This window comes from Bradyrhizobium sp. Leaf396 (assembly GCF_001424605.1).
GTDB classification, from domain to species: Bacteria; Pseudomonadota; Alphaproteobacteria; order Rhizobiales; family Xanthobacteraceae; genus Bradyrhizobium; species Bradyrhizobium japonicum_C.
Genome location: NZ_LMQJ01000009.1, coordinates 109704 through 164446, shown reverse-complemented (window position 1 = coordinate 164446; position 54743 = coordinate 109704). Strand labels below are relative to the sequence as shown.

Below are 54743 nucleotides of genomic sequence, written 5' to 3'. Positions count from 1 at the left end.
TTGATCCCGATCCTCGCCGGCTATGTATCCCATGAAAATGGCCACCCCGTTCCCGAGGCGGCCATCCTAGCCGATTTGCCCGGCTTTCCACACAGCCTGGCCTGGACGGGGTTTTTTCATGTGCCCTCCGTCTCAGGCATTTTTCCCGAGAAGGAGATGGAACATGACCGGTCTTGAAGATCATTTGCACGGGCTTTGGCTGCCGCTGGTGACGCCGTTTCAGGGCGGCGCGCTCGACGAAAGATCGCTGCGGCGGCTGACGCGGCACTACAGCGCGCAGGCGGTCGACGGCTTCATCCTCGGCGCGACCTCCGGCGAGGGCATGACACTTCGCGAGGCCGAGTTCGAACGTCTAGTCGCCACCGTGCGCGAGGAGATGGCGGCAAGCGGCCGCACCTTGCCGGTCTGCCTCGGGCTGTCGGGGGCGGATACTTCGCGGCTGAAAGAGCGCCTCGACGAGACCGCGGACTGGCCGATCGACGGCTACCTGATCGCAAGCCCCTATTATGTGCGGCCGTCGCAGCGCGGGCTGCTTGCGCATTTCGAGGCGCTCGCCGATCACGCCGCCTGGCCGATCGCGCTCTACAACATCCCATATCGCTGCGCGGTCAGCATCACCAACCAGACGCTGCTGCGGCTGGCCGAGCACAGGAACATCGTCGGGCTGAAGGATTGCGGCGCGAGCCGCGAGCAATCGATCGCGCTTCTGCGCGACCGGCCGAAGGATTTCCGCGTCCTCACCGGCGAGGACGCGAATTATTTCGAGGCGCTCTGTGACGGCGCCGACGGCGGCATCGTGCTCTCGGCGCATGTCGAGACCGCGACGTTCGCGTCCATCGATGCCGAGCTGAAGCGCGGCGACCATGACGCCGCGCAGGCGCGCTGGCAGGAGGTCGCCGAGCTGACGCGGCTGTTGTTCGCCGAGCCGAGCCCTGCCCCGGCAAAGTACTGGCTGTGGCGATGCGGCCTGATCGACAGCCCCGAAGTGCGCCTGCCGATGGTGGAGGTGAGCAGCGAGCTCGCGGCGTCGATCGACCGCGAGATCGAGCGGCGGACGAAGGTCGCGGCGTAAAGCGGTTGTCTCACGCCGCTCGCATGTCATTCCGGGGCGCGACGAAGCCGCGAGCCCGGAATGACGGTGGGGAGAGACGGCGCAGCGTGCCGCGTGGTTAACCGCACCCCAACGGCGTCCGCGTCCACCGCATGGCGCATCCACGTCTCGTTTACGTGATCGCCCCTATCGTTTTGAAGAGAGCCTTCCAAAGGGGGAATGACCATGAGGCATCGCATCCAGCCTACGGCTGCGCGGCAATTCGCGCCGGCCGATCTCCTGCAGGGAATTCTGGTGGTGTCGTCGTTCGGGTTCTGGGCGGTGATGCTCGGCCTGATCCCGGTGCTGCTGTTTCGAGTCTGGCAAGTCGGCTGAAGCCCGCCGGAATAGTTAACCCGTGGTAGCGGCTGTCTCCAAATGCGCTGCGATCGGCGATCCGGAATTTTAAAACATCGAGGCTAACACGGACGTCCATAAGCGAAGAAATCGCGGAGGCGTTTGTGAATAGTCAGAATGAAATGGCGTCGCATTACGACGCCGGACAGCAGGGCTTCACCACCGAGGACATTCTCTGGGCCACCGGCATCTGGTCGGTGATCCTCACGTTGTCGCCGGTCATCGTGTTCTACATGCTGATGGTGGCGTAGCGCCATCAAATCCCCAGCGATGCGCTGGCGCCTGCGCGCCGTCCCGGCGATGACGTGTCAGCAGAAACGCAAAACGCGCGGCTCGTCCGCGCGTTTCTCGTCCGGGGAAATGAACAATGAAACTTAAGCAGCCTGCTTGTGCATTGCGCCGGAAGCCGACGCCGTGCCGCGAATAGCCTTCACCGAACGCTCGATCGCCGCCCACAGCCTTGCAATCTCCTGGGCCGCACGGCTCTCGGCCTGATACTCGCGCGCGCCTTCGCCGTGGCTCAGCGCCATCAGCAGGTCGGAACGATTGGTGATCTGGCCGCCCCACACCGGCGCACGGAATTTCGCCAGCGCCTCGCGGGCGATGGTGACGATCGGGCTTTCGGCGTCGTCACGCTTGGCCGGAGCTCCGTTGAGCACGACCGCGTAGGGTTTGCGCGCGGCGCGGCACATCTGGATGGTTTCCTGCACCGCGTTGACGTCGAACACGCCGGGACGCGCCGGAATGATCACCATCGTGGCATTGCGGATCGCGTCGTCGACGACGGCCGACAGGTTCGGCGGCGTGTCGATCAACACCCATTCGAAACCGTCGCGCTTGGCAGCGGAGACGATGCCGCTGACGGAGTTCACGGCAGCCTTGATCGGCGGCTCGTTGGTGCCACGCAGCTTGTGCCACAGCGTGAGCGAGCCCTGCGGATCGGCATCCACGAGCATGACCTGCTTGCTTGCCTTGATCTGCGCGGCAAGATGTGCAGCCAGGGTACTCTTGCCCGAGCCGCCCTTACGCGATGCAAAAACAATAACGTTCATACCTTCGGCCTCCAGATTGACCCCAGGCCGCGAAAATGAATCAGCGCGCTGATTCGTGAAAGATAAATTTATCGCGAGCTGCGCTCAGGCCATGAAATAACAATGCGCACTGGCTTTTGAGTCACACTAACCAGTGTGACGTCACACACGAACGGCAACGAAGCGCTTCACGCGCAAGCAATCGTGCGTTTTTTGAGCAGAGACGGGCCAAGTCGGAGCGCAACCTAACCGCGCAAACCTGCGGGCGACTCTTTTCCGTCAGGCGCGCGCCCGTAATTGCCGCAGGTCTGCGCGCCGTTGCGAGAACAAACAGAGTCCGGAAGCTGTCGCGGAGCTTATGCAGCTCCCCACGCGGGGGCGAACACATGCACGCTGCGGCAGCTGGGCGCACGCCACGTCTTCGAGCCGGCGCTTGCGCGCCTCCTTGCCTCGCGCTCAGCCCTGGCTGGCTTTCTTCTTCGGCGCCGGCTTGGCGCTCTTCTTCGCGGCCTTGGGCGCGATCTGGGTCGGCTTGCCGGCGCGGAGCTGGCGCGGCTCGGGGCCCGGGCGGAAGAACACCCGGCATTGCGGCGACAGCTGCGCCTTCTTCTTGATCATGCAGGCGGTGATGGCATCGACGTTCGGAATGAACTCGTTGCACAGCCGCATCGCATCCGGCGTGCAGGCCTGCTGCTCCTCCTGGGTGTAGGCGAAGCCGGCGCGCGGCAGGGCCAGGACGGCCAGGGCAAGCGAGAAGCTTGCGACGGCCAAGGAGGTCTTGAAGCGAAACGCCGGCATTGATTCCCCCACATGTCGAACAGGCGGGAATAGTGGGTGAACGACGGTTCGTTGGCAACCGAGGGGGCATGCGAAAGGTCGGAGCTGTGCGGTCTCGGCAACAGGGGCGGTGGACTGGCGTTCAGGGTTCCTGGCCCCTCCCGCACAGAATGCGAAAACAACCCCATGCACAGTAGCCAAATGGCTGCAAACGCTCGCCCTCCCCATTCTTAGGATTTTTCGAAGCCGAATTTGACTTGTCGGGCAAAACAGGGGCATGATGGCACCATCAAAAATCGCGTGGGTGGTCGGCTCGTTCTCCTGCGCTGGGTCAAAAGCTGAGCGGGCATGGAGGCGATCGCATGGATGGGAATGAGGCGGAGCTGCCGCTCGCGGGCGTGACGGTGGTGTCGCTGGAGCAGGCGATCGCGGCGCCGCTGGCCAGCCGGCACCTGGCGGATTGGGGCGCGCGGGTGATCAAGATCGAGCGGCCCGGCAGCGGCGACTTCTGCCGCGACTACGATCACGTGATGAACGGCATGTCGAGCCAGTTCGTCTGGACCAACCGCTCCAAGGAAAGCCTCGCCATCGACATCAAGAGCCCCGAGGGGCGCAAGGTCCTCGACGCCCTGCTGCCGCGGGCCGACGTGTTCATCCAGAACCTTGCGCCGGGAGCGGCGGAGCGGCTCGGCCTCGATGCGGCATCGCTGCTGCGCAGGCATCCGCGCCTGATCGCCTGCGACGTCTCGGGCTATGGCACCGGCGGTCCCTACAGCGACAAGAAGGCCTATGACCTGCTGGTGCAGTGCGAGGCCGGCGTGCTCGCCATCAACGGCACCGAGGCGGAGCCTGCGAAGGTCGGGCTCTCCGTGGTCGACATCGCCACCGGCATGTACATCCTCAACGGCGTGCTGATGGCGCTCTTCCGCCGCGAGCGCACCGGCAAGGGCACCGCCTTCCAGGCCTCGCTGTTCGATTCCATCACGGACTGGATGAGCTATCCCGCGTTCTACACCGAGAGCACCGGCCGGCCGCTGCCGCGCACCGGGGCGAAGCATGCGACGATCGCGCCCTACGGCCCGTTCCGCGTCGGCGACGGCAACACCATCTTCTTCGGCATCCAGAACGACCGGGAATGGCGCTCGTTGTGCCGCATCGTGCTTGGCGATGCCGCACTTGCCGACGACCCGCGCTTCCGCATCAATCCGCTGCGCATGCAGAACCGCGACGAATTGCAGGCGCATATCGAGCAGCGCTTCGCGTCGATGACGAGCGAAGAGGTGCTGCGGCTGCTGGACGAAGCCGCGATCGCGAATGCGCATCTCAACTCGGTCGAGGCCTTCCTGAAGCACGAGCAGTTGCACGCGCGCGGGCGCGTGAGAAGCGTCGGCTCTCCCAACGGCCCCCTGATGAGCTTCCTGCCCGCGCTCACCCTTCCCGGCGTGACGCCGCGGATGGACCCGGTGCCCGATGTCGGCGAGCACAACGCGGCCATCCTCGCTGAACTCGGCCTGGCCAGGGAGACGTGACGGTGGCTGTGCTGCGGCCGAGCCGGGCCTATCTGGCTGTTCCCGCCCATCGCGCCCGCCTCGTCGCCAAGGCGGCGGCGTCAAGCGCGGATGCGGTGTTCATGGATCTCGAGGATGCCGTGCCGCCCGCCGAGAAGGGCGCTGCGCTTGCGGAAGCCGCCGGCGCGCTGTCCTCGCTCGACTGGGGCAGCAAGCACGTTACGGTCAGGCTCAACGTGGTCGACAGCCCGTTCATCGCAAACGAGATCCGCGCGCTGGCGGCGCTGCCGCGGCTGGATGCGGTGATCGTGCCGAAGGCGGAGCGCGCCGGCGACATCGCCGCCATCGCCGGCCAGTTGCGCGCGGCGGCGCCGGATCGCGCCGAACCCGTCGCGCTGGAATTGCTGATCGAGACCGCGCTCGGCCTCGTCAATGTCGACGCGCTCGCCGCCGCGCACTCGAGCGTGGCGTCACTGCATCTCGGCGTCGGCGACTTCGCGGCCTCGCTCGGCGCCCGCACCTCCGACGTCGGCATCTCGCCGGACGGCTATCGCCACGTCGGGTCGGCGCAAAGCGGCTACGCCTCCGCGCCGCTCGACCTGTTCGCCTATCCCATGATGCGCCTCTTGGTGGCCGCGCGCGCCTTCGGCCTGCGCGCCATCGACGGCCCCTGCGGCGCGTTCCGCGATACCAGGCTGACCGAGGCCAGCGCGCAGAAGGCCGCTGCGATGGGCTTCGACGGCAAGCAGGTGATCCACCCCGACCAGATCGCGCCGACGCTGCGCGCGTTCACGCCGTCGGCCGAGGAGCTGGCCCAGGCGCGGCGGGTGGTCGAGGCGATGGAGAGCGCGGAGGCGAACGGCCAGGGCGCGGTGACGCTCGACGGCAAGATGATCGACTATGCCAATGTGCGGATGGCGCGACGGATCATCGCGCTGGGGTCTTGAGCGCGCATGGCCACCTTGCTGATCGTCGCGCCGGTGTTCGCGCTGATCGCGGCCGGCTATGCCTCGGTGCTGTTTCGCTTCGTCTCGGAGAGCGCGCACAAGGGCATCAGCGAATTCGCCTTCAGCATCGCGATCCCTGCGCTTCTGTTCCGCACCATCGTCGTCTCGGAATTCCCCGATGTCAGTCCTTACCGGATGTGGGGCGCCTATTACGGCGCGCTCGCCATCACCTGGATCGCGGCGATGGCGGTCTCGGCGCTGCTGCGCCGCCAGCGCGGCGGCAGCGAGGACGGCGTCGTGTGCGCGATCGGCTCGGTCTACGGCAACATCGTGATGCTCGGCATTCCGCTCGTGCTCTCCGCGCTCGGCAACGAGGCGGCGGGCCCGATGGCGCTGATCCTGTCGGTGAACACGCCGCTGCTCTGGCTGTGCGGCACGCTGCAGATGGAGTTCGTCAGCCGCAGGCAGGCGGGCTCGCCGCTCGCGATCGTCTGGCCCGTGATCGCAGACCTCGCGCGCAACCCCTTGATGCTGGCGATCGGCTTCGGCGTGATCTGGCGCTTCACCGGCCTCGGCCTCACCCCGGTCGTCGACCGCACCATCGAGCTGCTGGCGCAGGCGGGCGCGCCGACGGCGCTGATCGCGCTCGGCATCAACCTGTTCCGCTTCGAGGTGAAGGGCGAGAAGCCGAGCATTCTGGTGATGTGCGCGCTGAAGCTGGCGGCCATGCCGGTGGCGGCGTTCGTGCTGGCCAGACTGCTCGACCTGCCGCCGATCGCCGCCGGCGTCATCGTGCTGTTCGCGGCGATGCCGACCGGCGCGAATGCGTACATTTTTGCCGTGCAGTATCAGCGGCTGGTAAATCCGGTGTCGGGCGCGGTGGCGCTCGGGACGCTGCTGGCGGCGGTGACATTGCCGGTGGTGGTGTGGGTGGTGACGGGGGTGAGGTAGGGGGCGTGCCGATTGCCGACACCGCTATGCGACAGCCTGGCCCGCGCGCCAGGCCATCTCCCAGAAGTCTGCCTCGAGACGGGTGGCTTCCTTGAAGATCGCAATCAGCTCGGCCTCGCGGGCCGGCGTGGCGTAGAGATCGGCGAGATGCTCCATATGCGCCCGCGCCCTGGCAGCGACCTCCTGGTACGGCGCGCCGGCATATTCGGCGATCCAGACGCGATAGCCGTTGCTCAGCGCGTCGGCAGCGGGGTGCGAGGCGAGCCGCGTCGCGATCTCCGCGTACCCGATCACGCAAGGCGCAAGCGCGACCTTGAGCGCCAGCAGATCGCCGCGCATTCCCGCATCCAGCACGTAGCGCGTATAGGCCAGCATCTCGGCCGCCGGAGGGGCCTGTTCAAGGTCGCTCGGGGACAGGCCCCATTCGGCACAGAGCTTCACATGCAGGTTCATCTCGACATCAAGGATGGCCGAGAGGCCGCTAGCTGCTTCACGCATGTCGGCAAGCCTGGGGGACTTGTAGACCGCGAGCGCGTAGGCGCGAGCAAACTCGATGAGGAACAGATAGTCCTGAACGAGGTAGTGACGAAACGCAGCTTCCGGGAGCGAGCCGTCCGCCAATCCATTCGTGAAGGGATGCTCAGTGTAGGCCCGCCACTCAGCGGACGCGGCTGTCTTGAGACGCTCGAAAAAACCCACGATCTCTTCCGCCTGCTTGCTTGTCCATCAAACGTCATTGGCTCGCTACCGATAGCGCATTGCGAACGGAGGAGCTACGGTGGCGGCGGACAAAGCCGGCTTTGAGCAACGTTGCGGATAGGCCCCGCTTCGAGCCGCACCGATCGCTGGGCATCAACCTGCCCCGCTTCGCGGCGAAGTGCGAGCTGAGCATCTTGGCGATGTGCGCGCTGAAGCTGCCGGAGGTGCGGGTCGGGTTCGAGTTCGCAAGACTGCTCGACCTGCCGCCTATCGGTGTGTCAGGCGCGTGGTGCTGCAACACTGGCGGCGGTGACGTTGCCCGTGGTGGTGTGGGTGGTGACGCGGTGCGGCGTCGAAGGCTTAGGCGGCGACGCCTCACGGCCTCGCCGCGCCCAATCAGCAATCAGCGCAGACCCAGGAACGAGAGCACCGCGGCGATCACGACGACAAGCCCGATGATATAGATAATACCGTTCACAGTTCAGCTCCCTCAGCGTTGTCAGTCCTGCCTCAGCTAGAAACACCTGGGATCATGAAAAGGTTCGCGGTGCGTCCCGCCGTTTTCTTCCAGAACCGGGGAACGAAAACGAACGATCCCGCTTCGGGGCGCCGGCGCCACTCGATCATTTTGCCTTTGCACGCAAAGGTGGTTAGACTGGCCGGATACGTGTTGCAGGGAGGGTAACATGGGACAGCGCGAAGACATGCTCGCAGTGATCAGGGCTCGCAGCCTTTCATCCCGAGGGCTTGTTCACCTTGATGGGCCACAAGAATGCACTCGAACTGACAGGTAGCATGCAGGGGCACCCAACCCTGCGCGGGGTTTTCAATCAGTTGATTGAGGACTTCGGCTTTGAAGGTCGCGAAACGGACCAGTTCGAGAAACAGTACTACGACCTTTTGATAGCTCCACAATTCGCAGCCATAAAGGAGAATGAAACAGTTGACGATGCGGTCGCGCGCACGGTCGCGGAGATCGATCGAGCGTTCGTTCACATCGAAGCCCAATGCGAACGTAGACAACATGAGTCGTTGTCAAAACTGAAGAGTGCGTTTCTAGACTATTTATGGGCGCGATGCGACTTCCAAGCGAGCGTATTCATAGTCCAAAAGGCGGACTGGGCCCGAGCGCTCTTCTTAGATTTAGCCCCTGAGTATAGATGGGTCCTTGCTGATCTCGCGCTGAAGCAACGATTTATGCTCGCCAAGTACCCGATCGATGAGCAAGAAGCAGACCTGCTGGATCCTCTTGAAACCGAGACTACAAATTCGAGATGATGGCTCTCAGCGTGATTGAGCCTCGCAACTCATCTGGGCAATATCCCATCGAATACTGGAAATCGCTGGTACAGTTGGGTGGGCTCGAACCACCGACCTCCTGTTCCACAGACACATGCTTGGGACTTTTGACCGCAACCGCGATGCGTCACCAAGCCCAGCAAAAATTGAAATTCTACATTGATATCAAGTTGTTGATTCCTCTATAGTGCATCTCGATGCATCAACATGCATCGCCACCAATCAAAATATTGGTGGGGCTCAGAGTGGGGCTCAGAAGGGGGACCAATGAAAAAGCCGCTGTCCGCGAAGGCAATCACCAATGCCGAACCCAAGGCGACGCGCTACGCTCTGCCGGACGTGGGGCATCCCGGGCTGCGGGTTCTGATTCAGCCTTCGGGCGCGAAGTCGTTCGTCTACCGTTTCAAGCGCGACAACGGGCAAGACGTGACCCTTACGCTAGGCCCGGCGGCAGGGCCCGGCGCGCTTACGCTTGTGCAGGCCCGTGAGGCGGCCGGTGATGCACGCCGGCAGCGTGCGCTTGGCTCGGACCCAGCCGATCAGAAGCGCGCTATGCGCAAGGCGGAAGCTGCACGGATCGCGGCTGAGGAGAAGGAAGCCCGGCGCAAGGATGACATCGTGGAGCGCGTCCTGGACCGCTACTACCGGGACAAGGTCAACGCGATGAAGTCCGCCAAGGAACTCAAACGGCTTCTGAGTAAGGAATTGACCCCATGGGCGAAGCGCAGAGTCGATGACATCGCACGCGCTGACGCCATCAAATTAATCGACGCAATCAAGGACAGCGGCAGGCCCGTGCTGGCGAATCGGACGCGCGCCGCCGCCCGGACGTTCTTCGGATGGTGTATAGATAAGGCCCTGATCGAGGACAATCCATTCGAGCGTACGAAGCCTGTGGTGGTTGAAGAGGCGCGGGAGCGCGCCCTCTCAAACGCCGATCTGCGCGCACTGTCTCTCGCGCTCGACCGAATGGACTGGACATGGCGAGCGTTCTATCGGCTCTTGGTCCTGACGGGACAGCGCCGGGATGAGGTTGCGGACATGGCTTGGGCAGAGCTCAAGGACCTAGACGGACCCTCCCCGCTTTGGGTGCTGCCCGCCCGGCGGACGAAGAATGGTCGGGAACATGTTATTCCGCTTTCGCCAGCCGTCGTTGAGATTCTGCGCGCCATTCCAAAGGTTCAGGTCAAGGCAATGGTCAATGGTGCCGAACGATGGGAGGACTCCCCGCTTGTTCTGACCACGACCGGAACAACACCGATCTCAGGATTTTCCAAAGCCAAGGTGCATCTGGACAAAGCCATGATGGAAGTCGCACGGGAGGAAGCGGAGAAGCGTGGCGGCGATCCTGTCATGATTGAGCCGTGGCGGATTCACGACCTGAGGAGAACGATGGTGTCAGGTATGGCGGCCCTCGGCGTTGGTGTGGCTGTCGTCGAAAAAGTAGTGAACCACGTATCGGGAACATTCGGCGGCATCGTCGGCGTTTACCAGCGCCATGATTATCTTGCCGAGAAACGCCACGCCCTCAACCTGTGGGCCGATCACGTCGCGAGCTTGATCGTTGAACGACCATCCAATGTCGTTTCGATCAAGGCCGGAGCGTAACCGGTGGCACCGCTTCCCTCCCCTCAAGAGCTTGAATTGACCGAACTCGCCGGCGTCTTCCATGCGACGCACAACCCCGCAGCCGCGTGGCTCGCGTTTTATCTGGCAAAGAAGCACAATCTGCCCGTGCCTGAGATCGTGGCAAATGAGATCGAGCGCTTTGCCGCAGAAGTATCAAAACCGCTGGTCGCGGCTTGGAACGGTGATGGTCGGGCAAGGATCACCACCAAGGACATCACCACGGCATGGGGTTGCGGGCGGGGCACCAAGCTTGCGCAGGCCTTGCGGCTGAGTCGTCGCGCCGCATCTATCGTCGGCGAGTATTGGGAGAAGATAACGAGCGGAGTCAGGCCCACCGACGCACTCTCGGCACTCATGGATGACCACAACCTAAGTGACAAGGCCGTCGAGGAACTCCTTACGGCGGCGCGAAAGAAGCGCGACATGGATACTCCGACGTTTTGACGGATCATCCGTCGCTAATCCGGCTTTAAAACGTCTGGTGAAATCGACGTTTTGAATAGGTGGAAGCGACATCAGCCGTCGCGCTACCTCTTGGCGCATCAACACGCACCAAGAGGAAGTAACAGTGACTAAGAGACTTATTAAGACCGCACCGCTGCTGGAAAAGCTCGGTGGTATCTCGCGCTCGACGCTTGATCGCACGATCAACGCCCCCGACCAGAATTTTCCCAAGCCGATCTATATGGGCCGCACCCGGTTTTTCGACGTTGACGCCATTGACGCTTGGCTGGCGACTCGGTCGAATAAGCACCCTGACAAGCGCGCGGCGTGACCATGTTGGATGACAACTACCCTAGAATCGGCTCGGCCGCATACCTTCGCCTGCTCGCAGACTGTCTTGACGGCCAAGAGGAAGTGATTCTCGGGCCGACCGACCATGAGTTTTGCGCGCTGGGCTTACGGGCTCTCGCCGACCTGATCGAAACGAACTTGGCCTAACCCCCGGCGCGCCAGGGCGCACCAACTCCCGACAATTCACGCCTTCCGACGCGCGGCATCGGCCGTGCGATCGGGGGCTTTTGCCCTCGCGCAAGAGGAATTTCAGTAAGGGAGATCGAACCGACCCCACGGCAAGTGACAACGTCTGCCAAACTCCGACCACCCGAAACAATCCGAGGCCAGTCATGACCAGTGAAGACTTTCTTTTTACTGAGGCTGAGTTCGCCGACTTCGTCGGCAAATCAGTGTCGTGGGCGCGACTTCTGCGACGCCAGCAGCGCGCGCCCGGCCACATCAAGGTGGGCCGAACGCCGATGTACCCCCGCGAGGCCATCGCAGAATGGATGCATGCCAATACCGTCAGGTCGGGTGGAAAGCCCTCCGCATAACCAAACAACGAAAAAGGCCGCACCGCGCCAACGGTGGACCTTTTAAGAACGGAGACATTAAGATGAAGCCCGACCAAGATACTGCCGCGCGCAGCGCTGCGCAAGAAGAACTGATTGATCTAGCGCTTGTTACGGCGCGCCGTTTCACGCCGTCACCTACCAGTGACTGCTTTCGATTTCTTGGGACCGATGGCGTGGTCATCGAGCTATGGCGTGAGGAAGTTCTCGATATTGGCGACCATCTCGGACTGAATGAGTGCACGCCCATCTTTGATGGCTTTAAGAGGGTTTATCACTGGGCGCGCGAGCACTGGCCCGACACCTGGGTAGATGGCAACCCGGTTTGGGCGGCGTCAAATGCGTAGCTCTCCCTTTGCGCAGACCGCTCCGTCCCTCATGAAGCTCGGCTATTCGCCTTTGCCGATCTTGCCGCCTGATGCCCCAAAAGCCGGTGCGGGCAAGGCCCCTGCTCTGTCTGGATGGCAGAAATACTGCAACGAAGCGCCGAGCTCCTTTTTTATCGCCGGGCATTCTCGCGCCCCGGCGGTGGGCGTCGGCGTCGCCACCGGATTTGGCGGCTTAGTTGCTGTCGATATCGACGGCTACGACTCGATCATTGGTCCGATTCTGTCGACGCTGCCGCCTGCCATCGTCGTCAAGATCGGTCGGCGAGGCCTCACGTCGTTTTATCGTTCGATCGTACCGATGAAGTCTCGCTCCTACAATGATGCCAGCGGAATCCGCCTGCTCGATTTCCTGAGTAGTGGACGTCAAACTGTGATTCCTCCTTCGATTCATCCGGACACGGGTCGTTCCTATTACTGGTGGTCGGACGCGACGTTAGAGGACACCGCGCTTGAAGCGCTTCCCGTGCTCACTCATGAGCACCGCGCCGCGATGGAAGACGTCCTTCGCTCATTCGGCTGGACCGTTCTGGAACGCCGCAAGTCATGCGGCGGGGCAGTCGAGCAGTCCGTTGCATCTCCCGGCGACTCTGATGCGGCGTCCCTCTTCCGCGCGGTGAATGAAGCTGCGATGGCGAACCTTGGCGCCTGGGTGCCGCATCTCGGGTTACAGCGCTGCTATCCGGCCGGTGGTGGTTTCAAGGCCGTCGCCGAGTGGCGGCCGTCCGGCACTGGTCGGGCGCTTCATTTGCGCAAGCCGAACCTGTCGTTCAAATCGGGCGGTATCGTAGACTTTGGCGATGGCTCTAAGGGCTACACCCCGATTGATGTTGTCATGGAAGCGCGCCTCGTGACCAACGCCGAAGCTCTGGTTTGGCTCGCTCCGCTTGTCGACGTGCCGCTTGAAAATCCCGAAGAAGCTGCGCTCGCGGACCGCATCATCGCCGCAGCTGCGAAGAAGAAGGAATTTATGTGATGGCAACCACGGCACCCAGTTCGAGCCTGGTCGCTCATGATAATGACAACTCCCTTCGCAGTTCTCGTGGCCCGACTGCGGCGGCGCAAGAACCGCCCGGTATCAAGGCTACGCCGTTTGTTTGGCGCGACCCCAAGACCATGCCGAGGCGCCAATTTCTGTATGGCCACCATCTGATCCGCAAGTTCGGCTCGGCGACCTTCGCGGGGGGAGGCATCGGAAAATCATTTCTGAAGATCACGGAGGCAGTGGCAATGGCTACTGGCCGAGCTCTGCTCGGCGTCAGGCCGAATGAGCGGTGTCGCGTTTGGTATTGGAATGGCGAAGATCCGCTTGAAGAAATCAATCGCCGCATTGCAGCTGTTTGCCTCTACTACAACATCAGAGCGGAAGAACTGGAGGGGTGGCTGTTTGTTGACAGTGGCCGTGATCAAGAAATCATCATTGCCAGCCAGACCTCAACAGAAGGTACTAAAATCGCGGCTCCCGTGGTCAGGTCGCTGATCGATACCATCCACTACAATAAAATTGATGTGCTGATGGTCGACCCCTTCATTTCGTGTCACCGCGTTACCGAGAACGACAACGGCGCCATTGACATGGTGGCGAAGAAGTGGACCGCCATCGCGGACGAGACCAACGCAGCGATTGAGCTTGTCCATCACGTCAGAAAGACCGGTGGGGCTGAGGCGACGGTTGAAGATGGGCGAGGCGCTGTCGCCCTGTTAGGGGCGGTTCGATCCGCCCAAGTGCTCAACAAGATGACGGCAGAGGAAGGCAACAGGGCTGGTGTTGAAAATCCCCGGCAATACTTCAGCGTTGAGACTGGCAAGCTGAACCTGTCCCCGCCCCCGGATGGCAAAGACTGGTTTCACATCACGCCAGTGCATCTCGGAAACGGCGATGGCGACCTCGACCCCGGTGATAGTGTCGGTGTGGTCGTCAGTTGGAAATGGCCGAACCCGTTGGACGGCGTGACCGGGGCGGATTTTGACGCCGCAGCCGCTGCCATTCGCGCAGGGAATTGGCGCCACGATGGCCAAGCGAAAGAATGGGTCGGCATCCCGATCGCCAGGGCTATGAAGCTCGATATCAGCCGCAAGGCAGACAAGGCCAAGGTTAATGGGCTGGTGAAGCTCTGGATTGGAGCTGGCGCTTTGGAGGTCTACGAGGAGTTGGACGAAAAACGTATGAAGAGAAAGTTTGTGCGGGTGGCAGACGCAACCTGATTTTGCCCCACCTTACTTCTCCATTATGTTTTTGCCTCGCCACACCCCACACCCCTTAAGGGGTGGTGGTGTGGCAGGCGAAAAGCCAAACCTGCCAAACCGTCGCCGAACATAAGGTGTGGTGGGTGTGGCAAATGTAGCCGAGCGACGAGAACGCTTGCCCCGATTGTGGGTATTCCGGTCTACTCTGCGGCCGCGACGAAGATTGCGCCTGTGCTGTTCCCCTTCAGCGGCAAGTTGCAGGCGCGCTCCTGTTCGAGAGGGCATTTCGCTAACGGGGTGCATGGGAACGTGACCCCAGCCGCGCAAAACAACCGGAACAGGCATGCAAATCGCACGCCCACCAGCATGGCGTTCGCTTGCTCAGATCATATTAGCCGAGCAAGGAAGAGGCAGCGAAACGTTCCGGGGCGGTTAGCTGCGCGCTCTATGGCACGCCGATGCGCGTGCAGGGAAGGACCCCAGCCTCTCTTAGACACTAAACCTCTGCGGGAGCCCTTGAATAAAGCTCGCCGTTGCCGTTCACTTCAGCCGGAGCAACGATTCGGCACATGATCACGCTTTTTATAGATACCAACGTCCTGCTTTCATTTTATCACCTGACGAGCGAGGACATCGAGGAGCTGAAGAAGCTCGTCGCACTCGTTAAAAACAAAGAGATCGATCTCATTGTTCCGAAGCAAGTGGAGGACGAGTTTTGGCGGAATCGCGGTGGCAAAATCTCCGATGCCATGAAGAAGCTGAGGGAAGCAAGATTTAACGCGTCGTTCCCGGCTTTCTCAAAGGACTACGATGAATACAATGAACTTCGCGCGTTGCTGAAGAAGGCCGACAAGCTGCATGCTGAGCTCGTCAGCAAGATCATGGCTGATGCGAAAGATACTTCTCTTAAGGCGGATGAGATCGTCACTGGGCTATTCAAGACGGCGAACAAGCCGAGGTTCGATAACGATGACTATTTGAACGCGATGAGGCGCGTGCGGCTGGGCAATCCACCCGGAAAGAACGAGAGCCTTGGGGACGCTGTGAATTGGGAAACCTTGTTGGCTACAGTAGATAAGGGGAACGCTCTCTACTTTGTGTCAGAGGATAAAGATTATCGATCTCAGTTATCCGAAGGCGTTTTCAATGAGTTCCTTCGGGACGAATGGGAAAGTCGGAAGAAGTCGTCTCTGATCTACTATTCGAAGATCTCTGACTTCTTCAAAGACTGCTTCCCCGACATTAAGATCGCGAGTCAGGTTGAAGCAGATCTCGCCATTAACAGTCTGAGTAATAGCGGCAGTTTCGCGTCAACGCACGTGCATATCGGGAAGCTCGATACATTCGATCAATTCACAATTGCTCAGGTCGAGCGGCTCATTAAAATTCCGGGGCAGAACAATCAAGTCGGTTGGATCATCGACGATACGGACGTTCATAGGTTTTATGCGAAGCTGTTGGACAAATACGGTGGAGGCCTAAAGGACGACGATCACGATCTCCTCGAAGAACTTGTCGAGAAAGGCAAACCAGAGCCGGATGAAGACGATCCGCTTTCTTAGTACCCCCGACCGGATCGAGCACCAACGGGTAAATGATCCGACTAGCGAGAACTCGACGATGCTGAAGGCGAGATTATCTGACGGGATGCATCCGAGCGACGGCACTGTTGAAGTTCGTGAGCCTATGGGCAACAAATGTGCCTTAAGCTGAAGGTCGAACCCTGCTCCTTCGCTAAGACCGTAGCTGGATAGGATTCGCAAATGACTGGTGACCTTCCGAAAACTGACCAAGTTTCACAAGAAGAAAGAGACCGGGCCGAGGAGTATCGTCGAGAGCGGCAAAAGAGAGAGGCGATCAAAGCTGGCGTAGATGCCATCGACCCGTCAAAACATATCGAGTGGCTTCTCAACAATGAAGAACTAATGGTTCGGGCGGCCATTGCTGGCGGCGCTACTACTGACGAACTGCCCGATTTCATTCGAGAATACAGAGAAAGCCTCAATGATGTGTCGCTAGGATCGGAGTACGATGATCCTCATGCACTGCACATCATGAACCGCGTGATCAAAGAAATCGAATCTATCTGCACCAAATTCCGAATCCCCCTAAGGAATGGGGTGGTGTTTGGCGTCACTCCAGGATTTGGGCTAGTTGCCAACCAGTCGCCTGTAATGACAACCGACGCGAGCATGATCGGCCTATCTCTGCCCTTCTTCAATTTCTGCAATGCAGTGGCAAAGGCGACGGCCAAGAGTTTGGTCTATTCAAAGCACGGTAACAACTGGATTGTAGACAATCGTCCGTCGTCCATCCAAGCTAAGCTTCAGGCAGAGCCAGACATACTACGACTGTGGATCGAGCTTTTGGAAGTGTTTGGGGCATCCAGGCATCCGCCTGATCTGAGTACACCAACTTTCACGCCTATCGAAGGAACCATTAGAACGCAGCTTTTGCGAAGCATAGAGCTATTTTCAATAGCACACGAGTACGGTCATCATGTCCTAAAGCATGGGGTCGTGGAATCGACAAACGAGAGTGAAGATAAGTTCGGTCAGGAACATGACGCAGACGTGTTTGGGCAAACGATCTCGATGCTCGCTTCGATGAGCGACGCGGCCGGCAATATCTATGCGGAAGCCGGAGTCGGCGCCGTGCTGATATTGGGTACGCTTGATCTAGTTCGACGCGCTGAGGCGTTGTTGGCGACGGGCAGCGACGTTCCGGAACCACGGAAAAGCCATCCGCCTTTCTTGGATCGCATTAGGTTTATCGCACCTTTGGACAAGATTGCACCCGAGAACAGGCGGACGGAGCTGGTTGATAGGCGCCGAAGCTTCTGTGAGATCATGGAGGTGATTTGGTCCGAGGTGCGTCCTCATTTGCTAGCGCAGCATGTTGCAGGTGTGCGGCCTACCGACCGTCGATCAGACCAAGGCGGTTGGTTACCGCTGGCGTGACTGGCTTGATATGCTTGATATGGGATTGGTCTCTTTCTCCGCGCCGATCTGAGCGAGCATTCTCTCTGGAACTACGCTTCACAACAACACCGCGAGTAGCAATTCAGGATGGCAGTCATCGCTCATCTTCATACTTGAGAACCCGGAACTATCTACTTGCGCCGATGTCATCGTGGAGTCCTGCGTTACAACCTCACTCACAGAAGCCAGGTTAGCAGGCCTGATGGTAGGGCAAACCGGGCGGCCGCGCTTTGCGTTACCGGCAGCAATCTTCCCAGCACTGAGCTAAAGACGGTCTTCAGATCGCGCTCGAAGGACTAAAAAAGTGCCCATGCCAAACTGACGACGACCTCAGGCTGAGCCGACTACCAGTTTTCACCAGCGCAGCATAGCACCGCGACTGCTATCTATCGTCTCAAGCAGTATGATCGATGGCCGGCAGTTGATGACAAGAGAACATTGGACCGCGCAAGCTTTCGACTAGTCGTTTGGGTCCTCCCGGAAGGGCCCCCATTATGTGGGTGACGTGCAACCGCCCGACTAGGCTAGCTATAAAATTTCAAAAGTGACTTTCTGTTCTCGAATGCGCGTCTGCCTCCAAACCAAGGCCGTTCGCAGCGGCTACTGGATTGGGCTGTAGCGGAATAGCTCATTGTCCGACGGTGAAGGCAGTTCAATCGCCTTCAGGATGACCCGATGCCCACTACCACCCCGCTGTATCCGCCCGATTTCCGCGCTGCGCCCGTTGCGCGCTTGAACCGAATGCGTCGCAAGAATCCGCGCACGGTCACGATGCCCGACAGGGTGGGTCCGCATGTGAAGCTCGTCTTCGCCGAAATGGCGCGGCAAAAGCTGCGTTACCTTGACGTGGCCGAACGTTCCGGCGTGCAGCATGCCACGCTGAAAGCGTGGAGAAAGAAGAATCGGCCGGGCTTGGAGTCGGTTGAGGCTGTGTTAGCGACTCTCGGGTACGGCCTTGTCCCCGTTCCCACGCTTGAAGTACTGCCCCATCCCGAACTCGCGGGTGAACTCACTGCGCTCGCCCTCAAGATGCGAATGAGCATTCCCCAAACTTTTAGCGCGCTGATCGATATTGGAGTCGAACAAAAGCTTCTCCGCATGCGAGCGGAAAAGCGCGCGGCCGTGCTGGCCGAGCACGATGCTCGCCTTACTCGCATCCCCGCCAACGACAATGTGAAGCAGTCGCTCGGCAGTGAAGCTTCGGCGACTTAAGGGGCGACCAAACTAGCCTCGCCCCCGGTTTCGATCTTTCTCATACTTGGTCCGTTAGTTGATGCTCCTCCACACCAACTAATGGGTGAAACCGAGGCCGGTGCGTTTGATAGTCAGATGCGCCGGCCACCTCCAAATGGGACATCATGTCTAAAGTGTATCTCTCGCGCACCCAGGCCGCAAAGCGGGTCGGCCGTTGCGCGAAGACCCTCCGCAACCTCGCCAAGCGTGGCGATGGCCCCCCGTTTCTGTTGATCGGCGACCGGCCTGCTTATCCGGCCGAACAGCTTCAAACCTGGATTGCAGCCGGCGGAGATGCCCAATGAGCCGCGCCAAGCTTCTCGCCGACCTCAATGCGGCGTCCGCAGATTACGCAACGGCTCAGCGGCAGCTTGCGGCGGAGCGTTTCAACGTCCGGCACGGAATCGCGCACAATCTGATGTTCGCCGAGAGCCGCGAGCATGTCGCCTATCACCGCTGGCTCGGCGCTCATGAAGCATTCGCTGCCAGTGCACCGAAGTCCGCTCTGAAGCCTGCCCCGAAAGCATCGACCGTAGCACCGCGAGACCCCGGCGCGGAAGCCGTCGCGGACTATTGGCGGCGTTGATTTAACCCCTTGAGCCCAAGCACTATGAGCATTCTGAAGTCCCTCTTCGGCAAGAAGCCGATTACTTCCACCAATATCGCTGCCGAAATCGAGAAGGCGCGCGCCGAGCATGACGCTGCTCTTACCAAGCGCGGCGCAGCACTGGCCGGTCTCGGCTTGATGGATGATGCTGCCCATCAGAAGGCCGAAGCAGAATATGAACTTCACCGGCGCGCTGCCGATCGCGCCGCCGCGCGCCTCGACGATCTTGAAAAGGCGCACGCCGAAGCGCTCGCGGCCGAAGCCGAGGCAGAACGTATTGCTAGCGAACATCGTTTGCGCGACCGTGTGGAGGCCGCGCGCCATGCCGTGGAAGTCGAGGCTGCCGAGTTGCTTCGGGCCTATGACGATCATGCCGCCGTGATCGGCAACATCCTCTCGCGGTTGGAAGCAATTCATGACGAAACGAGCGCGGTCAATGAAATTGTCCGCCGCCGGCCGGATATCGACGGCGTCGTCGGCGTGGATGCCGTGCACCGCAAGCACCCGGACCGCCAAGCGAGTGTGCGGCGCGAGAAGCGCCTGTGTTGGGTCGCTCACGACGGCCATGTCACCGAAGCGCAGAAGGATGCCGATGGCGGATTTATTCGGCCCCCGCGCACTTTCGATCGAGCGCTTGGCTATCATCCCGAACCTAAGCTGGAAGAACGAGAAATCGTGGTTGAGCGCACCAAATTCCGCCCTGGCCGCTACGAAAACCCGCTTTCTGCGATCCACCTCCCGGCCGGATTCGCTAACGGTCACCAGCACTGGCCGCGAAAGTAAGTAACGCGTAATGTGGGAAGTTGGCTTGCGCATAGCCAATCATCATCAAGAACGAATCTCTTCACCCCCTGTCGACGATTCGTTCAACGCCTTCGACGATAATTTTCGCCTGGGCTCGTGTCACCGGCCTGCCTCCGTGCACAGCATCATTGCGAATCCTGTTCCATTCCAAAATTGTCTCCGGATCATCAATGAGTTGCCGTTCGCGCGCATAATCGAGAAGTTGGCGCATCGACATAGGCCGACGCACTCGATCGCGTGGAGGAATTTCTAGCCGCTGCCGCAACGTGATCTCCAAAAGTGCCATTGCCGAAATCACGGCGGCGCGGAACTCATTGGCTAAGAATAAGCGTTGCGGCTCTCGCCGTTGCGCTAAGCCCAGGCTTTACCCAGCCGCGATTAAGCGCTTGCCGATTTCTTCAACGAAATCGGTATCATCGTAGATCGCGCTCAATCGATTGATCCACACGAAGGGCCAGGGCGTCGGCAGTTGGGACAAATCGCTTACTACGATGATCACGTCGAACAGTAGCCGCTCGGACTCCCGCCTCAAACGCGAGAGCGCGAGCCCCAGCTCGATCTGAGTCGCGGTCGACGTTGCATCAACAACCACTACAGCGGATCGGTCGATTAGAGTATCGATCTTGGCGCTTACGCTCTCAGCTAGATCAACTACGTCCGCAGCGGTTACCGGAACAAAGCCTGCTTCTTCCGCTAACGGGAAAATGTGTTCCCGATAAAATGGCAACACGTCCAGCGGCGTCGCAAACAAGCAAAGCCGCGTCATGGCACTCCGTGGCAGCAACAGCTGCTCAAGCGGTTTTTCTTCAGTGGGCTTCAACGTAGGTCCGGCATGTTCACGACGGTATTCGCGCAATTCCGCGAACGTTTCGGCGAGAACAGTACCGTAGCTATTGCGTGTACCCGGCAGATTGACGACCTTTACGCCTCGACGCTCGTAACGCGCGATATCACCCGGCTTGGCACCGACCAAAATCGCATATGCCGTGCGCCTGGATTTGCCGAGCCGAGTCGTCACAACCTGCCAGATTTGGCGGAAATCGGGGTCGTCTAAGCTGTAGCCGATAAGGACCGCCGTTTTGGTTATCAGCAAATTCGCAAGGAACGTTGCCATTAAGGGATAGTCAGTCAGGAAAGCGTCGTAGTCGGCCTCGGTGACAACAAGCCGTTTAGGATGACGTGTGTCCCCATGCAGCTTAAGCAGCAGTGTCCCCGAGGTGCCGACGTTGATGGACAGTTGATCTTCGTCGACTACGGGATGAACTGTTCGCTTATCCTGACGCTCAATATCGTAGGCCTTCTCCAGTAGAAAATCGAAATTTGTTGTACAGACGACGTCAAACGGAAGAGTACAAAACTCCCGATGGGCTGGACCTGGCCGAGCTGCGTCGAGATGCAGAAATTCGACTAGCCGTTCAACAAGCCGTGCGCGATCGTATTCATGCTCATAAGCCGAGATGCCGTCCAAGACGCTGTTCGGAGAATAATCCCGAAGCTCGTCGGCAAATAGTTTGCCAAGCTCGGACCAAAGCGGCATCTTCGCCGATGGAGGCAAGATTGCGTTCAGTGACATACCGGCACCGATGATCGGTAACCAGCGGCCTCTGACGAAATCCTCCAAAATGGGCTTAGGAAAATGCTGAAGATACTTTTTTGTCACGGTATGCTCTGGCGCGCGCCCTTATGCGACCGCGATGGAAGCAGCCAATGGCAGCGCCAAAGCAGTCTTCGCTTGTAGGCCCTTCTGACTAGATACATAAGTCCAAATCGCCGCATCAAAATGTCGCCGAGAAACACCAATGAGGTCTGCTGCATAGGAAACGACGAGCTTCAGAAAATCGTAGTCTTCCGACTTCACGCCGGCATCGTTAGCAAACGCTCTGATATGCCGATCGACTGCGATAAAATCCAACCCTACCAAGCTGCAGAGATAGTCCGCAGTCTTCGGACCCACCCCGTGAATCGCAAGTAGCTTACCCCGGCATGGTGGATGTTGTAACCATCGTCGCAGCTGATGAAAATCATTGACGCCTTCGCTGCGCAGCAATTCCCCCAAGCAAACAAAGCGCGACACCTTGGTGGGGTGCTGCCAACGCAGGAACTCGGCAGCCCCAATGGAGCTAATCACATTGAACATACCGGACAAAGTCGAAGCCTCGGGAAACTCCTGGACGATCCTATCGATCCGTACCTTCACGACGGTTCTGTAGTTGAGACCCGCTTGAAGAGCCGCGTCCGCCAGGACGGCGCCAACATGGTGCAGAGGCTTGCGACATGACGGGTTACGCCCGATCACGCCCTTCTCTTGGGCTAGTTGCGCGACGAGACGCGCGGAACTCAGCGCACTGAGAACTTCGCGTTCAGGTTTGGGAGCAGTCATGTGTATAGAGACTCAATTGCCGTGAGTCGCTCAACGCAGTTGGGACATGCCCCGCAAGGGGTGTCACTGAAGAGCTGACATGAATATGTTCTGCCGATAGGGACTTTCAATTCGCTTGCAAGCCTGACGACGTCGGCCTTGCTCCAATCTCGAAACGGCAACTCGAATCTGATGGGTCCAAGATTACGGGAAAGCGAGTCTAAACCGTTAAGAAAAGTAGCGGAACAATCCAATTCTTTGGCGTGATTGCTGTTGATAAAGCCCGAATAGACGGTGTCGAGGCCGCGCGTTTGAGCGATGCAGGCGCCTATAGAGAAGAACAGCAGGGTTCGATAAGGGATATAGAGCTCATCGTCCTCGACGTGCTCCGACCATAGGTCCGGCTCAGCGATCAATCTGGACGTTGAGTCCTGGTAGATGCTTGAGATGTCGATTCGCTTGACGGGCGATGCAAGGTCCGTGGCCGGCAGTACTTCTTGCACCGTCTCCCATTCTTTCTCGACGCAGTGTTGCCCGTAGTCGAGGAACACCGGTTGAAACGAGATTCGCTTCTCAACCAACCAATAGCCGACCGTCGTGGAATCAAGCCCACCGGAACACAAAAGCAATGCGCTCATCAAGCCTCACCTCTTCTTTGGCTGAGCAGTTGAAACACTGCGTTGAGACAGGCATCGAGGTCGGACGAATAGAATGAAGAGCCTGCGATCACCATCGTATTGTTGTTTTTTCTGCTTGGGTCATATGTCACGACAGGAATGCCCGCCTCAATAGCGAGTCCGATTTCAACAAGGGTACCGGGGTCGCGTTCAGTTGGCACAGCAAACACAAGTGCGCACTTCTTAAGAAGCTCGCAATCCTTCTCATAAATGGCCCGCAAAGTAGCGGCGTTTGAGTTTGGCGGAAGCTCACCATTCTCTACAACGGGTCGCCGAGGCGAGAAGTTGTGGTACGCTAGCGCTTTTAGAGCCTTATCGATAGCCGCACGATCGGCGTTCGCAAAGTCGGGCGCAGCAAAATAGATCTGCGCTTGCGGTCGCATGTTCCACGGAAGAAATGTGCCTCCAAGTGACGTCATCTCCTGTAATGAGAGACGTTGATCGCGTTCGACGTACTTTTTGAAAATGTCGGGATAGGTGGTTTGAGAATAGGCGGCAGCAGCGTAGGTTGCCCGCCAGCCAGCAGTTGCTGCACCGCTTGGCAACGCAGTTAAGAATACGGCTGCGAAGACATCTCCGACCCCCACCGAGTTAATTGTTGTTCCAAGTTGTGCAGGAAGCGTCTCGATGGATTGGGAGGCCTTCGAGTTATCCAGCAATTCGCTGCCACCTCGATTTTGCTTGAGTATTACGTATCTCGGCTTACATCCCGCAAAAGCCGTAGCAATGCCAGTCACGGTTTGGTCTTTGATCTTGGCAAACAGCGGCGACGAGGTTGAAAGGAGGATAGTCTCAATTGGCCTGCCGATTCCGGCGAGTGCCATCGGCGTCTCAACGTTATAAGCGATATCGATGTGTAAGCGAGCAGTAGCTGGTAACATCGCGCACACATCTGACAAGCAGAATGTGCCCGGAAATATCAGCACCTCTTCCGCCTGCTCGAACTTCTGCGAGACGTCGATAAGCTGGACAGCCTTTTCGTCCCGTAGCGGCGTATCGTAGCCCTGGTCGGCGACCTCGATTGCGTCGAAAATCAATGTGACGTTGGGAGCTCCCGTTACTATGCCCAGGATTATTAGCTCGACACATCCGAGCGTCGCGAAGTAATCGCGAACCAAGCCTTCCAAATAGCTCGGCGAGACAATGGCGGCGCGGAAAGGTTGTCCTAAGGCCCAAAAACCGCGAGCTGCATGGGCAACGCCGCCAAGGCGCAATTTGTTCTCCGATCCGGGCGGGGTGATCGTGAAGTCAACGAAGACTTCGCCGATAAGCAAAGGTACTTTCGCACTCATGGGTGCGAGGAAGGCGCAAAGTCGGCCAATACTTTGGCGACGGCACCCGATGCATTAGAGGACGTGATCGTACCGGTATATGTCCAGCCATCCTTTAGACAACCGGCTAGATAATTAAGGGTTGTTGGCAGATTGCCGACCGTTACACCCGCGTCGGTTTCCGCAACGACCCGCTTCTTCAGAGCTATTCGCAGTTGTTGGCCGGGTGCGGGCACTGCGCCAGTTGTTTTGTGGAAATCGCAGTGTTCAATATCCTCCAGGGACACTGCGAAGGCTTGGGCACATCGGTCTGATCCACCGCCGCTGCCGCTACCGCCACCTGTCGATTCGACCGAACCTTTGCCTGATGAACCGGGATAGTCACTAATCCGGCCAGAGCCGCTGCTGCCCATGCGTATCCCCCAGAAAAGCGTCGATAGCAGCGCAACTTATGGTAGGAGTCAATATGGCAAGCAAGTAAGAAACGAGCGGTTGCTTGACAGGGCCTTCGAAGATTCGCCTATCCTTCGATCCAGACGCTTGCCGCGCTGCAACAGTTCATTGTTCGGCGAGACAGCATTTGCCCGGGACCTTGGCTCCGTACATTGAGGCTTGCCTAAGTATTAGAAAACATTGCTATCTCCCAATCTTTCTCTGTGTAAATACACCGCTGTGATCATCGACTCTCCGCCCGACTTTTCAAGCGGCCAACGAGCTTACGGCGGCGCGCCGGGAGTTTCCGATCATCCTGGGGGCCGCCAGACTATGACGAACGAAGCCGACACTTGCCGAAAATTCGTCGTCCCCAAACTTCAGTCCGCCGGCTGGGACGACGAGCCGCACTCTATCGCCGAGCAGCGCACCATCACGGATGGTCGTGTAATTCCGGTGGGAAGGGGCTTTGTCCGCAAGCCGCCCAAACGGGTGGACTATCTGCTGCGCTACGCGCGGGATTTTCCGCTTGCCGTGGTCGAGGCCAAGGCCAGCTACAAATCCGCAACCGACGCCGTGCAGCAGGCACGGAGCTACGCGGAGATTCTCGGCCTCAAGTATGCCTACGCCACCAATGGCACCGAGATAATCGAGATCGATTATTTCCAGGGGACAGAAACGCTCGTTGCTGACTTCCCCTCGCCTGGAGACCTCTGGCGGCGCTATCAGTTGGGCAGCGGGATCAATACGCCCGAGCGCGTCGATCATCTGATCGCCCCTTACAACACAGTCGGCGGCAAACCGCCCCGATACTACCAGCAGATCGCCATCAACCGGGCGATCGAGTCCATCCTTGCTGGAAAGCAACGCTTGCTTCTCACAATGGCGACTGGGACGGGCAAGACCATCGTCGCTTTCCAGATTTGCTGGAAGCTCTGGTCAAGCCGCTGGAATAGTACCGGGGAGCATCGCAAGCCGCGCATCCTGTTCCTCGCGGATCGCAACATCCTCATTGACGACCCGAAGGACAAGACCTTCACCCCCTTCGGGGACGCGCGCCACAAGATCGAATCCGGCGAGATCGTCAAAAGCCGGGAAATGTATTTCGCTATCTATCAGGCGCTGGCGGAGGACGAACGTCGCGCAGGACTCTTCCGGAATTATCCGCCAGATTTCTTCGACCTCATCATCGTCGATGAATGTCATCGGGGTAGCGCACGGGACGATAGCTCGTGGCGCGCCATCCTTGAGCACTTCAAGCCCGCCTACCAGCTTGGCATGACGGCGACGCCGCTGCGTGAGGACAATCGCGACACCTACCTCTACTTCGGCAACCCGATTTACGAGTACAGCCTGCGCCAGGGCATCGACGATGGCTTCCTCGCGCCCTACCGAGTGCATCGCGTCATCACTCAATGGGACGCGGCTGGATGGCGACCGAGTAAGGACGAGGTTGATCGCTTTGGCCGCGCGATTCCCGATGATGAATACCAGACCAAGGACTTCGAGCGGACCATCGCCTTGCGCGCCCGCACGCAGGCTATCGCCCATCACTTGACCGATTTTCTCAAAAAGACCGACCGCTTTGCTAAGACCATCGTGTTCTGCGTCGATCAAGAGCACGCCTCGGAAATGCGGCAGGCTCTGGTCAACCTCAATGCCGACCTTGTGGCGCAGTATCCCGATTATGTGGCGCGCGTCACCGCCGACGAGGGTGCAATCGGACGCGGCCACCTATCGAAATTCCAAGACCTCGAAACCAAGACACCGACTATACTCACGTCGTCGCAGTTGCTGACGACCGGCGTTGATGCGCCAACGTGCAAGAATGTCGTTCTGGCTCGTGTTGTCGGATCGATGAGCGAATTTAAGCAGATCATCGGACGCGGGACACGCCTGCGTGATGATTACGGTAAGCTCTGGTTCAACATCCTCGACTACACTGGTTCCGCGACCCGCATGTTCGCAGATCCGGACTTCGACGGCGATCCGGCCCGGATCACGGAAGAAGAAGTAAACGACGCGGGAGAAATCACCTCGACGACGGAGACGCTCCCCGAAGGGCAGGAACCGGAGCCTGCCACGCCGGAGGAAGGCGACACCGGCGTGATCGAACCGCCGACCGGCGAGCCGCGGAAGTTTTACTTCGACGGAGGCCAGGTCGAAGTCGTGGCCCATTTGGTACACGAGCTTGATCCGAACGGCAGGCAGCTTCGCGTCGTCAAATACACTGACTATGCTGCCGAAAGCGTTCGTTCGCTTGCGCCAACTTCCGCCGAGCTTCGCAAGCGTTGGGCGGACGCTGACCAGCGCGGCGAGATCATCACCGCGCTGGGCGAGCGCGGCATTGACTTTGACGTGCTGGCCGAAGAGACAGGCCAAACCGACGCCGACCCCTTCGACCTGCTTTGCTATCTCGCTTTCAATGCGCCTCTTCGTACCCGGCGTGAGCGGGCGCAGCGCCTCAAGGCCGAGCGCAAGGACTACTTCGAGAAGTTCTCTCCTGAAGCGCGTCAGGTATTGGACGAGCTTCTGGAAAAATATGCGGAACACGGCGACGCACAGTTTGTCCTGCCGGACGTGCTCAAGGTTCCACCGATCTCAACCCACGGCCAACCTGCCGAAATCATCAAGCTGTTCGGCGGCCCCGATGAGCTTCGCCGGGCCGTAAACGACTTGCAAGGATTGCTCTATGGCTCGAACTAAGAAGAAGAACGGCGCGGACGCCGCACCGATGACAACTTCCCAGATGCTCGGGAGCCTTCTGAAGTCCGCGCGCGATATCATGCGCAAAGACAAGGGGCTGAACGGCGATCTCGACCGTCTGCCGCTGCTGACATGGATCATGTTCCTCAAATTCCTCGACGACCTTGAGCAGCAGCGCGAGGAGGAAAGCGCGTTATCCGGCAAGAAGTTCAAGGCGGCCATTGAAGCCCCGTATCGCTGGCGCGATTGGGCTGCCGATCCGCAGGGCATCACGGGCGATGAACTGCTTTCCTTCATCAATTCCGACGAAGCCGTGCGCGCCGACGGCCAGAAAGGCCCCGGGCTGTTCGCTTACTTGCGGGCGCTTTCCAGTTCCAACGGCGACAACCGCCGTGACGTGATCGCCACTGTGTTCAAGGGCGTCGATAACCGCATGAAGAGCGGCTATCTGCTGCGCGACGTCATCAACAAGGTTGGCGGGATCCACTTCACATCATCGGACGAGCTTCACACCCTCGGCGCGCTTTACGAATCCATGCTCCGCGAAATGCGCGACGCGGCGGGTGATTCCGGCGAGTTCTACACGCCGCGCTCCGTCGTGCGCTTCATGGTGGAAGTCATCGATCCGCGCCTTGGTGAGACCGTCCTTGACCCGGCCAGCGGCACGGGCGGATTTCTGGTGGAAGCGTACAATTACCTTGAGAAACAGGTGAAGACCGTCGCCGACCGCAAGCGTCTGCAAACCGACACCATCATCGGCTGCGAACCCAAGTCCCTGCCCTATTTGCTGTGCCAAATGAACCTGCTCCTGCACGGACTGGATGCGCCGCAGATCGATCCCGGCAATGCCCTGCGCTTTAAGCTCTCCGAAATTGGCGAGAAGGAACGCGTCGATGTGATCGTCACCAACCCGCCGTTCGGCGGGGAGGAGGAAAAAGGCATTCAAGGCAACTTCCCCGAAGATCGTCAGACGGCGGAAACCGCGCTGCTGTTCCTTCAGCTCATCATGCGCAAGCTGAAACGCCAGCCGTCTTCTGTCGGTCGCCCCGCACGCGCTGCCGTCGTCGTGCCCAATGGCACGCTGTTCGGCGACGGTGTTTGTGCCCGCATCAAAGAAGAACTCCTCAAGGAGTTCAATCTTCATACCATCGTGCGGCTGCCCAATGGCGTGTTCGCGCCCTACACTGGCATCCCCACCAATATCCTGTTCTTCGACCGCTCCGGCCCCACGGATGAGGTCTGGTATTACGAGCAGCCCCTGCCTAACGGCCGCAAGAATTACACCAAGACTCAGCCCATGCAGTTCGACGAGTTCAAGGCCTGCACGACGTGGTGGACGAAGCGCGAGGACAACGACCAGGCGTGGAAAGTGCAGGTCAAGGAATTGCTGGATGCGGGCTGCAACCTCGACCGAAAGAACCCGCGCGCCAAAGTGGATTTTGAGCACCTGCCACCGGAGCAACTTGCCGACGACATTCTCAGGAAGGAGCTGCGGATTGCCGAACTGATGCGAGAAATCAAAGCCGCTCTAGGTGCAAGCGCATGAATCTAAGCTGGCAATCCGTACCGCTAAAGCAGGCGCTGAAAAGAGTCGCGCGTTTCGAATCTCGCGAAGACATAAACGAATATGTATTTGCGGGCACATATAGTTTTGGTCGCGGCGTATTCGTGAGCGAAAGAAAGTTGGGCGCCACGTTTAAGCTTCCCAAAGTCCAACGCTTGCGAGCAGGAGATTTTGTCTACTGCAAAATAATGGCCTGGGAAGGCGCTTTTGGAATAGTACCGCCGGAAGCTGACGACTGCGTGATGTCGAACGCTTTCGTTGCTTACGAGGCGGACTCATCGGTTGTTGACCCGAAATTTCTCGATTGGTACTTCCGAGCGCCATCAAACTGGCAACGGATTGGACGGCAAAGCACTGGCACGAATGTCCGACGACAAAGTCTGCATCCTGAGCAATTTGAAGCATCAGAGATACCCCTCCCGCCGCTCGGCGAGCAACGCCGCATCGTCGCACGCATCGAGAAGTTGGCGGCGCGAGTGCAGGAGGCACAACAAGCAAGGTTACGTGCAGTTAACGAGTTATCGGCTCTCCACACGAAGCTGCTTCTATCGACATTCGACTCGGTAAGTAACTCCAGCACCGAGATTGGTGCCGAATTTGTCGTAACGACAGGGGGTACACCATCTCGGGCAAATTCTAGCTACTGGGGCGGGTCGAATGCGTGGGTCAGCTCAGGGGAAGTAGCCTTTCGCGACATCATCGACACTCGCGAAAAGATAACTGATCTTGGCCTCAGGGAAAGCAACGCGAAAATCTATCCTCCTGGAACCGTACTGCTGGCGATGATAGGTCAAGGAAAGACCCGGGGGCAGTGCGCCATTCTTCAATGCGCTGCCGCGACCAATCAGAATGTCGCTGCGATACATGTGACCAAGACGATTCATTCGCCGCGCTACGTTTACTGGTGGCTGTACGCCAACTATCGAAAGAGTAGGTCTACAGAGACCGGCACGGCTCAACCAGCCCTGTCAGCAGACCGCGTGAAGCGAATGCTTATTCCTCTGCCTGAGCGCAACCGACAAGACCAAATTGCCTCTCAGCTCGAAGCTCTTCAATCCAAGTTCGACGCGGTGAAAGCACTTCAAGCCCAGTCTGCCATCGAATTGGATGCCTTGCTCCCCGCCGTTCTCGACAAGGCATTCAAGGGAGAATTGTAGAATCAACATGAGCACTGCGACCACGCAATCCGCTCCTTTGACCGAAAAAGCTGCCCTCACCGACCTCGTTACATGGGCAGAGAAACGGCCTGCATGGCAGAGAGATGCTCTTCGTCGGCTGGTTGCAGGTGAAACGCTCGACGATAAGGCGATCGCTGAACTTACGGAGCTCTGCCTTGACCCTACGCGCACCCATACGCCGATTTCGCAATCGCATATTGTCGCTGAAACCAGCGCGGCAGAGCCGATTTCACTTCTTTCGATAAAGAACCCCACTGCCATCAACGCGCTTGCCAGCCAGCAGGAGCTATCCTTTGAACCCTCCGGTCTGACGGTAATTTACGGCGATAACGGTTCGGGAAAGTCTGGCTATGTCCGAGTCTTAAAGCACGCATGTCGGTCACGGGATGAGAAGTTCGCCATCCACAGGAATTTGGAGGATAAGACCAACACGCCGCAGTCTGCCGAAATATGTTTCGCGAGAGGCGCGAACACTCATCAATTCGGTTGGACACCTGACGGCGAGCCACATAGCGAGCTCCCATCGGTCAGCATATTTGACTCTCGCAGCGCAAACATCCATGTCGAAAGCACTAACGAGGTAGCCTATATCCCCCGGCCAATGCGTTTGCTGGAGGCGCTGGCGGACGCTTCCGACTACATCAAAACGGCGCTCGACGGCAGGATTGCCACTCTTAAGAATCAGATTCCGCTTGCGATTTCAAATCCCTCACTGACCAGTGAGACGGCTGCTGGCAATTATGTTTTTGGGCTAAACGCAAAGTCCAATATCCCGCTGCTCGATAAGCTTGCCGCACTTGGTGAGCAGGAAACCGCTCGCCTCTCCACGCTGGAAACCGACTTCGCACAGGACCCCAAGCGCGCCGTGGCGCGACTTGAGAATCAGCGCCGGGAAGTGGAGCGCATTCAGACTTTCCTCCAAACTCTAGTTGGCGCTACGAACGCGGCGGCGTTCGCCGAAATTAATGCGCTGCGAAAGACCCACGGCGATGCCGTGGAAGCCGCATCGGTGGCTTCGCAACAGCTATTCAGCGCATCGCCGTTGCCGGAAGTAGGCCAAGCAACCTGGCAGAAACTATGGGAGGCCGCGCGCGCCTATGCTGTCACCGTGGCCTATCCCGGAAAGACATTCCCTTCGAGCGAACCGGGTACGATTTGCGTGCTTTGCCAGCAACCCCTTAGTGCGGACGCAATCGAGCGCCAATTGACATTCGAGTCGTTTGTAAGAAGCTCGACGAAGGCTGATGAAGCGGCGGCGCGCGCGAAGCTGGACGCTACGCTTGCCCAGTTGAAAGGGCGGATGCTCCGCATTGGCGATATTCTGAAATCGAGCAAGTTCCTCACCACCGATATCGGCGATGCGTCGCTTGCACAGCAAGTTCGACGCGCCTTTGTCGTGGTGCTCTGGCGGCTACGGGCGATGGTCAGGGCATATGGCGAGCCCAAGCCGCTTGGCGCTGATCCGCTCCAGGCGCTTACGATCCTCGCAGCCGATCTCAAAAGGCGCGCCGCGCAGCTTTCCGCCGATACGCAGAGCGACGACTACAAGAGACTGAAATCCGAATACCTTGAACTCAAGGAGCGCGCCGCTCTTGCGCCGCTGCTCCCGGACATCAAGGCGCACATCGCGCGCCTCAAGGAAATCGAGTCGATCAACACTGCGCTGAAGTCGATTGCCAAGAAACCAATCACCGACAAGAACAAGGAACTCTCGGATCGCATGGTAACGGACGCTCTGCGCGGTCGCTTTGCGCGTGAGATTGGAAAACTCAAACTGTCCCGAATGCCGGTTGAGCTACGCAAGGAGAAAGACCGGCAGGCGGTATCGTATTTTCGCGTTGCGTTGGTGGAGAACCCGACCGCCAAGGTCGGCGAGATATTCAGTGAAGGCGAGCACCGCTGCGTCGCGCTCGCTGCGTTCCTTGCCGAGTTGGTCACGGCGCAGCGTTATTCCGGTATCGTTTTCGATGATCCAATGTCATCGCTCGACCACATTCACCGGAACGCGGTTGCGTCGCGGCTGGTGGAGGAGGCGGAACACCGCCAGGTCATTGTGTTCACACACGACCTTGTGTTCCTATACGAACTTCGCCGCGAGGCAGAGAAGGCGAACCGGCCAATCGCATTTCGCAATGTCAGGCGTCGGCAGGATAAGCCTGGCCACATCGAGAACGAGTTGCCGGATAAGGCGAAGTCGGGCCTTGAGATGTGCAATGCGCTGCGATCCTCGCTCAAATCGGCAAAACCGACCTTTGATAAGCTGACAGATACTCAGCGCACTACGTTCTGCAAGGGGACTATCGGTCAACTGCGCGATGCTTGGGAGCAGGCCATTTCCGATTACGTCCGCCCAGTGCTCGAAAGGTTCGACAACAAAGTAAAACCGACCTCGATCTTCAAACTCGGCATTCTCACCGAGGACGACGTGAAGTCCGTAATGGAAGCCCAAAGTAGGCTATCTGAGGACCTCCATTCCTCGGCACAAGCGTTGAACCCTGAGGCCTTATCGCTTGATGACCTGCTTAGCGAGGTTAAGGCCCTGGAAGAATGGATTCAGTCCATCCGTGATCGCCAAAAGAATGCGGTAAAACCCGCGCTTAATTAGATCATCAGGCCAGATCGATCAGAAGCAGTTGCTCAACCCAGCGCTTTTCGCGACCATTTCGGACGTGCAGTTTGTTGGCGGAGAGCCACGGATCGGTCGTATCCCGCCGCTTGGCTGTCAGCGGGCGTGCAACAAAGCGCCCATCAGCAGAAGGCCAATGCCAACAGCGCCCAACGGGATAAACTGAGCGATGCCAGCTTGAGTGCTCGCCATTGCGGCGCCATACATTGCAAGTGGAACCGCAATGGCCGCGCCACCCCAGAGAACTTTTCCAACTGCGCGCATGACCAGCATTTGTTTACCTCCATCTCGGTGTTCATAGAGTGAGACCAGAGGGCAAAAGCGACAAGACCTTGTGCACTCTCTCCACATCTCGCTTCTGGTGCAGGCCGTGCTTGAGTCGCAAAGGCTTCTTCTCTGGCCCAAGGGTCAGCAGCAAGATTGATGGGGCTGAGGGTGGGGCTTAGAGACGAAGTTTGGCAAATTGCCCGAAGTGTCGATTTTACTGCCGTCTAACTTGTTGAATTTATTTATAATCTGGTACAGTTGGGTGGGCTCGAACCACCGACCTCCTGTTCCACAGACAGGCGCTCTAACCAACTGAGCTACAACTGCATCCTGGCGAGCCGCGCCTCAGGACGCCCTTCAGAGGGCCGGTGCCGAGGGGGCTGGACGGGGCGGAAACTAGGTGCAACGGGGGTTTTTGGCAAGGCCGCAAAACCCGATATTTGCCCGTCACTGCTGCGAGAAAACGAGTGGATCGGCGGGGCGTCGTTCACCTCTCCCCGGCGGGAAGAGGTCGGGTCGCTCGGCGCGCGCATGCGGGGCGGAGCGCGGTCCAACGCGAGAGCGGATCCCCTCACCCGGATCGCGCCGGACGATGCTTCGCATCGCCGGGGGGCGATCCGACCTCTCCCTTTGGGAGACGGAGCGCCGGGCGCGGTCGAGTGCACCATTTCAAAAAGAAAACCCGGGCGTTTCGGCCCGGGTTTCCATTGTTTGGCATGATCTGATCGGAAAACCGCTACACACTTTTCCGGATCATGCCGTTCAAACCGGCCCCGGCGCTCAGGCGGCGGGCGGATAATACTTGGAGGCGCTGGCCTTGATCGGCTCGGCCGTCTCGGCGGCGACGCGCTGGGTGAGCTCGGCCAGCTCCTTGGCCTGGGACTGGTAGGTCTCGAGCTGCTTGCGGGCGTGGCCGGTCCACAGCTCCATCGCTTCGGTCGGCGACTTGGCGCCGAACAGCTGCTGGGCGAAGTCGAGCTGGGCGCTGGAATTGGCCTTCATGAACTCGACCAGCTTGGCGGTGTATTCGCTCGCGCCCCTGGACGCGCAGGTGAACACGGCCTCGACGGTGCCGTTGTGGGTTTCGGCGGCGTCCTTGAACTTGGCGTAGTTCTCGCGGGCCTGCGACACGCCCTTTTCGGCGAACGCACGCATCTGCTCGGGAACCTCGAACGGGATGATCGAGGCAGAAAACGGATCAGTCGCACCTGTCATGTTGGTCCCTCACGCTAATTGAAAAATGGAGTGAGCCTTCTGGCGCGCCCGCCGGCCCCGACCGTGGGCCCTCGCATTCAGCGGGTACGAAAGACTGGAAACGCGAAACGAATGAGATGGCTCGCCCAGCGCCCAGCACTATGGCTGCCTATCATGTCAACATTGTGCATTGCAACGCGGCAGACGGGTGCGTTGCGGAAATTTAATCTAGGTAAGGGTGAGGTTCCGGTATGGGGGGACCGGGGGTTGAGGGCGGCGCGGGACATGCTCCATCGCCCTCATTCCGAGGCCGGAGCGAAGCGACGGAGCCATGGTGCGCAATTGCGCACCTGAGAATCCATCGGCCGCAGAGCAAGAGGATGGATGGATTTCCGGGTTCGCGCCGCGCGCGCGCCGGAATGACGGCGGAGCCGGCCCCGCGAATCCCTTGGATGCCGCATCGCTGCGGCTTGCGGGCCTGGCACCATTAAGGTTATCGGCGCTTGGGGGGCGTTTTCGGGCCCGGCGGCCGTGGACCTGCCCGCAGCCGCGGGCGATACTAACTCTTTCTTAAGGCTGTCATTCCGGCAGCCGCCACAGCATGCGCGAGTGACAAGCCGGCCCGATGATTCGTTCGGATTTCCAGTTGCGAGGTGTGGGCGATCCGCGGCTGGCCGTGCATGCGACCTCACCGCTGGCCACCTGGCTGTGGTCGACCGACGGCGCGCGCGTGCTGTGGGCCAATCCGGTCGGCGCAAAACTGTTCGGCGCGGCCAACAGCGCCGCCCTCGCCGACAGGGTGTTCGGCCCCGCCGACAGCCATCGCCGCCAGATCGCCCGTCTCGCGCGCCAGCTGCCGGCAGGCGGGAGCGTGCGGCTCGAACGGCTGCGTGGCTTCGGCGCCCGGCTCGGCACGCTGATGACCTGCGCCTGCGCCCGGCTCGATTTCGCCGACGGCAGTCACGCCGTGCTCGTCACCGCGATAGACCCGGCGCTGCGCACCATGCCGCTGGTCGAGCGGCTGCATCGGCTGGTCGCGGGCGCCAAGGTGCCGATGGCGGCGTTCGCGCCGGACGGATTGTTCGTCGGCGCGAGCGAGGCCGCCCGCACCCTGCTCGGCTTCCGCGACCTGTTCGAGGCCGGCCTCGAACGGGCCCGCAGCGACGCGCTGCGCGAAGGCCGCGCCGCGACGCAGATCGGCATCGGCCAGATGGTGCTGCAGCGGGTCGGCCGAGGCGCCGATATCGGCCTGGTCGCGCTGATCGAGCCGGCCGCCAACCCGGCCGCGGCGCGCGATGCCGCGCCCGCGGCGGCACCGGACGTCGCGCACAGCCAGCCGGCCCAGCCCTCGCACGAGATTGCGCCGGCCGCGCCCTCCGCCGCTGCGCCGGAGCCCCCGCCTGCTCCGTCCGCCGAGGCGCCGTCGGACATCGCACTGTTCGACGCCTTCGCCGAGCCGGAGGACATAGCGGCGCCGGCGGAGACGATCGCGCACGCGCAGCCGGACAGCGAGGCGGCAGCGCCTGTCGCATCCGCCGCGCCCGAGGCCCCGGTTGAAAACATTCCGATCGAAAGCACTTCGACCGAAAACACTCCGGTTGAAAACCGCAGCGCGGCCATCGTGTCGCCGCAGGGCGAGTCGATCACCGGCGGCATGGTCGAGCCTTCCTCGGGCAAGCCGTCTTCGGGCCAGCAAGAGCCGCCCGCACCGCGTCAGCATCCGCTGCGCTTCCTCTGGCAGATGGATGCGGAGGGCCGCTTTGTGCTTCTCTCCGACGAATTCATCGGCCTGATCGGCCCGCGCACGGCCGCCGGCTTCGGCCGGCCCTGGCGCGAGATCGCGGCCGACTTCGCGCTCGATCCCGACGGGCGCGTCGCACAGGCGCTGCAAAGCCAGGACACCTGGGCCGGCATCACGGTGAGCTGGCCGGCCGACGGCGGCGAGCGCCTGCCGGTCGAGCTCGCGGGCCTGCCGGTCTACGACGAGATGCGCAACTTCGCCGGCTTCAGGGGCTTTGGCGTCTGCCGCGATCTCGATGCGCTCAACCGGCTCGAGGCGCTTCGCCGTTTCGAGCGGCTCGCCGCGGCGCCGACGCAACATGGCCTCTCCGCCGATGTCGCCGGGCCCGCGACCGAGACCGAGACCGAAGCCGAGCCTCACATGAAGCCCGAAGCGGCGGCGGCGCCTCCGCCGATCAAGCCGGCCGAGCCCGAGCCGACATCCGGGCCTGAAGCACCAGAGACTGAAGCACCAGAGCCTGAACTGCCAAAGCCTGAACTGCCAGAGCCCACAAGCGACGCGACTTCACACCCAACCGATCTGGACACGCACGTGGAAACGCCTCCCAATGTCGTGCCGTTCCGCCCTCCCGGCGATACGCGCGCCCCGACGCTGACGCCGGTCGAGAACAGCGCGTTCAACGAGCTCGCGCGGCAATTGTCCGAGCGGCTCGAACGCGAGCGCGAGACGATCGCAGCCGACGCATCCGAGCCGGCGGCGGAGATCGCAGCCGAGCCAGCGGCACCGGAGCCGGAGGCGCCGCAGGCCGCCGCCGAATGGCTGAGCGAGCCGGCACCGCCGCCGCGCGGCACCAGCACGCGCGACCGCACGCTGCTCGACCTGTTGCCATCAGGCATCCTGATCTATCGGCTCGACCGCCTGCTCTACGCCAACCCGGCCTTCCTCGCGCGCATGGGCTATGCCAGCGTCAGCGCGCTGGAGAATGCCGGCGGGCTCGATGCGCTCTATGTCGAGCCGGGCGTGTCGTCCGCCAGCAGCACCTCGCAAGCCGGCACGCCGGTGACGATCAGCGCGACGGTCGCGACCGGCGAAGCGCCGCTGGCGACGACGGACGCGCATCTGCATGCGATCGACTGGGACGGCGAGAGCGCGCATGCGCTGATCTGCGCGCTGCCGCAGCCGACGCCGATCGTCGCGGAGAGCGTCGTCACCGAGGCCGTCGTTGCCGAGTCCATCGTCGCAGAGATCGCCGAGCCCGCAGCCGGCGAAGCCGAGGCCGAGGATCTCGCCGCCATCCTCGACACCACGGCCGAGGGCATCGTGATGTTCGATGCCGAAGGCAACATCCACGCCTGCAACCGCAGCGCCGAGGCGCTGTTCGGCTACGACGGCGAGGCGCTGCTGCAGCAGAACCTGATGACGCTGTTCGCGCCGGAGAGCCAGCAGGTCGTCGCCGATTATCTGCAAAGCCTGAAGAGCCAGGACATTGCGAGCCTGCTCGACCACGGCCGCGAGGTGCTGGGCCGCGAGAAGAAGGGCGGCGCCATTCCGCTCGCGATGATCATGGGCCGGACGCGCCCGGACGGGCCGAACTTCTTCGCGGTGTTCCGCGACCTCTCGCAGGCCAAGAAGGGCGAGAGCGAGCTGACGCAGGCCCGCCGCCTCGTCGACGGCGCGGCGAATGCCAAGGCCGACATGCTGGCGCGGATCAGCCACGAGATCCGCACGCCGCTCAACGCCATCATCGGCTTCGCCGAGGTGATGATCTCGGAGCGCTTCGGCACGCTCGGCAACGAGCGCTACGGCGAATACATGAAGGACATCCGCGCCTCCGGCGAGCGCGTCATCGCCATCATCGACGACCTGCTGGAGCTGTCGCGGATCGAGACCGGCCAGCTCGACCTGAACTTCGCCGACCTCAATCTCAACGATCTGGTCGAGGCTTGCGTCACCGTGATGCAGCCGCAGGCCAACCGCGAGCGCATCATCATCCGCACCTCGCTCGCGCATGCGCTGCCGCAGGTGAGCGCGGATGCGCGCGCGATGCGGCAGATCACCATGAACCTGATCTCGAACTCGATCCGGCTCGCCAGCGCGGGCGGCCAGGTCATCGTCTCGACCGCGCTGACCGACCGCGGCGAGATCGCGCTGCGCATCCGCGACACCGGCCACGGCCTCAGCGAGCGCGAGGTCGCCGCCGCGATGGAGCCGTTCCGCACACCGCCGCCCGGCGACGCCGCCGACAGCTCGGCGCTGAGCCTGTCGCTGACCAAGGCGCTGGTCGAAGCCAACCGCGCCCGCTTCAACATCAAGAACGCAGGCCACGGCACGCTGATCGAGGTGGTGTTCGCGCCGGTGCTGGCGAAGGCCTAGCAATCCAGGCTGTGCCGCGAAGCGATTCCTGATTGCTTCGCTGCGCGCGAAACGACGAAGGGCACGGCTCGCGCCGTGCCCTTCTGCATTCGGACCGCTCGCGTGGTCTCAGTGATAGATCTCGAACAGGCCGGCGCCGCCCTGGCCGCCGCCGATGCACATCGTCACCACGCCCCACTTCGCCTTGCGGCGGGCGCCTTCCTGCAGCAGGTGGCCGGTGAGACGGGCGCCGGTCATGCCGAAGGGATGGCCGATCGCGATCGAGCCGCCGTTGACGTTGTACTTGGCGGGATCGATGCCGAGCTTGTCGCGGCAATACAGGCACTGGCTGGCGAAGGCTTCGTTGAGCTCCCACAGATCGATGTCGTCGATCTTGAGGCCGGTGCGCTTGAGCAGCTTCGGAATCGCGAACACCGGTCCGATGCCCATCTCGTCGGGCTCGCAGCCGGCGGTCGCCCACGCGACGAAGCGGCCGAGCGGCTTGAGGCCGCGCTTCTCCGCGTCCTTGGCTTCCATCAGCACCACGGCGGCGGCGCCGTCCGAGAGCTGGCTGGCATTGCCGGCGGTGACGTACTTGCCGGGCCCCTTCACCGGCTCGAGCTTGGCGAGACCTTCCAGCGTGGTGTCGGGACGGTTGCACTCGTCGCGATCGACGACGTAGTCGACGATGCTCTCCGCCTTGGTCTGCTTGTCGACCACCTTCATCTTCGTCTTCATCGGGACGATCTCGTCCTTGAACTTGCCGGCCTGCTGCGCCGAGGCCATGCGGCGCTGCGATTCCAGCGAGAACTCGTCCTGGTATTCGCGGCTGAGCTTGTAGCGCTCGGCGACGATGTCGGCGGTGTCGATCATGGCCATGAAGATGTCGGGGGCGACCTTGAGCAGCTCCGGATCGATCGATTCCTTCGGCGTGGCGCCGCCCGGAATCGAGATGCTCTCGACGCCGCCGGCGACGATGCAGTCGGCGCCGTCCGAGCGGATCGAATTGGCGGCCATGGCGATGGTCTGCAGGCCCGAGGAGCAGAAGCGGTTCACCGAGACGCCGGCGGTGGTCTTCGGCAGGCCGGCGAGCAGCGCGGCCTGGCGGCCGATGTTCGGCGCGCCATGGGCGCAATTGCCGAGATAGCAATCCTCGACATAGTCCTTCTCGACGCCGGCGCGGTCCACCGCGTGATGAATGGCGTGCGCCGCGAGCGACATCGGCGGCGTGATGTTGAACCCGCCGCGGCCGGATTTTGCAAGGCCCGTGCGCGCATAGGAAACGATGACGGCTTCACGCATGTGTTTCTCCCTGTCGAACCATCTTGAACTGAGCGTCCTGACGCTATTGGTACACAAAGTTGGGCGGCCGCGGGAAAGAAAAACGCCATCCGGTCGCCCGCGGCTGTTTCCGCAGGTCGGAATATCCGCACGCTGTCGGATTCCGCGCTCTGGACTCGAACTCCGACCAGGAGGCGGCACTATCGCGGAGCGAATGCTTACGCCGACGCCTTCGAAGGCGGATTGTCCAGCAGGCCGAACAGCCACTCGACGCCGGCATCCATCATCGCGACCTTCGGAACGATGGCACGAAGTTGAAAGCTTCGCATCGGCAACGGTGAATCGATGCCGAGCAAACCAAAGCGGGCGCCGTGAACATCGAGAAGCCCCTTAGGCAGGGCGGCGATCAGATCGCTTTCAGCGACAACCGCCATCAAGAGCATGAAACTCGGCACGGTCATCGCGACGCGGCGGGATAGCCCTTTGCTGGCAAGGACGTCATCGACGTAAGCGCGCGTATCGCCGGCCGGGGACACGATGGCGTGCTGCATCTCGCAATAACGCTTCAGCGTCGGTTCTGCCGCGAAGGAATGGCCACGACGGACGGCGATCTGGAACCTGTCTTCAAAAACGATCTTGGACACGTAGCGCGCTGGAACGTCGTCGATCGGAACCACAGCGATGTCGACTGTCCGCGCATCCAGCGCTGCAAAGGCTGCTTCGCGCAGCACGTATCGCAAAGCCATGTCGATGAAGGGAGCCTCGCGCTGAACGAGCTTCAGCAATGGAGGCATCATGACGGCTGCGATCGCATCGGGCGCGCCGACCGTGAAGCGGCGCCTCGAGCGAGCCGGATCGAACGGCTCCGCCGTCCCCACCACGCGCCGCGCACGTGCCAGGACGTCCGCAATGGCATCGGCGAGTTGGAGAGCGCGCTCTGTGGGCACGACGCCTTTCGGCGTCTTGAGAAACAAGGGGTCGTTGAACTGCTGCCTGAGCCGGCCAAGTCCATGGCTCACCGCCGAGGGCGTGACATGAAGACGAGCCGCAGCTCTGGCGACGTTCCCTTCGGCGAGCACGGCCTCGAAAACCGGAAGCAGGTTCAGGTCGACCCGATTCAGCTGAATGTCATTCATGATGTTCGTGAAATCATATCGGCAAACTGATTTTGGGACAACAGCGACCAACCTTCGTGCATCCCCCAAGAAACGCTGCACACGAAAACCAAATGTATTTTCAAACCCTTACGGAGAACTTCCATGTCTTTTGCCACCCACCTCCCGCCATGGCTCCTGCGCAGTGCAGCGGCCTCGATCCTCCTGTTGATGACCGGCAGCACCGGCGCTCATGCGGCCCGCGCGAACGGCACGATCGCCGGCAACGGCTTCAGCTCCACCATCCTGAAGGTCGTTTCCGAGAATGGAACGTCGTGGACCAAGATCGAGGGCAGCACCATCAGCCTGCCCGTCAAGGTCCACATCACAACGCCGTCGTACCCGATCGTGAACTACAAGGTGCGTCAGCTCGGCCATCCCGAGGGCATGTATTTCGTCAACGCGTCTCCCGACAAGAAGCACGACGACGAGGTGAACTTCTCGACCACCTATGAAGGCTCGACCGACTTCATGACGGCTGCAGAAAAGCAGGCCATCATTGCGACCTGCAACAAGAAGCTCAGCGAAGGAAAGGGCATTCGCGAAAGCCACAACACGTTCGGTTCGGTCGGCGTCGAGCTGATAGCCTCGTTCCTGATCCCGAGCAACGATGTCGGTCCGCTTCCTTCGGGCGGGCTGGGAACGCCGCACAAGCACACGGCCAACGTGGCCGTGCCGGTGAAATGCGAGGGCAAGCATGGCAAGGCCGACGACGTCGCCGCCAAGGAGCCGAACTTCAGCGTCAAGGACATCCACCTCCGCTTCATGACCTCCGCCGGCCATGTGACGAGTCCCAATCCCGGGGCGAAATGCCAGGTGACCCACGCCCGCGTCCGCGTCGGCACCAGCAAGGCCGGTGGAGTCAAGTTCAAGCTCTGGACCAAGATCGGTAACGAGCCGATGCAGAGCCAGTTCGTCGAGGCCTGGTCGTCGTTCGTTTCGCCGGGCAAGTACGAGGCGGTCTTCACCAAGAAGATCTCGGTGTCGAAGACGACCAGCGTGCAGGCGATGGCCGAGGACAAGACCAATCCGATCGGACAATCAACCGGATGGAAGCAGGTTTCGCTCGACTGCACCGGCGCCGGCGGCGGCGGCTTCGCCGACAGGCCCGGCACGGCCAATCCCTCGGACAAGCGACTGCCGTCGCGCGTTTTCCTCGGCGAAGCACAGCCGGTACCCAACGCTCCACCATCCCGGCCGAGAGTTGGCGAAGCCAGGCTTCCGCCAATGCCGCAGGCTAATGCGGCGAGAGCGAAGGATCGGTTTTATCCGTCGAAGCCGCACGTAAACTAACGGCCCATCGAGCGGCCGACCGATACCGCCGGGCGAACCTCTCGGATTGATGGAGGTTCGCCCGACCGGCGCAGGAAGGTCTCTCTGGAATGCAGCGGCGGCTCAGCACGAGCGCCTCGATGTGAGACCGCCTTCGAGCTGATCTTGCGAATGAAGCCTTCGAACCGCGACGAGAGTCCTGTGGAATCTCCGCACTCAGAACGTCAGCGCCTTGGCCTGCTTGACCTGCGGCAGGGCCTGCACCTTGGCGAGCAGGTCGGCCGGTACCGCGCCGTCGACCTCGACCAGCGCGATGGCATCGCTGCCGGGCGCGACGCGGCCAAGGTGGAAGGTCGCGATGTTGATCTTGGCGTCGCCGAGCAGGCTCGCGAACTTGCCGATGAAGCCCGGCTTGTCCTCGTTGGTGACGTAGATCATCGACTTGCCGAACTCGGCATCGACGCGGATGCCCTTGATGTCGACGAGGCGCGGCTTGCCGTCGGCATAGACGGTGCCCGAGACCGACCGCTCCTGCCGCTCGGTGGTGACGGCGACGGTGATCAGGCTCTCATAATCGCTCTGCGCGGCGCGCACGATCTCGTCCACCACCATGCCGCGCTCCTTGGCGACGACCGGGGCGGAGACGACGTTGACCTCGCCCAGCATCGGCCGCAGCAGGCCGGACAGCACGGCGGAGGTGATCGCCTTGATCTTCATCTCGGCGACATGGCCCTCGTAGGTGATCTCCACCTTGAGGATGCCGGTCTCGGTGAGCTGGCCCGCGAAGGAGCCGAGCTTCTCGGCGAGGGCGATGAACGGCTTCAGCTTCGGCGCTTCCTCGGCCGTGATCGAGGGGAAGTTCACGGCGTTCGAGATCGCGCCGGTGAGCAGGTAATCCGACATCTGCTCGGCGACCTGCAGCGCGACGTTCTCCTGCGCTTCCGTGGTGGACGCGCCGAGATGCGGCGTACAGATCACGTTCGGATGGCCGAACAGCACGTTCTTGGTCGCCGGCTCCTCGACGAAGACGTCGAAGGCGGCGCCGGCGATGTGCTTGGAATTGAGCGCATCGACCACCGCCTGCTCGTCGACGAGGCCGCCGCGGGCGCAATTGATCAGGCGAACGCCCTTCTTCATCTTGGCGATCGCGGCCGCGTCGATGATGTTCTTCGTCTTCTCGGTGAGCGGGGTGTGCAGCGTGATGAAATCGGCGCGCTTGAGGAGGTCGTCGAGCTCGACCTTCTCGACGCCGATGTCCTTGGCGCGCTCCGGCGAGAGGAAGGGATCGAACGCAATCACCTTCATCCGCAGGCCGAGCGCGCGGTCGGCGACGATCGAGCCGATGTTGCCGCAGCCGATGACACCGAGCACCTTGCCGGTGATCTCGACGCCCATGAAGCGGTTCTTCTCCCACTTGCCGGCCTGGGTCGAGGCGTCCGCCTGCGGAATCTCGCGGGCCAGCGCCAGCATCAGGGTGATGGCGTGCTCGGCCGTCGTGATCGAATTGCCGAACGGCGTGTTCATCACGATGATGCCCTTGGCCGTGGCCGCGGGAATCTCGACATTGTCGACGCCGATGCCGGCGCGGCCGATCACCTTCAGCTTCGTCGCCTTTTCGAGGATCTTGGCGGTCGCCTTGGTCGCCGAGCGGATCGCAAGGCCGTCGTAATTGCCGATGATCTCGGCCAGCTTGTCCTTGTCCTTGCCGAGGTTGGGCTGGAAGTCGACCTCGATGCCGCGGTCCTTGAAGATCTGAACGGCAGCGGGCGAGAGCGCGTCGGAAATGAGAACTTTGGGCTTGGTCATGGGGATGATCCCTTAGTGGGCGCGATATGCTGATGTCGTCACCCGCGGGGCATGAGCGCGAAGCGCGTCTTCGCGCTCTGAGACCCGCGGGTCCATCTTTCTCGATGGATGGCCGGGTCAAGCCCGGCCATGACGAGAATGGGGTGACGAGTTACGCCGCCTTCGCGAGCGCGGCCTTGGTCTCGGCGAACGCCCAGTCGATCCACTGCGTCAGCAGCTCGACGTCCCTGGCCTCGACGGTGGCGCCGCACCAGATGCGCAGGCCGGCCGGGGCATCGCGGTAATAGGCGAAGTCGTAGCCGGCGCCTTCCTTCTCGACCAGCGCGACCAGCTTCTTGGAGAAGTCGGCCTGCGCGTCGTCGGAGAGCGAGGTGATCGCGGGATCGGTGAACTTCAGGCACACCGAGGTGTTGGAGCGGATCGAGGCGTCCTTGGCCAGGAAGTCGATCCACGGCGTCTTCGCCTTCCAGTCGGCGAGCACCTTGGTGTTGGCATCGGCGCGTGCGATCAGCGCCTTGAGGCCGCCGATCGACTTGGCCCAGTTCAGCGCGTCGAGATAATCCTCGACGCAGAGCATCGACGGCGTGTTGATGGTCTCGCCGACGAAGATGCCTTCGTTGAGCTTGCCGCCCTTGGTCATGCGGAAGATCTTCGGCAGCGGCCAGGCCGGCTTGTAGGTTTCGAGCCGCTCCACCGCACGCGGCGACAGGATCAGCATGCCGTGCGCAGCCTCGCCGCCGAGTGCCTTCTGCCAGGAGAAGGTGACGACGTCGAGCTTCGGCCAGTCGAGCGCCTGCGCGAATGCGGCAGACGTGGCGTCGCAGATGGTCAGGCCCTCGCGGGTCGCACTGATCCAGTCCGCGTTCGGCACGCGCACGCCCGAGGTGGTGCCGTTCCAGGTGAAGACGACGTCGCTCTTGGGATCGACCTTCGACAGGTCGGGGATTTCACCGTAAGCCGCGCTCAGCTTGGTGACGTCCTTGAGCTTCAATTCCTTGACGATGTCGCTGACCCAGCCCTCGCCGAAAGACTCCCAGGCGAGCGTGGTGACGGGCCGCGCACCGAGCAGCGACCACAGCGCCATCTCGACCGCGCCGGTGTCGGACGCCGGCACGATGCCGATGCGGTAATCGGCGGGGACCTCGAGCACCTCGCGCGTCAGATCGATGGCGAGCTTGAGCTTGGTCTTGCCGATCTTCGCGCGATGCGAACGGCCGAGAGCTGCGTCCTTGAGATTTTGGGCGTTCCAGCCGGGGCGCTTGGCGCAGGGGCCGGAAGAAAAATGCGGCACGTTCGGCCGCGAAGCGGGCTTCGCTACGGTCATGATCTACCCTTCCAGATAGTAAGCCTCCCGTTGGGGGGAGGTGTCCCGCCGCGGCTGATACGGGAATCGGGAAGGGCAGTCAAGGAAGTTCCGGGGCCTCACGCGTCAGTGATGGGAGCTCCGGTGCAATTTCTGGAGCTTCGACAACAGCGAGCGCATTCAGCAAGTCCGTGGCATCGCTGATCAATTGCGCGGCCTTGCGGCGGCTGCCGACCTTCAAAATGCATTTGTCATTGGCCTGCACGACATAGCCGTTGCCGACCTTGATCATCGAATAGCTTGGCATCGAAATCCCCGAACCGACCGAGCTCGGTGTCAGAAGCTGCCGTAGCATTCTTCGTTCCTGTGAGAACGTGAACGACGGCTAGGTAGTTTACCAGCTCTTAAGATGAACGCATGCCCGACCTGATTTCGCCGGCCGCGCAACGCGCATTCCTTCCTGCCTCAAAAGCGGACAGTCATGCCGACGTGACTCGCCGTGAAGCCGAGCCGCTTGTAGCAGCGCTGCGCATCGACGCGCGTCTGATGCGTGAGCAGCTCGACGAGATTGCAGCCGCGCGCCTTCGCTTCCGTCACCGCCCATTGCACCAGTCGCTCGCCGATGCCGCGGCTGCGACAATCGGAAGCAACGCGAACGTCCTCGAGCAGGCCGCGTACGCCGCCTTGCGAGCTGATGCCGGGCAGGATCGCGAGCTGGAGGCAGCCGACCACCCTGCCCGCGCCCTCGGCCACCACGAGCGTCAGATTCGGATCGCGCTCGACCCGCGCGAATGCGTCGTAATACGAGGCCGGCAAGGGATCCTCCACACGCTCGCGTGCGCGACCGAGATGATCGTCGGCGAGCATCGCCACGATCGCGGCAACGTCCTCGCGGCGCGCGGAACGGATGACAATGGCATCGGCGTTCATGGCAGACAACTCCGCACCTCAGCGCGCCGGCGACAGGCCGAGAAACGCTTCGGCTTCGCCGATCCAGCGGCGGACGGAAGCATAGCGGCCGAGATCGAAGCCGCCTTCATGCGCGAGGCGCGTATAGGCCAGCAGCGACACGTCGGCGAGCGAAACTTCGTCGCCCGCGAAGAAGCGGCTGCCGGAAAGGTGCTGCTCCATGCGGTCGAGTGCCGCATAGCCGCGCTTGACCTTTTCGGGATCGAGCTCGGAGACGTCCTTTCCCAGATAGACCATGAGGAACCGGCACACCGCGATATAGGGCTCGTGGCTGTACTGCTCCCAGAACAGCCATTCGTCCATCTTGGCCGCCGTGAAAGCGTCGCGCGGGACAAGCGCGCTGTCGCGGGCGAGATAGCGGATGATGGCGTTGGATTGCGCCAGCGTGCGGCCGTCGTCGAATGCGACGGTCGGCACCTGGCCGGCGCCGTTCATCTTCAGAAATTGCGGCGTGCGCGTCTCACCCTTGCGGGTGTCGATCTCGATCCACTGGTAGGGCACTGCGAGCTTGTCGCAGACCCACTTCACCTTCAGACAATTGCCGGAATTGCTGTCGCCGTAAATCTTCATCGCAGCCCGCCCCACTTTCGGGCGACAGAGCATCAGGACGACGCGGCCGTGTCAACCGGCTGCAACGCCGGCCTAGAACTTGTAGCCGGCGCCCACACGAAAATTGTTCAAGTTGACGGAGATGTTCTTGGCGCTCGAAAACCCGACATGTTCCCACTCGCCGCGCAGGATCACACAGTCGAGCAGCGCGTATTCGATACCGATGCCTGCCGTCCATCCGTAGATGAAGCTGTTCACGCGTTGCTCGGACTGCGTCATCGTAGCGGAGCCGATGGTTGTGCGCGTGGTGACGCCGGTGTTGGGATCCGTGAAGTCGTCGTACTTCAGGTACGACACCGTCGCAAACCGCGATACATCGGCGCGTCCGATCGCGAGGCCGCCGAAGGCATAAGGCATGAAGTCTCCGCCGGACCATCCAACCCGACCCCGGAAGGTCACATAGTCCTTGAGCTGCAACGCGGCGCCGCCGCCCAGCGTCGTGTTGTAGGTATAGACGTGATTTGTGGGAGCTTCTTCGCCGGCGATCAATCTCGTCATGGAATCACTTGCGGTGCTCGCGAGATTGTTCATGTAGCTGTAGTTGGCTTCGACGCCCATCACAGCGTCGTAATACTGCCAGTTCCGGCCGACAAAGGCGCCGAATCCCGTCGTCTGCACGTGATTCTTCGGCAGCAGCGACCATCCTCCAACCGGGGCCTGCAGGATGCTGTCGCGCAGCATGAAATCCGTCATCGATTTCGGAGCGCGGCTGAAGTCCATCTCGGACGTGGCAAAGCCGAACTGACCACCGACGTAGAAGCCATCCCAATTGACGGATGACTTCGACAAGCCTTCGGTGAAGCCGCCCCGCAGCACCGGCAGGTCCGGCATGTCAGCCGCATGCGCGACAGACATCGTCCCCAACACCGCCGCTGCCAACACCAGCCTACGCATCACCACGCTCCATCGGACTCGAACTGTTGCGATGATCATCGCCTGTTAACCTTAACCAATGGTTGCGGCGGGTGCTTTCATCACTGCGCGCCATGAAAAATACGCAAAGCAAAACGGCGCGGGATGATCCCGCGCCGTTAAGAAGTCCTAACCGATCAGCGTGGGCGATCAGCCCTTGGTGACCAGCGGCGGCGGCATGTAGGCCGGCGGGCTGTTGAGATCCCAGCGCACGCCGAGCTTGATGTCGTGCGAGGTGATGTCCTTGATCTTGATCGAAGTCGGGCCGGAGGCGCTGTTGTCGAACAAGCGATAATTGCCGGGCGCCGCATCGCCGAGGTTCATGTAGCTGTAGGCCAGTTCGACGGTGAAGCCGGGGTTGACCTTGTAGGCGAGACCGGCGTGAGCGGCCCAGGCGAAGTTCCACTTTCCGTTGTCGGCGAAGTAGGCGACGCTGTTGTTGAGAGCCGGGCTGTACGACACGCCGTCGTCGCGGAAGCCGCTGATCTTGTTGTAGGAGCCGCCGACACCGGCGCCGATGAACGGCGTGATGCACCACCAGGTGCCGAGGTCGACATAGGCGTTGGCCATGACGACCCACTCGGACTTGCTGCCGCTGTAATTGTTGACGCCGACGAAGCCGGGTCCAACGACGTTGTCGCTGCCGTGCAGATTGGCTTTGCCGCGGTACTGCCCGATCAGGTCGGCACGAAACCAGTTGTTGAAGCGATAACCGACGCCGAGGCCGAACAGCGGCGAAGAGTCGAAGCCGAGGCCTTCCGTCGACTTCGTATACCCGGCCGGAAGGGCGCTATCGATGCGCTTGGCGCTCTGGTTGGTCATGCCGATGTCGCCGCGCAGATACCAGCCGCCGAAGTCGGCGGGCGGAGCCGGGGGCGCGTACATGGGAGGGGGCGCGGCGATCGGCATATCGGCGGCGAACGCCATCGACGAGATCAGGGTTGCCGCACTCGCGACAAGGAGAGACTTAACGCTACGCATTGGCTTCGTCCTTATGGCCGGTGAGGCTAAAAAACGAGCGCCTCACGTTCTGGAAACTCACGGCAGGACGATGCCAGCAAATGTTTAAGCGCCACTTAACCCTAATTTTTAAGGTTGATTTTTTCTCACTGCTCGCGCGGGCGCGGCGGGAGCGTTGCAGAAATGCAGCGCCGGCGGTTCGCAATTGCTAACGATGTATGAAGCCCTGGAGGCAGCAGTTGAGAATGCGTTAACGCGCGTGACGCGGCAGCTTTGGCAGGAACACCGCGAGCAGTCCGATCGCCGGCAGCCAGGCACAGACCTGGTAGACGAACTCGATCGAGGTATGGTCGGCTAGCTTGCCGAGCACGGCCGCGCCCAGGCCGCCGATGCCGAAGGCAACGCCGAAGAAAACGCCGGAGATCATGCCAAAGCGATGCGGCACCAGCTCCTGCGCAAACACGATGATCGACGACGTCGTCGAGGAGATGATCAGGCCGATGACGACGCTGAGCACGGCGCTGGCAACGAGCCCGGCATAAGGCAGCGCCAGCGTGAACGGCAGCGCGCCCAGGATCGAGATCCAGATCACGATCTTCCGGCCGAAGCGATCGCCCAGGGGACCACCGAGAAAGGCACCGACGGCGTTCGCCGCCAGAAAGATGAAGAGATAGATCTGGGCTGCCTGCGTCGAGACACCGAAGCGGTCCATCAGATAGAAGATGTAGTAGCTCGACAGGCTCGAGACGTAGAGCTGCTTCGAGAACAGGAGCGCGACGAGCACGGCCAGCGCGACGGCGACGCGGCGCGAGCTCGGCGCGTCGGGACGGGACTGGACAGCGGCCGTCGTCCTCGCCTTGATCTGCGGCGCGTACCAGCGGCCGATGCGCCAGAGGATGAGGATCGCGAGGAACGCGATCGAGGAGAACCAGGCGATGCTGCCCTGCCCGAACGGCACCACGATCAGCGCCGCCAGCACCGGCCCCATCGAGGTGCCGAAACTGCCGCCGAGCTGGAATACCGATTGCGCAAAGCCGTAGCGGCCGCCCGAAGCGAGCCGCGCGATGCGCGCCGACTCCGGGTGAAACACCGCCGAGCCGAGCCCGACCAGTGCAGCGGCGACGAGGATGACGAGATATTGCTGCGCGGCGCTGAGCAGCAGCAGGCCGAAGAAGGTCGAGGCCATGCCGATCGCCAGCGAATAGGGCTGCGCCTTCTTGTCGGTGTAGTGCCCGACGACCGGCTGCAGCAGCGAGGCCGTGAACTGGAAGGCCAGCGTGATCATCCCGATCTGCGCGAAATCGAGCGCATAGGTGTCCTTCAGGATCGGGTACACCGAGGCGATCAGCGACTGCATGGTGTCGTTGAGGAAGTGCGAGAAGCTGATGCCGGCGAGCACGATGTATGCCGGCCCTGCCGCCTTGCCGGCGGCGGGCGTCACATCGCTGACGACGACGGGCTCGGTCAGCGTTTCATCCGAGACGACAACAGGCTTGTTCAATGCAGCAATCCGGCGCGGCAGAACGCCGCGAACCGGTGATTACGATGCGAGCGGCAGCCAAACCACCGTCAATCGCAAATGGCTGGAATGCGTCTCTTACCCTCTCCCCTTGCGGGAGAGGGTGGCTCGCCGCATTAGCGGCGAGACGGGTGAGGGGTCTCTATCCAAACGAACAGCATTGCGAGTTGCGAGAACCCCTCGTCCGGCGCTTCGCGGCACCTTCTCCCACAAGGGCAGAAGGAAGAGAGCTCGCCTTACGCCGCCGCCTGGCCCAGCGCCGAAACGATGGTGTCGACGACGTCCTCGACCAGGATGCGGTCCTCGCCTTCGCCCATGACGCGGATCACGGGCTCGGTGCCGGAGGAACGGATCAGCAGGCGACCGTGGCCATTGAGCCGCTTCTCGCCGTCCGAGATCGCCGACTTGACGTCGGAATCGTCGAGCGGCTTGCCGCCCTTGTGCCGGACGTTCTTGAGGATCTGCGGCAGCGGATCGAAGCGATGGCAGACCTCGGACACGGGACGGCGCAGCTTCTGCACCACGGCCAGCACCTGCAATGCGGCAACGAAGCCGTCACCGGTGGTGGCATAGTCGGACAGGATGATGTGGCCGGACTGCTCGCCGCCGAGATTGTAGCCGCCGCTCAGCATCTGCTCGAGCACGTAGCGGTCGCCGACCGGCGTGCGCACGAGATCGAGCCCCTGCCCGTTCAGGAACCGCTCCAGCCCGAGATTGGACATCACGGTGGCGACGATGCCCGGCCGCGACAGCCGGCCGTCTTCCTTCCAGCTCTGCGCGATCACCGCGAGCAGCTGGTCGCCGTCGACGACATGACCGCGTTCGTCGACCAGGATGACGCGGTCGGCGTCGCCGTCGAGCGCGATGCCGATATCGGCGCGCATCTCGCGCACCTTCTTGGACAGCGCTTCCGGCGAGGTCGAGCCGCAATCCTTGTTGATGTTGAAGCCGTCGGGCTCGACGCCGATCGGCACGACGTCGGCGCCCAGCTCCCACAGCGCCTCGGGCACCACCTTGTAGGCGGCACCGTTGGCGCAGTCGATCACGACGCGAAGGCCATCGAGCGACAGATCGCGCGGCAGCGTGCGCTTGGCGAACTCGATGTAGCGGTCATGCACGCCATCGATGCGGCGGGCACGGCCGAGGCTCGCGCTTTGTGCGAGCCGCTTGTCGATGGGCTCGTCGAGCAACTGCTCGATCTGCTTCTCGACGTCGTCGGAAAGCTTGAAGCCCTGCGGGCCGAACAGCTTGATGCCGTTGTCTTCGAACAGATTGTGCGAGGCCGAGATCATCACGCCGAGGTCGGCGCGCATGGACTTGGTCAGCATCGCGACCGCCGGCGTCGGCATCGGGCCGACCAGCAGCACGTCCATGCCGACCGAGGTGAAGCCCGCGACCATCGCGTATTCGATCATGTAGCCGGACAAGCGGGTGTCCTTGCCGATCACGACCCGGTGGCGGTGGTCGCCGCGCTGGAACGCGAGACCGGCGGCCTGGCCGACCTTGAGCGCGAGCTCCGGCGTGATCAGTCCGTTGGCGCGGCCCCGAATCCCGTCCGTCCCGAAATATTTGCGGCTCATATCGTCCCCCAAGGCAGCAACCAGGGGATCCCCTCGACAACCACGGGCTTCCCGATGGGGACCCGCATCCCTGATTTGCTGGGGGTCTTATAAGGCCATCGCGGCTAACTTGGCTTCAAAAAATATGATGAATCATTACGGAACCGGCTGCGGGGCCGATTCGGTAAGGTCTTGTTAACGCTATGCTTCCCGCCAAATCGCCGCGCCGGGGCGAAACCCGTCCTACCCGCTGCGCTTCACATGGCCGTCCTCGCGGCTCGGCGGCGGCTGGGTGACGTTGACGGGATCGGAGCCCGGAAATGTCTCCTCCAGTCCCTCTTCGAGCGCCTCATCGAGATCCTGCTTCTCCTTGATCTCTTCCGGCGACGGTCCAGCGTGCGGCCTCGTCATGGCGCCCTCCTGCAAAACATCCCGCAAACGATTTGGCTGTGCATCCAACCATGCTAGATGACCCCGAAATGTTCCGATGCAAGACTGCTGGGTCAAAGACGGGCGGGGAAGCGACATGAAGCATATCACCTGTATCGACGATCTTCGTACGCTCCATAAGCGCCGCGTGCCGAAGGCGTTCTTCGACTATTGCGACCGCGGCTCCTATGCCGAGGAGACGCTGCGCGCCAACCGCGAGGACATGCAGGCGATCAAGTTCCGCCAGCGCATCCTGGTCGATGTTTCCAAGCGCGACACCTCGACCACGATCCTCGGCGAGCCCTCCACCATGCCGCTGATCCTGGCGCCCGTCGGCCTGCTCGGCATGCAGCATGGCGATGGCGAGATCCATGCCTGCCGTGCCGCGCAGGCGGCCGGCATCCCGTTCACGCAATCGACGATGTCGATCTGCTCGATCGAGGACATCGCCGCCAGTGTCGAGAAGCCGTTCTGGTTCCAGCTCTACGTCATGAAGGACCGCGGCTTCATCAAGGAATTGATCCAGCGCGCGATCGCGGCCAAGTGCAGCGCGCTGGTGCTGACCGTCGACCTGCAGGTGATCGGCCAGCGTCATGCGGACATCAAGAATGGCATGACGGTGCCGCCGGAATGGTCGCTCTCGAAGCTATTGGACTTCGCCAGCAAGCCGGCCTGGGTCTCCGGCGTGCTGCAAGGCAAGCGCCGCACCTTCGGCAACATCGCGGGGCACGTGAAGAACACCGAGGATCTCAACCGTCTCGCCGAATGGACGGCCTCGCAATTCGACACCTCCCTGAACTGGAAGGACGTGGAGTGGGTCCGCAGCATCTGGCCCGGCAAGCTCGTCATCAAGGGCATCTTGGACGTCGAGGACGCGGAGGAAGCCGCCAAGACCGGCGCGCAGGCTCTCGTCGTCTCCAACCATGGCGGCCGGCAGCTCGACGGCGCACCGTCCTCGATCGAGGTGCTGCCGGAGATTGCGGACGCGGTCGGCGACAGGATGGAGATCATGTTCGACGGCGGCATCCGCTCCGGCCAGGACGTGATGCGCGCGCTCGCGCTCGGTGCAAAGTCCTGCATGATCGGCCGCGCCTATGCCTATGGTCTCGGCGCCGGCGGCCAGGCCGGCGTCGCCAAGGCGATCGACATCATCCAGAAGGAGCTGCTCACCACGATGGGCCTGTGCGGCGTCAACAGGGTGGACGAGATCGACGATCACATCATTGCGGTCTAACACTCGTTATTCCGGGACGGTCCGAAGGACCAGACCCGGAATCTCGAGATTCTCAGGTGCGCAATTGCACACCATAGTTCGCGTTGTGCGCGCCCCGGAACGACATTCCGCCTCACATCGGCGGCGTCAGTCCGTCGCGGCCGACGCTGACGCGGTTGGTCTCGAACGAGCCGTCGGGCAATTGCTTCATGAAGGCGATGACCTTGGCACCTGGCTTCAACTCGGATCTGTCGCTCGGCACGAAGGTCACCACCGGGACGTTGTCGGGAACGAATACTTTCTTCTCGCCGTCCTTGTATTTCACCAGCAACGTGTGACCGTCATTGCCGACGACGCTTTCGGCCACGGTCGCATTGGTCATGCTGGAGTTGGGCTTGAGATCCCACGGCCGCGAGCCTTCGCCGGTGCCGCGCATGCTCTCCGGAAACACGTGGACCTCGACCGCGTTCTGGCTGCCGTCCGGTCCCGGCACGGTGGTCGCGCCGATGAACGAGCCCGGCTTGATGTCGGCGAGCGAAATCCTGGTGATCCCCGACACGTTCACATCGGAGGCGAGGTGAAGCTTGACCTCTTCACCGCTTCGCGACTTCACCTGCATGGTGTCGCCATTGACGCTCTCGATCGTGCCACGCACGCGCGTCGGCACCGGCGCCCTTTGGGCGAAGGCGCAGTAGGTTGAGACGGCCACCATCGCGACGGCGATCAGCGGACGTGTGAAGGTTGCACGTTGAACAGACATGACGGTCTCCGATTGTCCCCCACGATGGAGAACTCCGAAAGACCGCGCCCTATTCTCTCAAGACTTTGTGAGATCGGCCTCGACCAATGCGCGCAGCTCGGCCGTGACCTCGGGCCGCCGCCCAAACCACAGCTCGAAGCCGCGCACCGCCTGATGCAGCAGCATGCCGAGCCCGTCGGCGGTGCTCAGGCCACGCGCCCGTGCTTCGGCGAGCAGCGGTGTCGCCAGGGGAACGTAGACGAGGTCGGCAACGACCGCGGCTTGCGGCAGCCGCGCGACATCAATATCGAGTGAAGGCTGCCCATGCATGGCGAGCGAGGTCGTGTTCACGAGAAGTCTTGCGCGCGGCAGCACGTCGCCGATCGCGTTCCATGGCAGCGGCCTCACGTCCGGCCCGAACTGCTTTGCCAGCGTCTCGGCCCGGGCAACGGTGCGGTTGGCGACATGCACCCGCTTGATGCCGCGTTCGAGCAGGCCGAACACGACCGCGCGCGAGGAGCCTCCGGCGCCGAGCACCAGCGCCTCTTCCGCCGCGTCCCACCCGGGCGCGCTGGCGTCCAGATTGTTGATGAAGCCTTCGACATCGGTGTTGGTCGAACGCAGCTCGCCTTCGGCGAACCACAGCGTGTTGGCGGCGCCGACCGCCTTCGCGCGCGCGTCAGGCGTCGACAGCGCCAGCACGGCTTCCTTGTGCGGGATGGTGACATTGGCCCCGACGAAGCCGCGGAGCGGCAGCCGCAGCACGAAATCGCGCAGGTCCTCAGGCGGAACCGCCTCGATGACGTAGCCCCCCTC

Annotated in this window: 51 protein-coding genes and 1 tRNA gene (1 of these 52 only partly in view); 25 read left to right on the top strand and 27 right to left on the bottom strand. The window is 61.4% G+C overall.

What is annotated here, in order from left to right:
* Positions 1–163: 163 nt before the first annotated feature.
* From ASG57_RS11435 to ASG57_RS37660, 3 genes are all read left to right on the top strand, one after another.
* Positions 164–1072, top strand: coding sequence for a 4-hydroxy-tetrahydrodipicolinate synthase family protein (locus ASG57_RS11435; RefSeq protein ID WP_024340386.1), 909 nt, complete (start codon positions 164–166; stop codon positions 1070–1072).
* Between the two features lie 204 nt (positions 1073–1276).
* A complete protein-coding gene (locus ASG57_RS38645) occupies positions 1277–1426 on the top strand; it encodes a hypothetical protein (protein WP_196232389.1) in 150 nt (49 codons plus the stop codon).
* Between the two features lie 125 nt (positions 1427–1551).
* Positions 1552–1698 (top strand): hypothetical protein, encoded by a 147-nt coding sequence (locus ASG57_RS37660; protein ID WP_155248527.1) that lies wholly within the window; start codon positions 1552–1554, stop codon positions 1696–1698.
* A 123-nt stretch (positions 1699–1821) separates the two neighbouring features.
* On the opposite strand, the gene ASG57_RS11430 is transcribed toward ASG57_RS37660, so the two are convergent.
* Together ASG57_RS11430 and ASG57_RS11425 are read right to left on the bottom strand one after the other, a co-directional pair.
* Positions 1822–2499 (bottom strand): AAA family ATPase, encoded by a 678-nt coding sequence (locus ASG57_RS11430; protein ID WP_024340387.1) that lies wholly within the window; start codon positions 2497–2499, stop codon positions 1822–1824.
* 435 nt (positions 2500–2934) lie between these two features.
* Entirely contained in the window at positions 2935–3276 is a 342-nt protein-coding gene (locus ASG57_RS11425; RefSeq protein ID WP_024340388.1) for a hypothetical protein, read from the bottom strand.
* Positions 3277–3617: 341 nt separating this feature from the next.
* Here ASG57_RS11425 and ASG57_RS11420 point away from each other — a divergent pair, with 341 nt between their 5' ends.
* Genes ASG57_RS11420 through ASG57_RS11410 form a run of 3 tightly spaced genes read left to right on the top strand, consistent with a single transcriptional unit; the run spans position 3618 to position 6661 of the window.
* Entirely contained in the window at positions 3618–4784 is a 1167-nt protein-coding gene (locus ASG57_RS11420; protein WP_024340389.1) for a CaiB/BaiF CoA transferase family protein, read from the top strand.
* A 2-nt stretch (positions 4785–4786) separates the two neighbouring features.
* The gene (locus ASG57_RS11415; protein WP_024340390.1) at positions 4787–5710 is read left to right on the top strand and encodes an HpcH/HpaI aldolase/citrate lyase family protein; all 924 of its coding nucleotides are present in this window, start codon (positions 4787–4789) and stop codon (positions 5708–5710) included.
* A gap of 6 nt (positions 5711–5716) precedes the next feature.
* Positions 5717–6661 (top strand): AEC family transporter, encoded by a 945-nt coding sequence (locus tag ASG57_RS11410; RefSeq protein ID WP_024340391.1) that lies wholly within the window; start codon positions 5717–5719, stop codon positions 6659–6661.
* 24 nt (positions 6662–6685) lie between these two features.
* Here ASG57_RS11410 and tenA read toward each other — a convergent pair whose 3' ends face one another.
* On the bottom strand, positions 6686–7360 hold the full coding sequence (gene tenA / locus ASG57_RS11405) for a thiaminase II (protein ID WP_024340392.1): 675 nt from the start codon (positions 7358–7360) through the stop codon (positions 6686–6688).
* Positions 7361–8077: 717 nt separating this feature from the next.
* A complete protein-coding gene (locus ASG57_RS37655) occupies positions 8078–8386 on the bottom strand; it encodes a hypothetical protein (RefSeq protein WP_155248528.1) in 309 nt (102 codons plus the stop codon).
* Positions 8387–8926: 540 nt separating this feature from the next.
* Here ASG57_RS37655 and ASG57_RS11385 point away from each other — a divergent pair.
* The 12 genes from ASG57_RS11385 to ASG57_RS11330 all read left to right on the top strand — a co-directional run bounded on the left by ASG57_RS11385 (position 8927) and on the right by ASG57_RS11330 (position 19814).
* Positions 8927–10267, top strand: coding sequence for a tyrosine-type recombinase/integrase (locus tag ASG57_RS11385; RefSeq protein ID WP_057196255.1), 1341 nt, complete (start codon positions 8927–8929; stop codon positions 10265–10267).
* Positions 10268–10303: 36 nt separating this feature from the next.
* On the top strand, positions 10304–10732 hold the full coding sequence (locus tag ASG57_RS11380) for a hypothetical protein (RefSeq protein WP_156402640.1): 429 nt from the start codon (positions 10304–10306) through the stop codon (positions 10730–10732).
* A gap of 124 nt (positions 10733–10856) precedes the next feature.
* Positions 10857–11063 carry a helix-turn-helix transcriptional regulator gene (locus ASG57_RS11375; RefSeq protein WP_057196253.1) on the top strand — a complete coding sequence of 69 codons (207 nt, stop codon included), beginning with the start codon at positions 10857–10859 and terminating at the stop codon, positions 11061–11063.
* Between the two features lie 352 nt (positions 11064–11415).
* Positions 11416–11619 (top strand): helix-turn-helix domain-containing protein, encoded by a 204-nt coding sequence (locus ASG57_RS11370; RefSeq protein WP_057196252.1) that lies wholly within the window; start codon positions 11416–11418, stop codon positions 11617–11619.
* A 62-nt stretch (positions 11620–11681) separates the two neighbouring features.
* Complete coding sequence (locus tag ASG57_RS11365) at positions 11682–11984, top strand: hypothetical protein (protein ID WP_057196251.1); 303 nt, start codon at positions 11682–11684, stop codon at positions 11982–11984.
* A gap of 31 nt (positions 11985–12015) precedes the next feature.
* Positions 12016–12999, top strand: coding sequence for a bifunctional DNA primase/polymerase (locus ASG57_RS11360; RefSeq protein WP_057196250.1), 984 nt, complete (start codon positions 12016–12018; stop codon positions 12997–12999).
* Positions 12999–14228 carry an AAA family ATPase gene (locus ASG57_RS11355; protein ID WP_063996991.1) on the top strand — a complete coding sequence of 410 codons (1230 nt, stop codon included), beginning with the start codon at positions 12999–13001 and terminating at the stop codon, positions 14226–14228. The genes ASG57_RS11360 and ASG57_RS11355 overlap by 1 nt, the downstream gene beginning before the upstream one ends.
* A gap of 551 nt (positions 14229–14779) precedes the next feature.
* Positions 14780–15772 carry a PIN domain-containing protein gene (locus ASG57_RS11350; RefSeq protein WP_057196249.1) on the top strand — a complete coding sequence of 331 codons (993 nt, stop codon included), beginning with the start codon at positions 14780–14782 and terminating at the stop codon, positions 15770–15772.
* A gap of 201 nt (positions 15773–15973) precedes the next feature.
* Entirely contained in the window at positions 15974–17170 is a 1197-nt protein-coding gene (locus ASG57_RS11345; RefSeq protein ID WP_057196248.1) for a M48 family metalloprotease, read from the top strand.
* A gap of 696 nt (positions 17171–17866) precedes the next feature.
* Entirely contained in the window at positions 17867–18403 is a 537-nt protein-coding gene (locus ASG57_RS11340; RefSeq protein ID WP_200948550.1) for a hypothetical protein, read from the top strand.
* A gap of 322 nt (positions 18404–18725) precedes the next feature.
* The gene (locus ASG57_RS11335) at positions 18726–19010 is read left to right on the top strand and encodes a hypothetical protein (RefSeq protein ID WP_057196246.1); all 285 of its coding nucleotides are present in this window, start codon (positions 18726–18728) and stop codon (positions 19008–19010) included.
* A 24-nt stretch (positions 19011–19034) separates the two neighbouring features.
* Positions 19035–19814, top strand: coding sequence for a hypothetical protein (locus tag ASG57_RS11330; RefSeq protein ID WP_057196245.1), 780 nt, complete (start codon positions 19035–19037; stop codon positions 19812–19814).
* A 61-nt stretch (positions 19815–19875) separates the two neighbouring features.
* Here the strand turns inward: ASG57_RS11330 and ASG57_RS38640 are convergent, their stop codons facing one another.
* The 6 genes from ASG57_RS38640 to ASG57_RS37650 all read right to left on the bottom strand — a co-directional run bounded on the left by ASG57_RS38640 (position 19876) and on the right by ASG57_RS37650 (position 24555).
* Positions 19876–20121: a hypothetical protein gene (locus tag ASG57_RS38640; protein ID WP_200948549.1), complete on the bottom strand. Its 246-nt coding sequence runs from the start codon at positions 20119–20121 to the stop codon at positions 19876–19878.
* 78 nt (positions 20122–20199) lie between these two features.
* Positions 20200–21495 (bottom strand): SIR2 family NAD-dependent protein deacylase, encoded by a 1296-nt coding sequence (locus tag ASG57_RS11325; RefSeq protein WP_200948548.1) that lies wholly within the window; start codon positions 21493–21495, stop codon positions 20200–20202.
* 21 nt (positions 21496–21516) lie between these two features.
* Positions 21517–22215, bottom strand: a complete 699-nt coding sequence (locus ASG57_RS11320; RefSeq protein ID WP_057196244.1) for an HhH-GDP family DNA glycosylase — start codon at positions 22213–22215, stop codon at positions 21517–21519.
* Positions 22212–22832 carry a 7-cyano-7-deazaguanine synthase gene (locus ASG57_RS11315; protein WP_057196243.1) on the bottom strand — a complete coding sequence of 207 codons (621 nt, stop codon included), beginning with the start codon at positions 22830–22832 and terminating at the stop codon, positions 22212–22214. The genes ASG57_RS11320 and ASG57_RS11315 overlap by 4 nt, the downstream gene beginning before the upstream one ends.
* Entirely contained in the window at positions 22832–24145 is a 1314-nt protein-coding gene (locus ASG57_RS11310) for a nucleoside 2-deoxyribosyltransferase (protein ID WP_162250047.1), read from the bottom strand. Before ASG57_RS11310 ends, ASG57_RS11315 begins: the two co-directional genes overlap by 1 nt.
* Positions 24146–24159: 14 nt before the next feature.
* Positions 24160–24555 (bottom strand): hypothetical protein, encoded by a 396-nt coding sequence (locus tag ASG57_RS37650; RefSeq protein WP_200948547.1) that lies wholly within the window; start codon positions 24553–24555, stop codon positions 24160–24162.
* Between the two features lie 352 nt (positions 24556–24907).
* On the opposite strand from ASG57_RS37650, the gene hsdR reads away from it, so the two are divergent.
* Genes hsdR through ASG57_RS11285 form a run of 4 tightly spaced genes read left to right on the top strand, consistent with a single transcriptional unit; the run spans position 24908 to position 32627 of the window.
* The gene (gene hsdR / locus ASG57_RS11305; RefSeq protein WP_057196241.1) at positions 24908–27280 is read left to right on the top strand and encodes an EcoAI/FtnUII family type I restriction enzme subunit R; all 2373 of its coding nucleotides are present in this window, start codon (positions 24908–24910) and stop codon (positions 27278–27280) included.
* The gene (locus ASG57_RS11300) at positions 27267–28826 is read left to right on the top strand and encodes a type I restriction-modification system subunit M (RefSeq protein ID WP_200948546.1); all 1560 of its coding nucleotides are present in this window, start codon (positions 27267–27269) and stop codon (positions 28824–28826) included. The genes hsdR and ASG57_RS11300 overlap by 14 nt, the downstream gene beginning before the upstream one ends.
* On the top strand, positions 28823–30001 hold the full coding sequence (locus tag ASG57_RS36580) for a restriction endonuclease subunit S (protein WP_082528916.1): 1179 nt from the start codon (positions 28823–28825) through the stop codon (positions 29999–30001). The genes ASG57_RS11300 and ASG57_RS36580 overlap by 4 nt, the downstream gene beginning before the upstream one ends.
* 7 nt (positions 30002–30008) lie before the next feature.
* Positions 30009–32627, top strand: coding sequence for an AAA family ATPase (locus ASG57_RS11285; RefSeq protein ID WP_057196238.1), 2619 nt, complete (start codon positions 30009–30011; stop codon positions 32625–32627).
* Between the two features lie 117 nt (positions 32628–32744).
* Here the strand turns inward: ASG57_RS11285 and ASG57_RS37645 are convergent, their stop codons facing one another.
* The 3 genes from ASG57_RS37645 to ASG57_RS11275 form a co-directional block, all read right to left on the bottom strand.
* Positions 32745–32921 carry a hypothetical protein gene (locus ASG57_RS37645; RefSeq protein ID WP_156402638.1) on the bottom strand — a complete coding sequence of 59 codons (177 nt, stop codon included), beginning with the start codon at positions 32919–32921 and terminating at the stop codon, positions 32745–32747.
* Between the two features lie 244 nt (positions 32922–33165).
* Positions 33166–33242 (bottom strand) — tRNA-His (locus ASG57_RS11280).
* A 453-nt stretch (positions 33243–33695) separates the two neighbouring features.
* Positions 33696–34130, bottom strand: a complete 435-nt coding sequence (locus ASG57_RS11275; protein WP_024340395.1) for a phasin — start codon at positions 34128–34130, stop codon at positions 33696–33698.
* Positions 34131–34734: 604 nt separating this feature from the next.
* On the opposite strand from ASG57_RS11275, the gene ASG57_RS11270 reads away from it, so the two are divergent.
* Positions 34735–38223 carry a PAS domain-containing sensor histidine kinase gene (locus tag ASG57_RS11270; RefSeq protein WP_024340396.1) on the top strand — a complete coding sequence of 1163 codons (3489 nt, stop codon included), beginning with the start codon at positions 34735–34737 and terminating at the stop codon, positions 38221–38223.
* Between the two features lie 108 nt (positions 38224–38331).
* Here the strand turns inward: ASG57_RS11270 and ASG57_RS11265 are convergent, their stop codons facing one another.
* On the bottom strand, positions 38332–39504 hold the full coding sequence (locus tag ASG57_RS11265; protein WP_024340397.1) for a thiolase family protein: 1173 nt from the start codon (positions 39502–39504) through the stop codon (positions 38332–38334).
* A gap of 197 nt (positions 39505–39701) precedes the next feature.
* Positions 39702–40622: a LysR family transcriptional regulator gene (locus ASG57_RS11260; RefSeq protein ID WP_024340398.1), complete on the bottom strand. Its 921-nt coding sequence runs from the start codon at positions 40620–40622 to the stop codon at positions 39702–39704.
* Positions 40623–40742: 120 nt separating this feature from the next.
* Here ASG57_RS11260 and ASG57_RS11255 point away from each other — a divergent pair, with 120 nt between their 5' ends.
* Positions 40743–41930 (top strand): hypothetical protein, encoded by a 1188-nt coding sequence (locus ASG57_RS11255; protein WP_024340399.1) that lies wholly within the window; start codon positions 40743–40745, stop codon positions 41928–41930.
* Positions 41931–42125: 195 nt separating this feature from the next.
* On the opposite strand, the gene serA is transcribed toward ASG57_RS11255, so the two are convergent.
* The 10 genes from serA to ASG57_RS38635 form a co-directional block, all read right to left on the bottom strand.
* Positions 42126–43715 (bottom strand): phosphoglycerate dehydrogenase, encoded by a 1590-nt coding sequence (serA, locus tag ASG57_RS11250; protein ID WP_024340400.1) that lies wholly within the window; start codon positions 43713–43715, stop codon positions 42126–42128.
* Between the two features lie 151 nt (positions 43716–43866).
* Positions 43867–45039, bottom strand: coding sequence for a phosphoserine transaminase (locus ASG57_RS11245; protein ID WP_024340401.1), 1173 nt, complete (start codon positions 45037–45039; stop codon positions 43867–43869).
* 79 nt (positions 45040–45118) lie between these two features.
* On the bottom strand, positions 45119–45325 hold the full coding sequence (locus tag ASG57_RS11240; RefSeq protein ID WP_024340402.1) for a hypothetical protein: 207 nt from the start codon (positions 45323–45325) through the stop codon (positions 45119–45121).
* 158 nt (positions 45326–45483) lie between these two features.
* Positions 45484–45948: a GNAT family N-acetyltransferase gene (locus tag ASG57_RS11235; RefSeq protein ID WP_057196237.1), complete on the bottom strand. Its 465-nt coding sequence runs from the start codon at positions 45946–45948 to the stop codon at positions 45484–45486.
* A gap of 18 nt (positions 45949–45966) precedes the next feature.
* A complete protein-coding gene (locus tag ASG57_RS11230) occupies positions 45967–46557 on the bottom strand; it encodes a glutathione S-transferase family protein (RefSeq protein ID WP_024340404.1) in 591 nt (196 codons plus the stop codon).
* Positions 46558–46629: 72 nt separating this feature from the next.
* The gene (locus ASG57_RS11225) at positions 46630–47490 is read right to left on the bottom strand and encodes an outer membrane protein (protein ID WP_024340405.1); all 861 of its coding nucleotides are present in this window, start codon (positions 47488–47490) and stop codon (positions 46630–46632) included.
* 168 nt (positions 47491–47658) lie between these two features.
* Positions 47659–48489 (bottom strand): outer membrane protein, encoded by an 831-nt coding sequence (locus tag ASG57_RS11220; protein ID WP_024340406.1) that lies wholly within the window; start codon positions 48487–48489, stop codon positions 47659–47661.
* 229 nt (positions 48490–48718) lie between these two features.
* Positions 48719–49969, bottom strand: a complete 1251-nt coding sequence (locus ASG57_RS11215; protein WP_024340407.1) for an MFS transporter — start codon at positions 49967–49969, stop codon at positions 48719–48721.
* A gap of 254 nt (positions 49970–50223) precedes the next feature.
* Positions 50224–51567: a phosphoglucosamine mutase gene (gene glmM / locus ASG57_RS11210; RefSeq protein ID WP_024340408.1), complete on the bottom strand. Its 1344-nt coding sequence runs from the start codon at positions 51565–51567 to the stop codon at positions 50224–50226.
* A gap of 222 nt (positions 51568–51789) precedes the next feature.
* On the bottom strand, positions 51790–51957 hold the full coding sequence (locus tag ASG57_RS38635) for a hypothetical protein (protein ID WP_196232388.1): 168 nt from the start codon (positions 51955–51957) through the stop codon (positions 51790–51792).
* A gap of 115 nt (positions 51958–52072) precedes the next feature.
* On the opposite strand from ASG57_RS38635, the gene ASG57_RS11200 reads away from it, so the two are divergent.
* Positions 52073–53209 (top strand): alpha-hydroxy acid oxidase, encoded by a 1137-nt coding sequence (locus ASG57_RS11200; RefSeq protein WP_024340409.1) that lies wholly within the window; start codon positions 52073–52075, stop codon positions 53207–53209.
* Positions 53210–53321: 112 nt separating this feature from the next.
* Here the strand turns inward: ASG57_RS11200 and ASG57_RS11195 are convergent, their stop codons facing one another.
* Both ASG57_RS11195 and ASG57_RS11190 read right to left on the bottom strand, forming a co-directional pair.
* Positions 53322–53948 (bottom strand): hypothetical protein, encoded by a 627-nt coding sequence (locus ASG57_RS11195; RefSeq protein WP_024340410.1) that lies wholly within the window; start codon positions 53946–53948, stop codon positions 53322–53324.
* A gap of 57 nt (positions 53949–54005) precedes the next feature.
* On the bottom strand, positions 54006–54743 hold the 3' portion of the coding sequence (locus ASG57_RS11190; protein WP_057196236.1) for a shikimate dehydrogenase. 102 nt of this gene lie beyond the right edge of the window; 738 of the gene's 840 nt are visible here — the last part of the coding sequence; its start codon lies off the right edge, out of view — the gene reads right to left on this strand; it ends in the stop codon at positions 54006–54008.

Coding starts and splice junctions, on each gene's coding strand:
- ASG57_RS38635 (WP_196232388.1), bottom strand. CDS start 51,957: ATGACGAGGCCGCACGCTGGACCGTCGCCGGAAGAGATCAAGGAGAAG.
- ASG57_RS11275 (WP_024340395.1), bottom strand. CDS start 34,130: ATGACAGGTGCGACTGATCCGTTTTCTGCCTCGATCATCCCGTTCGAG.
- ASG57_RS11225 (WP_024340405.1), bottom strand. CDS start 47,490: ATGCGTAGGCTGGTGTTGGCAGCGGCGGTGTTGGGGACGATGTCTGTC.
- ASG57_RS11195 (WP_024340410.1), bottom strand. CDS start 53,948: ATGTCTGTTCAACGTGCAACCTTCACACGTCCGCTGATCGCCGTCGCG.
- ASG57_RS11425 (WP_024340388.1), bottom strand. CDS start 3,276: ATGCCGGCGTTTCGCTTCAAGACCTCCTTGGCCGTCGCAAGCTTCTCG.
- ASG57_RS11270 (WP_024340396.1), top strand. CDS start 34,735: ATGATTCGTTCGGATTTCCAGTTGCGAGGTGTGGGCGATCCGCGGCTG.
- ASG57_RS37655 (WP_155248528.1), bottom strand. CDS start 8,386: ATGTTGTCTACGTTCGCATTGGGCTTCGATGTGAACGAACGCTCGATC.
- ASG57_RS11315 (WP_057196243.1), bottom strand. CDS start 22,832: ATGAGCGCATTGCTTTTGTGTTCCGGTGGGCTTGATTCCACGACGGTC.
- ASG57_RS11220 (WP_024340406.1), bottom strand. CDS start 48,489: ATGCGTAGCGTTAAGTCTCTCCTTGTCGCGAGTGCGGCAACCCTGATC.
- ASG57_RS11350 (WP_057196249.1), top strand. CDS start 14,780: ATGATCACGCTTTTTATAGATACCAACGTCCTGCTTTCATTTTATCAC.
- hsdR (WP_057196241.1), top strand. CDS start 24,908: ATGACGAACGAAGCCGACACTTGCCGAAAATTCGTCGTCCCCAAACTT.
- ASG57_RS11330 (WP_057196245.1), top strand. CDS start 19,035: ATGAGCATTCTGAAGTCCCTCTTCGGCAAGAAGCCGATTACTTCCACC.
- ASG57_RS11230 (WP_024340404.1), bottom strand. CDS start 46,557: ATGAAGATTTACGGCGACAGCAATTCCGGCAATTGTCTGAAGGTGAAG.
- ASG57_RS11340 (WP_200948550.1), top strand. CDS start 17,867: ATGCCCACTACCACCCCGCTGTATCCGCCCGATTTCCGCGCTGCGCCC.
- ASG57_RS11285 (WP_057196238.1), top strand. CDS start 30,009: ATGAGCACTGCGACCACGCAATCCGCTCCTTTGACCGAAAAAGCTGCC.
- ASG57_RS11265 (WP_024340397.1), bottom strand. CDS start 39,504: ATGCGTGAAGCCGTCATCGTTTCCTATGCGCGCACGGGCCTTGCAAAA.
- ASG57_RS11430 (WP_024340387.1), bottom strand. CDS start 2,499: ATGAACGTTATTGTTTTTGCATCGCGTAAGGGCGGCTCGGGCAAGAGT.
- ASG57_RS11235 (WP_057196237.1), bottom strand. CDS start 45,948: ATGAACGCCGATGCCATTGTCATCCGTTCCGCGCGCCGCGAGGACGTT.
- ASG57_RS11345 (WP_057196248.1), top strand. CDS start 15,974: ATGACTGGTGACCTTCCGAAAACTGACCAAGTTTCACAAGAAGAAAGA.
- ASG57_RS11300 (WP_200948546.1), top strand. CDS start 27,267: ATGGCTCGAACTAAGAAGAAGAACGGCGCGGACGCCGCACCGATGACA.
- ASG57_RS11365 (WP_057196251.1), top strand. CDS start 11,682: ATGAAGCCCGACCAAGATACTGCCGCGCGCAGCGCTGCGCAAGAAGAA.
- ASG57_RS11320 (WP_057196244.1), bottom strand. CDS start 22,215: ATGACTGCTCCCAAACCTGAACGCGAAGTTCTCAGTGCGCTGAGTTCC.
- serA (WP_024340400.1), bottom strand. CDS start 43,715: ATGACCAAGCCCAAAGTTCTCATTTCCGACGCGCTCTCGCCCGCTGCC.
- ASG57_RS11200 (WP_024340409.1), top strand. CDS start 52,073: ATGAAGCATATCACCTGTATCGACGATCTTCGTACGCTCCATAAGCGC.
- ASG57_RS37645 (WP_156402638.1), bottom strand. CDS start 32,921: ATGCTGGTCATGCGCGCAGTTGGAAAAGTTCTCTGGGGTGGCGCGGCC.
- ASG57_RS11240 (WP_024340402.1), bottom strand. CDS start 45,325: ATGCCAAGCTATTCGATGATCAAGGTCGGCAACGGCTATGTCGTGCAG.
- glmM (WP_024340408.1), bottom strand. CDS start 51,567: ATGAGCCGCAAATATTTCGGGACGGACGGGATTCGGGGCCGCGCCAAC.
- ASG57_RS37650 (WP_200948547.1), bottom strand. CDS start 24,555: ATGGGCAGCAGCGGCTCTGGCCGGATTAGTGACTATCCCGGTTCATCA.
- ASG57_RS11335 (WP_057196246.1), top strand. CDS start 18,726: ATGAGCCGCGCCAAGCTTCTCGCCGACCTCAATGCGGCGTCCGCAGAT.
- ASG57_RS11360 (WP_057196250.1), top strand. CDS start 12,016: ATGAAGCTCGGCTATTCGCCTTTGCCGATCTTGCCGCCTGATGCCCCA.
- ASG57_RS11385 (WP_057196255.1), top strand. CDS start 8,927: ATGAAAAAGCCGCTGTCCGCGAAGGCAATCACCAATGCCGAACCCAAG.
- ASG57_RS36580 (WP_082528916.1), top strand. CDS start 28,823: ATGAATCTAAGCTGGCAATCCGTACCGCTAAAGCAGGCGCTGAAAAGA.
- ASG57_RS38645 (WP_196232389.1), top strand. CDS start 1,277: ATGAGGCATCGCATCCAGCCTACGGCTGCGCGGCAATTCGCGCCGGCC.
- ASG57_RS11420 (WP_024340389.1), top strand. CDS start 3,618: ATGGATGGGAATGAGGCGGAGCTGCCGCTCGCGGGCGTGACGGTGGTG.
- ASG57_RS11370 (WP_057196252.1), top strand. CDS start 11,416: ATGACCAGTGAAGACTTTCTTTTTACTGAGGCTGAGTTCGCCGACTTC.
- ASG57_RS11355 (WP_063996991.1), top strand. CDS start 12,999: ATGGCAACCACGGCACCCAGTTCGAGCCTGGTCGCTCATGATAATGAC.
- ASG57_RS38640 (WP_200948549.1), bottom strand. CDS start 20,121: ATGGCACTTTTGGAGATCACGTTGCGGCAGCGGCTAGAAATTCCTCCA.
- ASG57_RS11435 (WP_024340386.1), top strand. CDS start 164: ATGACCGGTCTTGAAGATCATTTGCACGGGCTTTGGCTGCCGCTGGTG.
- ASG57_RS11255 (WP_024340399.1), top strand. CDS start 40,743: ATGTCTTTTGCCACCCACCTCCCGCCATGGCTCCTGCGCAGTGCAGCG.
- ASG57_RS11410 (WP_024340391.1), top strand. CDS start 5,717: ATGGCCACCTTGCTGATCGTCGCGCCGGTGTTCGCGCTGATCGCGGCC.
- ASG57_RS11245 (WP_024340401.1), bottom strand. CDS start 45,039: ATGACCGTAGCGAAGCCCGCTTCGCGGCCGAACGTGCCGCATTTTTCT.